Genomic DNA, 53,071 nt, shown 5'->3' with positions numbered 1-53,071 from the left:
TCACCAGATCGCAAATGTCCTGGCGCCCGATGACGAATTCAGGCATCGGCTCTTCCAAGGTGAAAGACCTGTCGCGGTAACGCAGGTCGAGGCGCAGGACTTCGCTATCCGCCGAAACCAGCGGCGCGCGGATCACCGTGACGTTTTCGTCCTCGGAGAGGATCATGTAAACGCCGACCGGTTCCTTCTTGCCTTTCATCGACGCCTTGTCGAGCCAGCGTGTGGCCGCGCGCAGCGCCGGCGAGAGGCGGACCACCGTGTCTTCGGTCACCAGGATCTCGCCGGCCTTGGCGAGGTCGGTGACGCGGGCAGCGACGTTGACGGTGTCGCCGTAGAAATCGCCGGCGTGTTCGATCACCGGGCCAAAGTGGAAACCGGCGTGGATCGATACCTGGCTGCGCTTCTGCGCGTCCCGCATCAGGGTCGCCGCGCGGAAGGCCTCGTCCGGGGTGGCGAAGACGCACATCACTCCGTCGCCGGAGGTCTTCACCGTCCGACCGCCGGCGATGCCGGCCTGGGCATCAAGAATCGTCAGGCACTCCGCGGTCAGCCGGTGCGCCGTCTCATCGCCGTGAATCTCGTACAACTTGGTGCTGCCGTCGATATCGGCAAAAAGCACGGCTAGGTTTTGGCTGTCCTTGGCATCCTCGTCAAAAGGGCCTTCGCTCATGGCGTCATTTTCACCGGAATTGATCCGACCTGCTCAGGGCCGCTGTCTCTGTCAGTATCTATCAAATCACGCAGGCGCTGTGGACATTTTTTAACGGCGCCCCAAGGCCTTGCCCGACAGGCGATGCCTCCATGGAGGTTACCATCCGCCTCGTTGCAACCAAAGATCGACCTGCGCCAACCGGTCATGCCCCCAGAAAGGCTCGCCATCAACGACGATTAGGGGGGAGCCGAAAACACCTTTGGTGATGGCCGCATCCACCGCTTTCCTCAGGCGCTCCTTGACCGCGGGATCGTTGAGTGCGGCGGTGAGTTTTTCGCCGTCGAGGTTCAGGGACCGGGCCACGGCCACCACCGATTCGGCGGAGTCGACCGCCCGCCCCTGGGCAAAAGCCTCCCGGTACAAGGCCTTGGCCAGGGCCACCGCCTTCGCCGGATCCTGGTCCTGCAGCCAATAGAAGGCCCGGCAGGCCGCCACCGACATGAAAGGGAAAGTCGCGGGGAGTTGGAAGGGAAGGTCCAGCAGGCGGGCCGAGCGCTCCATGTCGCGACGCGCATAGTCGCCTTTCAGCGGTACGTTAAGGAGCGGCTGACCGCCGGTCTGGGGAAAAACCGCACCAAGCAGGATCGGATGCCAGGACACTTCGCGGCCATGCCGCGCCGCTAGGTCCTCGATCTGCTCGGCGGCGAGATAGCCATAGGGGCTGGAGAAGTCGAAATAGAAATCGATCTTGGCGGTCATCACCTTGGCCTTCCTCATCGTACCACTGAACCTCGTCCCCCTTACGGCTCGACGGCGATCTGGCGCGCGATCACCAGGCGCTGGATATCGGAGGTACCTTCGTAGATCTGGCAGACGCGGACGTCGCGGTAGATGCGCTCCACCGGAAAGTCGCTCAGGTAACCGTAGCCGCCGTGAATCTGGATGGCATCGGAGCAGACCTTCTCCGCCATCTCGGAAGCCTGCAGCTTGGCCATCGCCGCCTCCTTGAGGCAGGGTCGCCCGGCATCGCGCAGGGTTGCGGCGTGCAGCACCATCAGTTCGGCGCTTTGAATCCGGGTCGCCATGTCCGCGAGCCGGAAGGCGACGGCCTGATGTTCCAGGATCGGCTTGCCGAAGCTGCGCCGCTCGCGCGCATAGGCCAGCGCCGCTTCATAGGCCGCGCGTGCCATGCCCACCGACTGCGCGGCGATGCCGATGCGTCCGCCTTCCAGGTTGGACAGCGCGATCTTGTAGCCCTGCCCCTCCTCGCCCAAAAGCAGGTCCGGAGTCAGGCGCAGGTCGTCGAAGACGATCTGGCAGGTGTCGGATGCGCGCTGGCCGAGCTTCTTCTCCACCGAGGCGACGCGGTAGCCCGGGGTGTCGGTCGGCACCACGAAGGCGCTGATGCCCTGCTTTCCCTTTTCGGGATCCGTCACCGCGAAGACGATGGCGACATCGCCGTTCTGCCCGGAGGTGATGAACTGCTTCACGCCGTTCAGCACATAGTGGTTGCCGTCGCGCTCGGCGCGCGTCTTGATCGCCGCGGCATCGGACCCGGCCTGCGGTTCGGTGAGGCAAAAGGCGCCCAGCATCCGGCCGCGCGCCATGGGCTTCAGGAAACGCTCCTTCTGCGCCGGCGTGCCGAACTTCAGGATCGGCAGGCAGCCGACGGAGTTGTGCACCGACATGATGGTCGAGCAGGCGCCGTCGCCCGCCGCCACTTCCATCAAGACCAGCGCATAGGACGCATGATCCGCGCCGGCGCCGTCGAACTCCGGCGGCACCAGCATGCCGAGGAAGCCCAGCTCGCCCATGGCCGCGACGGCCTCCTTGGGAAAACGCGCCTCGCGGTCCCACTCCGCCGCCTTCGGCGCCAGCTGCTCCCGGGCGAACTGGCGCGCGGTATCGCGGATCAGGCTCTGCTCTTCGCTCAACAACATGCTTCGCACTCCCTGCGTCAGGCGCAGGTTGCCAATTGACGCACCAAGGCCCCGCGGTCGACCGGCCGCCCGCTGGCATCGAAGGGAACCTTGAAGGTGAAGGCCTCCGGGCTCGGCCCTTCGCGCTCCAGGATCGCCAGGCGGCGCAGGCCCTCCTCCGTGCTTGGCGGATCGCCGGCCGGGTGCCACCACAGCGCCATGAACGTGCCGACGGGCTTCTCGAACCACTGACGGCGCTGCGCCATAACCTGCAAATGGTCGGAGCGGTAGACGTAGGTGAAGAGCGCGTCGAGCCCTTCCCAGACGGACATATTGACGACGAGTCTCGGATCGTTGGAGATCTGGATATCGGTGGCGTTGCCGCCGTCGCTCTGCAGACGCCAGACAAAGCCCGGGCTGACGTCGGCCAGGGCATTGATGTCGTCGAGACGTTCGACGAAGCCGGCAAGTTTCGGGTCATCGAGCGGCGCCAGCGCCCGCGCCACGTTGATCTGGGCCAGATGATAACGGCTCATCGCACTGCTTCCCTTTCCTTTTCCGCCATCTTGGTCAAGGCCGTTCCCTACCACGGCAAAGGCGTGCCGTCGTAGTTAAAGAACTTGCCGTTGTCGGCAGCGGAAAGGCCGGCGATGACCTCGCGCATCCCTGCGACGGATTGCGTCACCGGGATATCGGCGCTCTCGCCCCCCATATCGGTCTGCACCCAACCGGGATGAAAGGAAACCACGGTGAAGCCGCGTTCGCCGAGGTCGTTCGACAGCGTCTTGGTGATCATGTTCAACGCCGCCTTGGAGCTGCGGTAGATATAGGAGCCGCCGGAGCTGTTGTTGCCGATCGAGCCCATGATGCTGGAGATGTTGACGACGGTCTTGCCCGCGCCCTGTTCGAGCAGGCCGACGAAGCGCTCGACCATACGCAGCGGCGCCAGGGCGTTCACCTGCAAGACACTCAGCCATTCATCGTAGTCGGTTTCGCCGAACCCGGTGCGCGGCCCGTAGACGCCAGCGTTGTTGATCAACAGGTCGATCGGCTGATCCGCCAGCTCGCGCGCCAGGCTCGCCACCTTCAGGCCATTGGTGACATCCAGCTTGTGGCAGATCACATCCCCGTCGAGGGCACGCACCCCCTTCGACTTTTCAACGTTGCGGGCGCAGGCGTGAACGCGCCAGCCATCTGCCGCGAAGGACTTCACGAACTCGAACCCGATGCCACGGTTGGCGCCGGTAATCAAAACTGTCGGCAATACTTTCTCCCTAACAGGCGCTGCCGCCTTGCCTGAGCATCCGCGGCGGCGAAAGAAGAATCCGCAGCGGTGCGACGGACCCGGAGCAACGGCGTCAAGTGACGGCGGGCGGCAACTCGCGCCGCGGCCGGGCAACCAACTCGCCTCCGCAGTTTGGACAGCGGCGCGACATGGCCTCGGCGCAGGACGTGCAGAAGGTGCATTCGAAGCTGCAAATCCAGGCTTCCCCATCCGGAGCGAGACCGGTCTCGCAGCGCTCACAGGCGGCTTTCATCTGCAGAGCCATCCGCATTCCCTTGGGCCGTAACTGTGCGGCATAGAGAACATCACTTGCCCGGTCGAGACAACACCCCATGCCCTCTCTCTGCAAGAGGCTGTAATTCCAAAGAAATATCGGACAAATCGCGGAAAATCGGCTGCCGGCCACCCGTGTCCGGATGGCGGCGCCGTTCGACCGCAAGGGCGGAACAGGTCAACGATTCCCGCACCGCTACTTGGTTTCGTTGAACAGCTCGCGGCCGATGAGCATGCGGCGGATCTCGCTGGTGCCGGCGCCGATCTCGTAGAGTTTCGCATCGCGCAGCAGCCGCCCGGCGGGATATTCGTTGATGTAGCCGTTGCCGCCCAGGGTCTGGATGGTCTCCAGCGCCATCCAGGTCGCCTTCTCCGCGGCATAGAGAATCGCCCCCGCCGCGTCCTTGCGCGTCGTCTCGCCGCGGTCGCAGGCCTTGGCCACGGCGTAGACATAGGCCTTGCTCGCGTTCATCGTCGTGTACATGTCGGCCATCTTGCCTTGGATGAGCTGGAATTCGCCGATGGGCTGGCCGAACTGCTTACGCTCGTGGATGTAGGGCACCGCCAGGTCCATGCAGGCCTGCATGATGCCCAGCGGTCCGGCGGCCAGCACCAGGCGCTCGTAGTCGAGGCCGGACATCAGCACCTTCACGCCCTTGTTCAGTTCGCCCAGCAGGTTTTCTTCCGGCACCTCGCAGTCCTCGAAGACCAGCTCGCCGGTGGGCGAGCCGCGCATGCCCAGCTTGTCCAGTTTCTGGGCGACGGAGAATCCCTTGAAGTCCTTCTCGACGATGAAGGCTGTGATGCCGCGCGGCCCGGCCGCCGGATCGGTCTTGGCATAGACCACTAGGGTATCGGCCTCCGTGCAGTTGGTGATCCACATCTTGGAACCGTTCAGGACGAAGCGGTCGCCCTTCTTGTCGGCGCGCGTGCGCATGCCGACCACGTCGGAGCCGGCGCCCGGCTCGCTCATCGCCAGGGCGCCGACCTGCTCGCCGGAGATCAGCCCCGGCAAGTAGCGGCGCTTCTGCTCGTCGCTGCCGTTACGGCGAATCTGGTTGACGCAGAGATTGGAATGCGCGCCGTAGCTGAGCCCGATACTGGCCGAGGCGCGGCTCACCTCCTCCATGGCCACGCAGTGCTCCAGGTAGCCCATACCGGCGCCGCCGTAGTCCTCCTCCACGGTCAGGCCATGCAAACCCAAGGCTCCCATTTTCGGCCAGAGCTGTCGCGGAAAGGTGTCCGTGCGGTCGATCTCCTCGGCCAGCGGCGCGATCTCCTCCGAAGCGAAGCTCATCACCGTATCGCGCAGCATGTCGGCGGTCTCGCCCAGATCGAAGTTCAGGCTGGGCAGCTGGTTGACGCTCATGTCCTGACGACTCTCCCTTGATCTTCCTTTTCGCCGCACTCTAGGCCCCCGGGCGCAGACCCACCAGTGGCAAAACGCCCGGCCCGCCCGGCAGCGGCGCAAGCATGCCCGGCGACGCGCCACCGCGCCGAAGACGCAGCCCCATACCCCTGGACCGCGATCGAGGTTATACTGGGACCGGGAAATCTCCGCTGTCTTACACGGTGCGGGCGAAACTTCGCCGCATCGGGGGAGAGAAAGATGACCAAGCCACTCGACGACGATCTATCCGCAGCCGCAACGTCGACCGATGCCGACTCCGCGGCGAGCACGGCTCAGCATCCGCTTCACGGGTCGAACGCGCTGGATTGGGCGGTAAAGACCTTCGGATTTGACCTCAATGCCACGGGCACGCAGCCGGGCGTCGAAGACCTCCAGAAGTGGCTGCTCAGCAACGACAAGTCCGTCACCCCGGACGGCATCTGGGGGCCGCAGACACTACGGGCCACGGAAGAGGCTTACAAAGAGCAAGCACTCTCAGATTCCGCCGAGCAAGCCCGCAGGGCCCCAGCTTCCGGCTTTACCAAGGCGGGCGGCCAGGAACAGCAGGCAGAAGCCGACGAACCGGAGCCGGCTTCCACGCCGCAGCCCGGCGACGACAACGTCTCCGCCCGCCCGGTCGCGCTGAGCGACAGCGCCATCGAGAACATCAGCCAGGACCGTCTCGGCTTCCGGCCCTACGTCGAGGCCGTGGCGGAATTCATCCTCGCCGAGCAGACGCGTCCGCCCCTGGCGATCGCGATCGACGCGCCCTGGGGGCGCGGCAAGACCTCCTTCATGAAGTTGATCGACGCGCAGTTGCACAGCGACGCCCAGCAGACGGCGGTGAAGGTCGTCACCACCTGGTTCAATCCATGGAAGTTCAGCGAGCCGGAACAAGTCTGGGCGGCCTTCGTGGCCAACGTCACCCGCGCGCTGCGCGACGGCCTCACTCCGGGACAGAGCTGGCTGTTCCGCCTCAGGCGGCTGGGTACCAAGTGGCACCGGCATGCCGATCTTCCGTTTCTGTTGCGGATCTTCGTGGCCCTCGCCTTTCTTTTCATCGTCGGCAGCCTCGCACTGATGGACTGGAGCAGCGTTCGCGGCGCGCTCTTCGCCGACCAGAAAACCCTGAAGGCCTTCTATGAAGCGGCCAACGCTTCATCCGGGGGCATATTCTGGTATGCCCCCGCCAGCCTCGTCGTCGTGCTCGCCTTGGTCTACAGCTACGTCACCTTCACCGGCAAACTCGGACTGAACCTTCTGGAATACGTCGAGAAGACGGACTTCAAGGACAAGATCGGCACGCTGTCGCAGTTCGAGGACGAGATGAAGAAGCTGAGCAAGGCCGTGCCCGACACCCTCAAGGTCGTGGTGTTCATCGATGACCTCGACCGCTGCCGGGGCAAGGTTCTGGGGGAGATCATCGAGGCCCTGCAGCTTGCCGACGTCTCGCGTTCCTGCGTCTTCATTCTAGGCATGGATATGCGGAAGGTCGCCAACGCGGTCGAGAGCGACCGGGAGGAACTGACGCTCTCCGTAGACAGCCCCCGAACCCGCATGGAACACGGCAGCGGCTACAAGTTCCTGGAAAAAATCATTCAGGCCCGGCTGAGCCTGCCGGCCTACGACGACAAGAACATGCGTGCCCTCGTGCGCTCGGCCGTGGGACTGGGCGAGGTGGACGAAGGACCGCAGGGAACAGGCGCTGCCCCGGCCGGGGCAGCCCCTCCCGTCACGAAAGCAGGGACCGGCGGAGGCGGAATATTTCAGGGCCCGCTGCGGATGGTGCGGGAGCTGACCCGGGAAAAGCGGGAGATTCCGAAGGACTCGAAAGCGGTGACAGATACCGCGGAGGACTACGGCAGCAAGCACTTTCATAACCCGCGCCGCCTGAAACGCTTCATCAACAGTTTTCGGCTGCAAACCTACCTGGCAGGCGAGGTTCGCCGCAGCGACGGCGACAAAGGCCTGCCGCGCCCCTTGCGTTCTCGATCCACCCAACTGGACCGTCTGGCCCGCTTCTTGGTGCTGGCTGAGAAATGGCCTGCACTGGTGGACTACATGCTGCGGGAAGGCCTGGGCGCCCAGACCCTCGGCCGCCGGCTGGCCGATGCTGACAAAAAAAGCACCTCTTCCTCCATCCTGGAGGAAGTCTCCAGTCTGCCCGGCGAGGCCGCCAAACAGTTGTCCCAGCTTCTTGCCGGCCCGAAAAGCGATGACATGCTGGAGGCCGGCGACCTGAAGGAACTCGCAGAGTGGTATGGCTTTACCTACTACCGCGGACTTCAGGGCAAGAACGGCGATTCCTGACCGGCTAGCCCGCCTGGGGCATGTCGGGGCGCCCGGTCAGACACATCAGGGTCTGGGTCATGCGCGCGCAGGCCTTCTCCCTGCCGTCCTTGACGACCAGAACCTCCGCTTCCGTCACCGTCAGAGTGCGCCCCGGCTTCACCACGCGCCCGACGGCGCGCAGCAGGTCGCCGTCCGCCGGGGCCAACAGGTTGATCTTGAACTCCACCGTCAGTACCGAGGCGTCGGCCGGAAAGAGGCTGAAGGCTGCGTAGCCGCCCGCGGAATCGGCGATGGTGCTGGTGACCCCGGCGTGAAAGAAGCCGTGCTGCTGGCAAAGGTCGTCACGAAAAGGCAACTCGATCTCCACCTCACCCGGCTCGACCCGCGTCAGGCGGGCGCCGATCAGCCCCATGATGGTCTGGCGGTCGAAACTGTCGCGGACCCGCCGCGCGAAATCGGGATCCTGGACCTGGACGTCAGGGAATTGGAAAACCGGCATCTCTAGAGCTTTCTCGCGGCAAAGGGTGCTGGGAGGGCCAGCATATCGCCGCCTCGCGGCTTGCACAGCCCCCCTGGAACGCGCCATATTGCCCGGCATCGGCGGGAGCCTTCCTGCCGGGAGCCTCTACGCCAGGGAAGTGAGCATGTTTGACGCCAAGATAAGCCGGCTGATTCTCGTCGCGACGGCGCTGACCTTCGCCGGCCTGACGGCCGCCTGCGAGTCCGACATCGAGCGCAAGATGCGCCTGGAGCGCGAAGCTCTGAAGAAATCCGGCGAGTTGGAAGAGCTGGAAAACCAGGTCAATACGGTGAACCCGGACCCCTACGACCCGGAAAAGAGCGGCACCCGCAACATCGGGCGTTTCAAGAACGACTGACCGGGCCAGCCGTCCCAGGCATCGGCGGCATCCGGCTACAGCAGGAACAGCGTCGCCAAGCCCAGGAAGGCGAAGAAGCCGATCACGTCCGTGACCGTGGTCAACACCACACTGGAGGCCACCGCCGGGTCGACGCCGACCTTCTCCAGGCCCAGGGGCACCAGCGCTCCCGACAGCGCCGCCACCACCAGATTGATCACCATGGCCGCGGCGATGATGAGGCCGATCGACGGCATGTCGAACCAGGCCCAGGCCACCACGCCCGCCACCACCGCGAACATCAGTCCGTTGACCAAGCCGACCAATATCTCCTTGCCCACGAAACGCAGGGCATTGCCGGAGCCGAGGTCGCGCATGGCGATGGCGCGAACCGCCACCGTCAGGGTCTGGGTGCCGGCGTTGCCGCCCATGGAGGCGACGATGGGCATCAGCACCGCCAGAGCCACGATGCGCTCCAGCGTATCCTCGAAAAGGGCGATGACGACCGAAGCCGCCACTGCGGTGAAGAGATTGACCAGCAGCCAGGTGAAGCGGGCCTTGGTGGTGTCCAGCACGGCGCTGTAGAGATCCGTCTCCTGCACACCGGCCAGCTTCAGCAGATCCTCCTCGGCCTCTTCGTCGATGATGTGGACCACGTCGTCGACGGTGACGGCACCGACCAGCCTGCCGGCGTCGTCTACGACCGGCGCCGAGACCAGGCCGTACTGGCGAAAGACATAAGCCACCTCTTCCTGATCCATGTGGATCGGGATCGTGCGCATGTCTTCGTTCATGATTTCAGTCAGCAGTACGGGCCGCCGGGTGCGCATGGCCCGGCTCAGCGGCACATAGCCGATGGGCTGGTGCTTGGGGTCGACGATGTAGAGGTCGTAAAAGTCGTCGGGCAGGTCCTTGGAGGCGCGCATGTAGTCGATGGTCTCGCCCACCGTCCAGCTCGACGGCACCGCCAGCAGCTCGCGCTGCATGATGCGGCCGGCCGAATCCTCGGGAAAGCTGAGGCTTTCCTCCAGCACCATGCGTTCCGCCTGGGGTAAGGCGGCCAGGACGCGCTGCTGCGCCTCCTCGTCCAGATCCTCGATGATGTCGACGGCGTCGTCACTGTTCAGGTCCGACAGCGAGGAGGCGATGTGCTTCGGCTCCAGCGCCTCGACGACCTCCTCGCGCACCGAATCGTCGAGGTAGGTCAGAACCTCGAGGTCGAAGTCTCCGCCCAGCGCCTCTATGAGTTGCGGCCGCTCATCCCGGTCGAGGCTCTCCAGAAGGTCGGCAAGGTCGGCTTCGTGCAATTCGGCGGCAAGGTCGCGGGCCTCCGCCTGCCGCCCCGATTCCAGCGCCTCGGAAACCGAGCGCACCAGCTCGGGAGAGATGCCGTAGGTCTCCGGCTGCACCTCGGGCAGCCAGGCATCCGTGTCGTCTCGCTCGGGCGGGGTTTGCGACATGGCCTGGCGCTTTTCCTTGCTTGCCTCGCGGGGGCGCACCCCCGGGGCGTTCAATCTTCGATGGCGCGATCCTGCGCGTCGACCACAGCGACGGCGCTCATATTCACAATACCACGGGCGGTCACCGAAGGCGTCAGGATATGCGCCGGCGCGGCCACCCCCAGCAGGATCGGCCCCACCGATAGCCCCTCACCCAGCGCCTTCACCAGATTGAAGGAGATATTCGCCGCGTCCAGCGTCGGCATGACCAGCAGATTGGCCGATCCCTTCAGTTTGGAGTTCGGAAAGATATTCTCGCGGATCGTCTCGTTCAGCGCGGCATCGGCGTGCATCTCGCCTTCCACCTCAAGATCCGGCGCGCGCTTGTGCAACATCGCCAGGGCTTCGCGCATCTTGCATGCAGAAGGCGTCAGCGCCGAACCGAAGTTGGAGTGCGACAGCAGTGCCACCTTGGGAGTCAGTCCGAAGCGGCGCACGTGCTTGGCCGCCAGCAGCGTCATCTCGGCGACTTCCTCGGCCGTCGGGTCCGGCGTCACGTAGGTGTCGACGATGAAGAAAGATCCGGTCGGCAGGATGACAAGACTGATCGCCGAGCAATCGTGAATTCCCGCCTCCTTGCCGATGACGTCGGTCACGTGATCCAGGTGGCGCTTGTAGCGCCCGGTGGTGCCGCAGATCATGGCGTCGGCGTCGCCCAGATGCACCGCCAGGGCGGCGATGACGGTGCCGCGCGTGCGCACGATCTCCCGCGCCGCCTCGGGCGCTACGCCCTTGCGCTGCATCAGCTCGTGGTAGGTCTGCCAGTAGGTGCGGAAGCGCGGATCGTCTTGCGGGTTGATCAGCGGCACGTCCTCGCCCGGGCGGATGCGCAGGCCCAGGCGCTCGACGCGAGTGGCCACCACGTCAGGGCGGCCCACCAGGATCGGCTTGGCCAGACCCTCGTCGACCACAACCTGCACGGCGCGCAGCACGCGCTCGTCCTCGCCCTCGGCGTAGATGACCCGCTTGGGATCTTCCTTGGCGCGCTGGAACAGCGGCTTCATGATCAGGCCGGAGCGGAAAACAAAACGCTGCAGGTCGTTGCGATAGGCCTCGAAGTCCTCGATGGGGCGCGTGGCCACACCGCTGTCCATGGCCGCCTTGGCGACGGCCGGCGCGATCTCCAGCACCAGGCGCGGATCGAAGGGGCTGGGGATGATGTAGTCGGGTCCGAAACTGCGGCCCTCCCCACCCATCGCCTTCTGCACCACCTCGCTCTGCTCCTTCATCGCCAGGTCGGCGATGGCCTTGAGACAGGCGAGCTTCATTTCCTCGTTGATCGCCGTGGCGCCGCAGTCCAGCGCGCCGCGGAAGATGTAGGGAAAGCAGAGGACGTTGTTCACCTGGTTGGGATAGTCGGAGCGGCCGGAGGCGATGATGGCGTCAGCGCGCGCTTCCTTGGCGTCCTCGGGCATGATCTCCGGCACCGGGTTGGCCAGCGCCATGATGATCGGCCGGTCGGACATGGCCTGCACCATCTCCGGCTTCAGCACGCCCGGCGCCGACAGGCCCAGGAAGACGTCGGCGCCTTCGATCACCTCGGCCAGGGTGCGCTTGTCGGTCGCCTGGGCGAAGCGCGCCTTCCATCGATCCATCAGCTCTTCGCGGCCCTCGTAGACCACGCCGGCGATGTCGGTGACCCAGATGTTCTCCTGCTTGATCCCCAGCGACACCAAGAGGTCGAGACAGGCCAGAGCCGCCGCGCCGGCCCCCGAGGTCACCAGCTTGACATCGCCGATCTCCTTGCCGACCAGCCTGAGGCCGTTGTAGATCGCCGCGCCGACGATGATCGCCGTGCCGTGCTGGTCGTCGTGGAACACCGGAATATTCATGCGCTCGCGCAGCGCGGCCTCGATCTCGAAGCACTCCGGCGCCTTGATGTCTTCCAGGTTGATGCCGCCGAAGGTCGGCTCCAGCGCCGCCACGGTTTCGATCAGATGCTCCGAGCTCTTGGCGTCCAGTTCGATGTCGAAGACGTCGACCCCGGCGAATTTTTTGAAGAGGACGGCCTTGCCTTCCATCACCGGCTTGGAGGCCAGCGGTCCGATGGAGCCCAGGCCCAGAACCGCCGTGCCGTTGGTGACCACGCCGACCAGATTGCCGCGCGCCGTCAGCGTGGAGGCCTCCGCAGGGTCGGCAGCGATGGCTTCACAGGCCGCGGCCACGCCAGGCGAATAGGCCAAAGCCAGATCGCGCTGATTTGCCAGCGGTTTCGTCGCGCTGATCTCCAGCTTGCCGGGTTTCGGCATGCGGTGATACGCCAGGGCGGCCTCGCGAAGATCCTTTGCCATCCCGTCCCTCATCGCTCTCTCAACTTGTTCCTACCCGTGGCCGGCCCGGCCGGCGAAGCTGCCGGCGCCCGGCGGCGTTCAGAAAATGACCCGCACCGTGCCCCAGCGCAAGTGCCTAAGCAAATGAAAGAGATAGCAATCTTCGGCATAGGAGGTATTTTCCCTGGTCATGGAACAGAACCCGCCCCCCCAGGACCGCCATCCCGTTGAATGGCGGATCGCGCCGGGCCTCACGCCCTACCCCGCCGCGGTCGCCGCGATGGAGGCTCGGGTGGCGGCCATCCGCGCCGGAGAGGCGCCGGAGCTGGTGTGGCTGGTCGAACACCCGCCGCTCTACACGGCCGGCACCTCCGCGCAGGAAGAGGACCTGCTGCAACCCGAGCGCTTCCCGGTCTACCGCAGCGGGCGCGGCGGCGAGTTCACCTACCACGGGCCCGGCCAGCGGGTGGTCTACGTGATGCTGGACCTGAAGCGCCGCGGCCCCGACCTGCGCCGCTTCGTCGAGAACCTGGAGGAGTGGGTCATCCGCGCCCTGGCGAGCTTTTCCGTCACTGGCGAGCGGCGCGAAGGCCGGGTCGGCATCTGGGTCGAGAGAAACGACCCGCTGCGGGGCGCCCGCGAGGACAAGATTGCCGCCATCGGCGTGCGGGTGCGGCGCTGGGTCACCTATCACGGCATCGCCGTCAACGTGGAGCCGGACCTGGAGCACTTCAGCGGCATCGTGCCCTGCGGCATCAGCGAGCACGGCGTCACCTCGCTGGTCGACCTGGGCCTGCCGGTGGGGATGGCCGACCTCGACGCCGCTCTGCGCGCCAGCTTCCCCGGCGTCTTCGGCGCCACTGACTGGCTGGAAACCGCGCAGGCGCCAGGGGATCAGCCGGCCAGCGCCAGGACCGCCTGAAGCGCAAAGCCGGCCAGCAGAGAGCCCGTCAGGGCAATCGCCAGGTACCAGAGAAACACCGTGCGCCGCACCAGGGCGTGAACGGCCATGGCCGCCGGCAAGCTGGTGACGCCGCCGGCGATGAGGAAGGCCAGAGCGGCGCCGGGGGCCATGCCGAGGTCCATCAGCTCGCCGACCAGCGGAATGGCGGCGAAGCCGTTCAGGTAGGCCGGTACGCCGACGGCGACGGCCAGGGGGATCGCCTGCCAGGACTCGCCGCCCAGGGAGCCGGCGACCACCTCGGCGGGCAGCCAGGCCGACATTAGGCTCTCGATCGCGAAGGCGAGAAGCAGCCACTTCGCGAGAAACAGGGAGGTCGACCGCGCCTCGCCGGTAAAGGCGCGCCGCCGGTCCGCTTCATGCCAGAAGGCCCAGCGCAGCGGCACCGCCTCGACCTGGGGGCGGCAGCCGCCGCAGCCGCCGGCGCCCGCGCGCAGCGGCTGGGCGAAGAAGCCGCCGCGCTGCAGGGCCAGGGTCGCGCCGCCGGCCAGCAGGCCGAGGCAGATCGCCGCCACGGTCTTCGCCAGGGTGAAAGGCAACCCCAGGGTCGCAGCCATGAGCACGAACTGCTCGGGATCCATCAGCGGCGAGGCGACGCAGAAGGCCAGCACCGGCGCCAGCGGCACCCCGGCGGCCAACATGGCCGCCATCAGCGGCACCACACCGCAGGAGCAGAACGGCGAGAGGGCCCCGGCTGCCGCCGCGATCATTACCGCGGCGAACGGCGCGCGGTCGACCATGCCTGCCACCAGGCCGTCGGCGCCGGCCGCCTTCAGCCAGGCCGCCAACAGGACCGACAGCAGCAGGAAGGGCAGCAGCCGCAGGAAGGCATCGAGGGTGAAAACCAGGCTGTCGCCCGCCTGGGCGGGCACCACGAGAGCGAGCCCGGCAAACAGCAGGCCGAGGCTCAGCCAGACCCGGTCCAGGGACCGCAGGAGGCCGCCGGCCTGGATCGCGGCAGTCGTAAGGTCGGTCATCTTTCGGCTCCTGAAGTCATTCTATATTTCTAGGATCATCGAACTATTTGGACAAAAAAGGGGCCGCTACCCGGCGTCGCGCCGCGGCTCCGGCTTGCCCTTCAGCATGCAGCACTCCGCGGTCAGGAAGTCGATCAGCCCGTCCATCAGGGCGAAGTCCGGTTTGCAGATCAGCTGGCGCCCCTCGCGCTGCTGCTCCACGAGGCCGGCGCTCACCAGGTGTCCGATGTGGTGCGACAGGGTCGAAGCCGGGATGCCCAGGTGGTCCTGGATCTCCCCCACCGACAGCCCGTCACGGCCGGCACGCACCAGCAGGCGGAAGATCTCCAGGCGCGTCGGGCTTCCCAGCTTCTCGAGGCAGCGTGCGGCTTGATTCAAATTCATAACGGACAGCCTACAGCACCCTGCGGTGAGAAACAACTATATTTCTAGAATAATGGAATTAAAAGCCGATCAAAGCCCCAGGCCGCGCCGAGGGGGGACGCCGAGGGGGCACCGAGGACGGGCCCGGGCCGGCGGCGCCGGGATGCCGAGACACAGCCTGCCGGAACTAGGCGGCCGCCGCCTCAGGCGGCAGGCGCGCCGGTCTCGCCGGTCAGTCCGGGAAGATTCAGAAGATCGCTGAAGCTGCCGATACTGTGGTCGGCTTCGACGCAGTCTGGATCCGGATTGAACATGATCGTGGTCATGCCGAGCGCTTTCGCTCCGTCGAGCTCCCGCTGTGCATGGCCGACGAAAGCCGCCTGCTCCGGCGCCAGCCCCAAAGGCTCCAGCGCCGCCAGATAGATTTCCGGCTCCGGTTTGATGACCTTGAGGTCGCAGGAGTTGGCGTAGGAGTCCCAGACCGTGTCGATCCCCAGAGGCCGGAACCAGCGAAACTTCTCCGCCTTGGAGTTGTAGGTATTGGTAACGATCCCAAGCTTGAAGCCGTTGCGCTTCAACTCGTGGAGGGTCTCCGGAACGCCCTCGAAAAAATCGACATCGCGCTGCTGCCGGTGGAGCAGTTCGATTCCCTCGGCAACGTCCTTGGGATCGGTGACGCCGTAATGGGCGAGGAGCCTTTCGAAGAATTCCTGCTCGGTCATCTTTCCGGCATGGGCGTCGAGACGCAGCTTCTTAACCGCCGGATCGTCATTCACCGGCGCGGGGATGCCGCGCTCCTCCAGAAAGATCGCAAGGGCCGCCGCGCGCCGCGGTTTGGAATAAAGCACATCGCCCGCATCGAAGAGAATGGCGCTGATGGTCACTTGGAATCCTTTCGTCTTGTAATGAAATTCCGGCGGCCCCGCCGCGATGACGGGGCCGCCGTAAAGGTCAGCTCAGGGCAAGGTAAAGCGCGAGAAAACCGTACTTGGAGTCGTAGATCTTTTCCGGGTCGATCGCCCAGAGTCGAAGCGAGTCGAAGGGCTTCAGATCGAACTCCTTGAGCTGCTTGGCTTCGACGCTGGACCGTGCGGCATAGTCGCCGGGCTCGTTCCAGGGCTCGAACCCCTCTTCCATCATATAGCGGACCAACAGCTTGGCCGCGTTGGGATGCGGCGCCCTGTCGGCGATCAGAAGAGATGTCGGGTAGGTCACGCCGAATACCGGCTCCAGGTCATAGGCCGGCACCGCGGAGTAGACCCCCTCTTCATTCAGCCGCATCTTCGAGAAGGTGGTGATGCCGATCGGCGGATTGTCCTGCTTCACATCGGCGACATTCTTGAAGATCTTCGTCGTCGATCCCTGGAAGACAGGCTGATTGGCGAGGAAGCGGTGCAGCCACTCCATCGAGGCGGTCGGCGCATCGATCGTGGCATTGTCCTCGACCGCTTCGATGACGGCCTCGGAGTACTTGATGTCCTCGCCGAACTCCTTGCGATAGGCTTCCTCCATCTCCTCAGGATGATGAAGGATGCTCTGGATGAACATGGCCGAAAGGCTGTCCTCCAGAGGGCTCGGCATCAAGGTGCGGCCATGCCACTCCTCGCGCGTCAGGTCCCACAGATTGTCGATCGGCGGCCCATCCGGATTGAGCGCCGAGTTGTAATAGACGATCCTGCTGCTGTGCCGCTGAACCAGGAGCGGCGACTTTTCCCCGTCTTCCAACTCGCCGGCGACATTGGCCGGAACGAAGTTCCATACCAGCCCGTCGGGCAAGGCTTCATTCAGAAGCAAGGGGGCTTCCGCGTTGAACAGGACATCGACGCTGTAGACTCCGGCTTTGTGCTCGCGCCGGAATTTTTCGATCTGCAGGTCGGAAGGAATGTCATAGCCGACCAGTTCGATGCCGTACTTCTCCTTGAAGCCGTCCACCAGCTTGGCGATGCGCGACGAGACGGAATAGATCACCACCTTGCCTTCCTTGCGCGCCGCCGCCTCGATGGCATCCCAGTCCTGCTGGTCGCTGGCGAAGGGACCGACGCCGGCCGCCTTCTGCCAAGCTTCGTCAGCCTGAACGGCACCCGGCACGGCAAGCCCCGCCAACAACCCGAGAACGATGGCTCCACGCCTTGAGTATCTACGCATCTCTTTCCTCCCTTTATCTTTGTTGGTTGACGTGTTGGGCCGATCCTAGACTTGCTGGCCTGCGGCCAGGCGAACCGGCCGGCCCGAAGCCGCTTCCCTCTCCGCATCGATGACGCGTCCAGTTCCCGCGTCGTAGACATTCAGCGCCGCCGCATTGAAATCGACCCGGACGGACTGGCCGCATTCGATCTCGGAATCGTGCGCGACACGCGCAATCAGCGTGGTGTCCCCGCGGCACACCTGAACGATGGTTTCCGGCCCGTTGGGCAGCACCGATGTCACCTCGTAACTTCCATCGGTATCCTGAGGAACCAGGCAGAGGTCGAGGTCCTCGGGGCGGGCACCGACGATGACCTTGACGACACCGGGGGACCAGGGCAGATCCAGGCTGATGTCTCCGTTGGTGTACTCGCTGCCGCCGCCTCGGCCTTGCTCCAGCGGGATCAGGTTGATACGCGGCATGCCGATGAAGTCGGCCACGAAGGTCGTGGCGGGCCGGCGATAGAGTTCGCCCGGGGGCGAGACCTGTTGGATCTGTCCGTCTTTCATGACGACGACCCGCGTCGACATGGTCATCGCTTCGGTCTGATCGTGGGTGACATAGACCGTGGTCGCGCCGGCGGCGGCCTGAAAGCGCTTCAGCTCGACGCGCATGTCCATCCGCAAGCGCGCGTCGAGATTGGATAGCGGCTCATCCATCAGGAAGATCGGCGGCTTCGTCGCCAGCAGACGCGCCAGGGCCACGCGCTGCTGCTGGCCGCCGGACAGCTCGGAGGGATAGCGGTTGCGGTAGCTCGACATCCCCAGGTCGTCAAGCACGTGCTCGATCCGCTCTTCGGCGTCGGCTTTCGGCATCTTCAGGACATCGAGGCCGAACTTCACGTTGTCATGCACCGTCATGTGCGGCCACAGAGCGTAGCTCTGGAAAACCATGCCCAGGTTGCGCTTTCCGGGCGGCATGGCGATCCGCCGTTGAGAGGAAAAAACGACGTCCTCCCCCAAGGCGATTTCGCCGGCATCGGGGATCTCCAGACCGGCGAGGCAGCGCAGCAAGGTCGTCTTTCCACAGCCGGACGGGCCCAGCAGAACCAGGAACTCGCCGGCCTCGATACTCAGGGAGACGTTGTCGAGTGCGACGGCGCCGCCGTACCGCTTCGTAAGGTTCCGAACTTCAATGGTGGCCATCGGCTCTTCCCTGTCAGGATTGTTTTTCGTGCAGCCTTGTCAGCTTGCTCTTGCCCAACGCCCACAGCAGGAGCTCGCCGATGATCGTGAGCACAGCCACGATCAGAACAAGAGCGTTGGATAGCTGGGTAAGCCCCTCTTCCGCATATCCGAAGCCGACGGTCATCAGCACCCGCGTCGACGGGGTCACGAGCAGGATGATGAGCGACAGCTCGCGCATCACCCCGACGAAGCTGACCATCATGCCCGACAGAACGCCGGAGCTCGCCAGCGGCATGATGATCCGCCGGAAACGCAGGGCCCAATTCGCACCGGTCAGTTCGGCCGCTTCCTCCAACTCCTTGCCGATCTGCGTCACCGCCGTAACACCGGTCTTGACCGAATACGGCAGGCGGTTGACCACGGAAATCAAGATCAGCAGCGTGAAGGTGCCGTAGAGCGCCGGTATCGGCCCGCGCGGCTCGGCGAACATGGTCAGATACATCGCGCCGAAGGCGATGGTCGGAAACAGGAAGGGAATAAAGGAAATCTGATCGAGCAGGCGCGCCAGCGGGTTTTCCCGGCGCCGCACGACGATATAGGCGATCAACAAGCCGATGACCGCGGCGATTACCGCCGAGATAAAGGCCAGCTTCAGAGTGTTCCAGGTAGCGCCCAGGATGTTCTCGTTGTAGAGGACGCCGGGTTCTCCGAAGGCGATCTCGGGGTTGGACTGTCCAACCCAGAATTGCCAGGTGAAGTTCTCGCCGCTGTAGAAGCCGTCGACCAGCATGACGGACTGGAAGCCGAGCAAGATCAACGGCAGCACGCCGACCACGAACGCGAAAGCGGCCACCGCGCAGAAAACCGGCCAGCGCCACGGCCCCAGGCCGATCTGGCGGCTGCGGAACCCCTTGCCGCTGATGGTCTCGAAGCGGCGGGTCTTGGCGCCGACGAAGCGGTTGGAAAACCAGATCGCCACCAGGGACATGGCGATCAGCACGATCGCCAGAACGAAAGCCATGGAATCGAGCCCGAGGGCCAGGTTGGCGTAGACCATGGTCGCGATGGTGTGGAACTGCACCGGCGCGCCCAGCAGGAAGGGCAGCGCGAACTGTCCGATGGTCTTGCCGAAAGTCAGGATGAAGGCGGCGGCAAAAGCCGGCGCCACCATCGGAAAGGTGATGCGGCGCAAGATCGTCAGCCGCGAAGCGCCGGAGATGAGCGCGCTCTCTTCGATCTGTGAATCGATGGATGCGAGGGAGCCGGCAACCAGAAGATAGGCGAAAGGAAAATAATGGATCGCCAGCGTAATGGAGATCGGCACCATGCCATAGGACAGCCACTCCGGCGGCGCCGTCCCGAGGAAAGCTTCATAGAGACCGGGCTGCCCGCCGACCCGCGGGCTGCGAAAAACCGCTTCCCAGGCCAAGGCGATCGCGAAGGACGGTACGATATAGGGCAGCGTCAACAGCGGCTGCAGCCAGTGCTTTCCGGGCATGTCGGAGCGGGCCACGCACCACGCGAGCACGCCGCCGGCCAGCAAGGCCATCACCGTCGCTATCGCGCCCGTCAGCAAGGTGTTCACCAGGGGCCCGTAGAGCATCTTGCCGGAAATCGGCCCGGCCGTCGCCTGCAGCCAGTGGAACCACGTGAACTCGCCGGGTACGGCCTCCGGTGAAACCCTGCGGTCCCCCGCCCCCCAGGTGAGGGTCTGCACCACCAGTTCTATGAATGGCCAGGCCACGAGGTAGGCCAGCACCGCCAAGAGGAGCAGCATCAGAAGGTTCACCGGGTCCAGCGCCATCCGCTTTAGCGGCCGGTCCGATGCGAAAGCGATACTCATGGCTGCCCCTCGTCGTTCTCGAATTCCGCCCGTAGCTGCTCGAGAGACTCGAGCCCGGCGACCGCCCGCTCCGGGTCCTTGTGCGCCAGCGTCATCGCCAGCGCCTCGCAGACCAGCATCGGGCCGGTGCGCAGCGCCATCTCGCCCTCGTCGGGGCGGCTGACGCTCAGCAGCTTGTCGGGGCGCGGGCGCAGCGTCGGCCCCAGGGAATCGCTCACCACCACCGACTTCGCCCCGACCCGCCGGATGTGCCGTAGAAGCGCGGAATAACCCGCGGGCAAAGACGCCAGCGACTGGAAGGCGAAGCCGATCACCGCGTCCCCTTCGCGCAATCCGATGAGATGCTCGACCAGGTCGCGCTGCTGCAGGTTCACGGCGACCGCCGTGCGGAAGCCGGCACGGCGCAGACGCCGGTCCAGATGCGTCGCAAGCGGAACGGCGCTGCCGCGGCCGACGAGATAGATCGTCCCGGCAGCCGCCAGGACATCCGCTGCCTCGTCAATGTCCTCCTGCGAGAGCTTCTCCGGAATGGCGGCCAGCGCCGCGATCTCGCTGTCGATCAGCCTGATCAGGTTGGAGCCGCGGTCGATGCGGTCGAGCCGGCGGCGGATACGGTCGTCCTGGCCCGAGACGATGCTGCTCTCCCGGCGCAACACCTTGCGCAGATCGAGGTATCCCTCGAAGCCCAGCTTGTGGGCCAGACGCACCACGGTGGACGCATGCACGTCCGCCCGCGCCGCCAATTCGCCGGCCGACTGAAAAACCACGCTGCCGGGATCGCCCAGGATGATGCCCACCAGTGTCCGGTCCGCTTCGGTCAGCCGGCCCTCGTAAGCTTCCACGATCTCCTTGAAACTCTGCACCCTTCGCCTCCCGCCCGGCGCCTTTCCCGGCATCGGTTATGCAATAAAGACTATCATTAATTCGTATTTATGCAACATAAATTGCATTTACTGGCCGGCGCCCGTGCCGGGTGGAGCGCCCTCGCGGACCGCAGACGGCCAAGACGGCCAGATCGCCGAAGGCGTTTTTCGGCGCCCGCTGCGGCGCCACGAGTTTTCAGGACGGTGGATTGAGGGGGCGCGGCCGGGTCACCCGTCCGGGCCGCGCACCTCTAAGCCGTTGGCTTGACGACGAACCCTGCTGCAACCGGCACACCGTGCTCGAAGCGGTCGATGGCGGTCACCTGGGCCAGCGGCGGACCCTCCCAAAGCGCCTGGATCATGGCCTCGACGACCGCCGGCTCGCCCGCCAGGACCGCCTCCACGGTGCCGTCGCGGCGGTTGCGCACCCAGCCGTCGAGGCCCAGCGCCCGCGCCTGCTGCTCGGTCCAGGCGCGGTACCACACCCCCTGGACCCGCCCCGCGACGACGACCCGCACGGTCATGCTCATGCCTCCTCTTCGGCCTCTGCCGCCCGCCCGCCGGCGGCAGGATAGAGCGCGGAAAAGGCGATGACCACCGCGCGGCGGGCGCGCTCCTCCCAGAGGTCGCGGCGCAGCCACTGGTCCTCCACCGTCAGCTCCGGGTCGTTGCGGTTCTCATGGCTGAGGCGGTTGCGCAGGGCGCGCAGCCAGCGATAGTCGCGGTCGGACACGCCGGGCAGGCTCTCCCTCTTGGACCCGCCTTGGGCCTCGGTGACGGCGCAGGCCAGCATCACCGTCGCCGCCCAGGCGCCGGCGCAGAACACCGACTGCAGGTCGATCATCAGGGCGCAGGCCTGCTCGCTGGGGGCCGCGGCGCCGGCGCGGGCATGGCGCGCCTGGGTCTCTTCGAACCAGAGGCGCCGTTCGTCCCAGACCTCTTCGCTCGGGCGGTCGAGATGTTCCATGGTTGGACTTGTAGCAGAGCTCTACCCTCGCCACAGCTACGGCTGTCGTCCCAGGACTTGATCCCGGGACCCAATGCCCTAACCGTTCAACCGATCATAGAGGTCTTCCCACTCCGGATTGTCGCGCTCGATCAGCTGGATCTTCCAGGTGCGGTGCCACTCCTTCAGAGTCTTCTCGCGCTGAATCGCAGGTTCGATCTCCTCGTGAGCCTCGACATATACCAGACGTGTGATCCGGTATTTCTGGGCAAACTTCGAACCGCGCCCCTGCCGGTGCTCCCAGACACGGCGAACAACGTCGTTGGTGACACCAATGTAAAGCGTTCCGTGCTTGCGGCTGGCGAGGATGTAAACGTAGTAGGCCATCGCCTAACGCCAACGCCATTGGGTCCCGGGGTCAAACCCCGGAACGACAGTGGAATGTGTGGATAGCCTTCGCTAGACCGGCCAGCTCTACGCTCTGCCTTATTCGAACTCCAGGATCGCCTGGTCGACGGCCAGGCTCTCGCCCGGCCCGGCATGGACCTTGGCCACGGTGCCGTCGCGTTCGGCGCGCAGCACGTTCTCCATCTTCATGGCCTCGACCACCGCCAGTTCCTCGCCGGCCTTGACCGCCTGGCCTTCCTCGACCTTCAGCGACATCAAGAGGCCCGGCATGGGCGACAGCAGGAAGCGCGAGAGGTCGGGCGGCTCCTTCACCGGCATGCGCTGGGCCAGCTTGGCGGCCAGCGGAGTCAGCACCAGGGCCTCGATGTCCGCGCCGTTATAGCCGAGGCGCAGCGCCGGGCCCCGGCGGTCGACCTGCACCGTCACCGGGCGGTCGTCGATGAAGCAGGGCAGCACGATGTCGCCCAGCTGCGCGCCGGTCTCGATCAGCAGGTCCTTCGCCCCGCCGGTGACGCGGAAGGCGCCGTCCTCGGGCGTGACCCTGCGCGGGTGCGCCTCCTGGCCCGCCAGCATGACCACCCAATCGGCCGGCTTGGCCGGATCGAAGACCACGCCGCCGTCCATCTGGCCGGAGATCGTCGCCGCGCGGGCGGCGCGCTGCTGCTCCAGGATGGCCGCCACGGCGATGAGGATGTCCAGCGTCTCCCCGGTGACCTCGGAGCCCTGGAAGCCCTCGGGGAATTCTTCGGCGATGAAGTTGGTCGACATGTTGCCCTCGCGGAAGCGCGGGTTGGCCATGACCGCGTTCAGGAAGGCGATGTTGTGGTTGATGCCGCGGATGCAGTAGGCGTCGAGGGCCGCCTGCATGGCGGCGATGGCTTTCTCCCGGTCCGGGGCGTGGGTCACCAGCTTGGCGATCATCGGGTCGTAGAACATGGAGATCTCCGAGCCCTCCTCGACGCCGCTGTCGATGCGCACCGTGGCGGAGGCGTCCTCCGGGCTGCCCGGCGTGCGGTAGCGCACCAGGCGGCCGATCGACGGCATGAAGTCGCGCAGAGGGTCCTCGGCATAGACGCGGGTCTCGACGGCCCAGCCGTCGAGCTTCACGTCCTTCTGCCCGAAGCTCAGCTTCTCGCCGGCGGCGATGCGGATCATCCATTCGATGAGGTCGAGGCCGGTGATCATCTCGGTCACCGGATGCTCGACCTGGATGCGCGTGTTCATCTCCAGGAAGTAGAAGTTCTTGTTCTTGTCGACGATGAACTCCACCGTGCCGGCCGAGACGTAGTCCACCGCCTCGGCCAGGGCGACGGCCTGCGCCCCCATGGCCGCGCGGGTCTCGGCGTCCAGGAAGGGCGAGGGCGCCTCCTCCACCACCTTCTGGTGGCGGCGCTGGATCGAGCATTCGCGCTCGTGCAGGTACAGCGTATTGCCGTGGGTGTCGGCCAGCACCTGGATCTCGATGTGGCGCGGCTCCTCGATGAACTTCTCGATGAAGACCCGCTCGTCGCCGAAACTGGAGCGCGCCTCGTTGCGCGCCGAGCGCAGGCCGTCGCGCGTCTCCGCCTCGTTGCGGGCGATGCGCATGCCTTTGCCGCCGCCGCCGGCCGAGGCCTTGATCATCACCGGGTAGCCGATCTCGCCGGCGACCTTCACCGCCTCCGCCTCGTCGTCGATGGCGTCGGGGTGGCCGGGCACGGTGGAGACCTTGGCCGCAGCGGCCAGCTTCTTGGAGGTGATCTTGTCGCCCATGGCGCCGATGGCCTTCACCGGCGGGCCGATGAAGACCAGGCCGGCGGCGTCCAGCGCCTCGACGAACCTGGCGTTCTCCGACAGGAAGCCGAAGCCGGGATGGATCGCTTCGGCGCCGGTCTGCTTGGCGGCGGCGATGATCTTGTCCATCACCAGGTAGCTCTCGGCCGCCGCCGCCGGGCCGATGCCCACCGCCTCGTCGGCCTGCTGCACGTGCAGCGCCGTGGCGTCGGCATCGGAGTAGACCGCCACCGTCCGGATGCCCAGGCGCTTGCAGGTCTTGATGATGCGGCAGGCGATCTCGCCCCGGTTCGCGATGAGGATTTTCTTGAACATTCGCCCCTAAAGCCCTGTTTTTATTGGCCGCAATTATCCTCAGGCCCGACTGTCGCCCCCTGAACCCACGTTCACACCTTGCGGTCGTCGCTGTCCATAAGGCGTCCAGCAAAGGGTACATAGCCCGGCAGTTCCGGGAAACGATCGATCCACGCCCCGACCCCCGGAAAGCGCGCCAGGTCGAAGCCGCCCTGGTCGGCCACATGGGTATAGGCATAAAGCGATATATCGGCGATGGAGGGCTGCTTGCCGAGCAGCCAGTCCTGCCCGGTGAGCTGCTTTTCCATCACCGACAGCGCGGCGTAGCCGCCCGCTTCCTTCGCCGCCCACTGGGGCTCGTTCTCCGGCGTCTTGCCGGTATGCCGCTTCCAGAAACGCAGCACGGCGATATAGGGCTCGTGGCTGTACTGTTCGAAGAACATCCACTGCAGCGCGCGAGCGCGGCCCAGCCGGTCGTCCGGCAGGTAGGGCGTGCCCTCGGCCAGGTAGAACATGATGGCGTTGGATTCCGCCAGGAAGGTTCCGTCCTCCAGTTCCAGCAGCGGAATGCGCCCGTTGGGGTTCTTGGCCAGGAAAGCCGCCTTGCGCGTTTCGCCCTGGATGGCGTTCACCTCAACCAACTCATAAGAAACATCCAGAAGATTCAGTGTTAACAAAGCCTTATAACCGTTACCTGAATCCGGATCGTCGTGGAGTTTCAACATAGGTGTCCTCAGAGCGGCAGGTTGTCGTGCTTCTTCCAGGGGTTCTCGAGCTGCTTGTCGCGCAGCATGTTGAGCGCCTTGCAGACCCGGCGGCGGGTGCCGTGCGGCTTGATCACGTCGTCGATGAAGCCGCGCGAGGCGGCGACGAAGGGGTTGGCGAACTTCTGGCGGTACTCCTCGGTGCGCGCGGCGATCTTCTCCGCGTCGCCGATGTCGCCGCGGAAGATGATCTCCACCGCCCCCTTGGGGCCCATGACCGCAATCTCCGCCGTCGGCCAGGCGTAGTTCACGTCGCCGCGCAGGTGCTTGGACGACATGACGTCGTAGGCCCCGCCATAGGCCTTGCGGGTGATCACCGTGACCTTCGGCACCGTCGCCTCGGCATAGGCGAAGAGCAGCTTGGCGCCGTGCTTGATGATGCCGTTGAACTCCTGCGAGGTACCCGGCAGGAAGCCCGGCACGTCGACGAAGGTGACGATGGGGATGTTGAAGCAGTCGCAGAAACGCACGAAGCGCGCCGCCTTGATGGAGGAGGCGATGTCCAGGCAGCCGGCCAGCACCATGGGCTGGTTGGCGACGAAGCCCACGGTGTTACCCTCCATGCGCCCAAAGCCGGTGATGATGTTGCCGGCGTAGGCGGGCTGGATCTCGAAGAAGTCGCCGTCGTCGACCACCTTCTCGATCAGCTCCTTCATGTCGTAGGGCTTGGTCGCGTCGGGCGGCACCAGGGTGTCGAGCGACAGGTCCTCGCGGGTCGCCGGGTCGTCGGTGGGCCGCCAGGGCGGCGCCTCGCGGTTGGAGGCCGGCAGGAAGTCGACGAAGCGGCGCAGTTCCAGAAGGGCCTCGACGTCGTTCTCGAAGGCCAGGTCGGCGACGCCGGACTTGGTGGTGTGGGTGATGGCCCCGCCCAGGGCCTCGGCGGTCACCGTTTCGTGGGTCACGGTCTTCACCACGTCCGGGCCGGTGACGAACATGTAGGAGCTGTCCTTGACCATGAAGATGTAGTCGGTCATGGCCGGGGAGTAGACCGCGCCGCCGGCGCAGGGGCCCATGATCATGGAGATCTGGGGCACCACGCCGGAGGCCAGGACGTTGCGCTGGAAGACCTCGGCGTAGCCGGCCAGGGAGGCCACGCCCTCCTGGATGCGCGCGCCGCCTGAGTCGTTGAGGCCGATGACCGGGGCGCCGACCTGGATGGCCTTGTCCATGATCTTGCAGATCTTCTCGGCATGGGCCTCGGAGAGCGAGCCGCCGAAGACCGTGAAGTCCTGGCTGAAGACGAAAACCAGGCGGCCGTTGATGGTGCCGTGGCCGGTGACCACGCCGTCGCCGGAGACCTTCTGCTGCTCCATGCCGAAGTCGATGCAGCGGTGCTCGACGAACATGTCCCACTCCTCGAAGGAGCCCTCGTCGAGCAGGATCTGCAGGCGCTCGCGGGCGGTCAGCTTGCCCTTGGCGTGCTGGGCCTCTATCCGCCGCTGGCCGCCGCCCGTAGCGGCCTGGTCCCGCATTTCCTCAAGTCGTTGGAGGATATCCTGCATGGCGCGCCTTCCCTGCTCAGTCCCCGGCCTGATCGTTGCGATTGCTGATAGCACGAGCGAACCGACCGCACCAGCGGCCGGGAGGATGCCGGGGCCGCCGAAACCCGCGGAATTAGCCACTCGTTAACGGCGTTTCCTTACAAAGGCTCAAGGAATCCCACAAGGTGCCTCGCCAACTCACAGTTCCAAGCAGGAAAACCCTCCATGCCCGCAGCCCCTACCCGCGCCGCAGCGCCGCAGATCACCGACGAAGCCCAGGAAGAAGAGGGTATCGCGGCGCAAATTCAGGCTTTGCGTAGCGAAGTGGAGAACGTGGCCGCCATGGCCGGGCAGATTGAAGCCATCGCCAAGCAGACCAACCTGCTGGCTCTCAACGCCACCATCGAGGCGGCCCGCGCCGGTGAGGCCGGCCGCGGCTTTGCGGTTGTGGCCGGTGAGGTCAAGCAACTGGCCGGACAGACCGCAAAGACCACCGGCGAGATCGCCGAGATCGCCGACAGCCTGACCCACCGTATCGAGCGCCTGGCGGAACTGACGGAAAGGGATCTGTCCGCGACCGCGGTCCCGTCAAGCGCCTTCGCTGCGCCCCGTGCCCCCGAAGCCGCCCCCGCCGCACCGCCGGCCGAGGCGAGCATTCCCGGCGAAGCAAGCGCTCCCGGCGAACCGCCCCCTCCGGCGCAAACGGTTGCGGCTCCGCAACTCTCGGCGAAGGAGATCGCGCTGGTGCAGGAGAGCTTCGCCCTGGTCGATCCCATTGCCGACGCCGCCGCCGGCCTCTTCTACAACAAGCTGTTCGAGATCGACCCCAGCACCCAGACGCTGTTCAAGGGCGACATGGCCGATCAGGGCCACAAGCTGATGAGCGTCTTGAAGACTGCCATCGCCAGTCTCGACAAGTTCGATCAGCTGGTGCCGGTGCTGAAGATCATGGGCCAGCGCCACCTCACCTACGGGGTCGAGTTCAAGCATTACGAGAGCGTCGCCAAGGCCCTGTTGTGGACCTTGAAAGAAGGCCTCAAGGAAGCGTTCACTCCGGAGGTGGAGCAGGCCTGGGCCAAGGTCTACGGGACCTTGGCCGAAGTCATGATGCGAGGCTCACAGGAGCCATTAGCAACGAAAGAAATATCATAATAATCAATATATTGTCAGAAATTATTATCTAATAAGATCAAACAAAAGAGCGGCATCCTCCAGCTCCCGTGCCAGGTTCGCGCGCTGCTCCGACGCCTCGGCGTCCGTACCCCACTTCTCCGCCTGATACAGTTCGTCGAGTTGCGACAGGGCCACCGCCTGGGCGGCGTCGATGCGCCCTTTGGAAAGGGCGAGGCCGACAAGCAGGGACCCCGCCGCTTTCACCGCCGCCGCCAGGCCCGTCAGTTCCAGGTCGCTGTGCTCCTCCACCGCCAGCTTCAGGGCCTCCAGGCTCTCCGGAGACTGGGGCTGTGAAATGATCCCGCAGGTTTTCTTCAGCGGCGCGCGCAGCTCTTCGGCGGCCCAGTCCAGCAGCGGCTGCCAAAGCCGCTGCTGGCGGCGCAGCAGTTCTCCGGTTTCATCGGTCCAGTGGCACAGCAGGTCGTGGCTGCCGTAGCTGGCCACCTCCTCGACGATCGCCGGGCGGTGCGGCGCGACGATATCGATGGCGGTGCAGACCAGGCTGTTGAGCGCCATGGCCTGGGGCAGCACATCCTCCCCCTGGCCCTGCCACTCGGCGGCCACCGCTTCCGCCAATGCGCGCGACGGCACCACCAGCGGGGCCTTGGCCGGCGTCCGCACCGCGCGGCCGTCCAATTCCACCGCATAGCCGCCTTCCGCCGGCGCGGCGGCAACCTGTTTGTAGAACCGCTTGATCTTCTGCTGCATGGGTCCGCTCAGTTTCCGAACAGGCTCTTCAGCCCCTTTTCGATCCCCTCGCCCACGTCCTTCAGCGCCTCACCGGCATCGTCGACGATGCCGCCCGAAGACTGCGGAGACGACGATGCATCGGCGGCAGGCTGCCCGCCGCCGCGGCCGATGGCCGCCAGCGCCTCGCCGCAGAGGGTCCGATTGTCGCCCATCTGGCCGACGACAGGCCCGGTGCCGATGAGCCCGCCCACGGAGTTGACAGCTCCACCGACGATATTGCCGCCGGCCTCCGCCACGTCCCCGACGGTGCCGACCGCACCGGTCACCGCGCCGATCGGATCGGGCACGACGCTGGGGCCGGTCAAGGGCCCGACAACCTTGAAGGGCACGGCGAGGCTGGCCAGGCTGGGTTCGCTGGTCTCGGTGTCGAAAGCCAGGTTCACCTGCTCGGCATCCAGGTCGATGCCGCCGCGCCCGGCCACCGCGAAAGCGCCGCTGTCCAGCACCAGGGCGCGGCTCCTGGCCTGGCCCTGCTCCACGTCGAAGCGGGTGACGAAACACTCCAGGCGGGTCTGGTCCGATTGGCCGAACAGCGGGCCGGTGATGTCGCTCAGCCCGGCGCTCAAGACCCGCAGCGTGGCGTTGTCGATGGTGCCGTCCTCCGAGACCGCCTGGACGTACCCGCCCAGGCCCGCGGCGATGGCGTGCGGGCTGGACCCGCGGCCCTTCAGGTCGACGTCAAGCTCCAATCTGCCGCCGACACCCTCGTTGACCTCCGCGCGCTTCAACAGCTCGCCGAAATCGATATCGCGCCCGGTGAGAGCCAGCACCAGGTCCGGCTCCGCCTTGGCCCCATCGAGGGCGAGACGCCCGTCCAGGGTGCCTCCGGCCAGCAGCGCCGCCAGCGGCTCCACTGTCAAACTGCCGCCCTCGAGCGCCAGCGTCAGCTTAACCTCGTCGAGTTCCAGTCCCTGCGAGAGGCGCAGCCGTTCCACGTCCAGCTTCACCTGGGCGTCGAGTGCGCGCAGCCCTTCCAACGGCAAAGGCGTCTCCGGGAAAACCCGGCCGCTCCCGCCGGCTGCCTCCCCTGAGGCAGCCCCTTCGGAAGCGCCGGCACCGCTGAAGTCCCCCAGGTCGAGCAGCTTGGACAGCAGCGCCGCCTTCATCGCGGGGCGCTTGCCGGCAAGCGACAGAGTCACGTTTCCGCCCAGGTCGCTATCGCCGACCGTCAAGTGAAATCCATTGAAATCAATATTTTGTTCCGCTGCCTTTACGTCACTTGACAGCTTGAAGGGGCCTAGGGCCGGCAGGTCGGAGCCGACAAAGGGCGAGAGGCCGGCAAGGCTCTCGCCCTCGGCGGTCACCGCCACTTCCGCGGCCATGTCTCCGGTCAGATCGCCGGCACGGCCGGTCACCCCCAGCGTCACGCCTCCGGCGGTCAGGGTCATATCCAGCGGCCCCTCGTCGCCGGAGAGCAGTGCCGGCAGCCCGGGATAGCTGCCCTCAAGCGTGAAGGGATTGCCGTTGTAGGCGCCCACGAGGCGCAGGCTGCGCGCGCCGCCCCCGGAGGGCACCGCGCCCACCGCCTCGGTCACTTCCAAGGTCAGGGTCTCGCCGGAGCCGGCCTCCGTCATGGTGAGCTGCCCGCCCTCGATGCGGAAATCCTGCACGTCGGGCAGGGAAACGGCTTCCGCCTCGCCCGCCGTCTCCGGCGCCGCTTCAGCCGGGGCCGGTTCGGTCGGGGCCGCTCCGGCCGCTTCCTCGAAGACCCAGTTGCCGCGGCCTTCGGCGTCGGTCTCCAGCAGGATGTCCGGCGCCACAGCGACCAGGCGGGTCACCACGACATCGCCGAACAGCAGAGGCAGCAGTTCGACCTCGATCTCCAGGCGCTTGAAGGTCACCATGTCCGGGCGGCTGCCCCAAGGGGCATTGGCGAAGCGCACATCCTGCAGGTCGATGGAGGGCACCAGGGAGACCCGCAGGGCCACAGGGCCGTCGATAGCCAGATCGCGCCCCGTGGCGGCCTTGACCTCCGTCCGGGCGAAGTCGGCGACCTGCTGCACGTCCAGCGACGCAATGATGGCGTAGCCCGCGACCAAGACCGCCACCGTAAAGGCCACCAGGCCCGCCAGGATGCGCCGCAACTTGCCGTGCTTTTTCTTCATTTACAGCCTCCGCCCATCCGAACAAGATGTTGTTCCAGATCGGAAAAATGATCAATCACACAGTCGGCCCCGGCGGCGAGGAGCTGTTCGGGCGCATGGTTGCCCCAGCTCACCCCGACGGCGGCGCAACCGGCGGCGCGGGCCATCTCGATGTCGAAGGTCGTATCCCCGATCATAACGGTTTGACCAGGCTCGGCGCCAACCTCGGCCATGGCCGTTTCCAGCAGGTGGGGGTGCGGCTTGCCGGGGCCGTCGTCGGCGGTCTTCAGATTGTGGAAGCGCGGCTCCAGCCCGTGCCGCTCCAGCACCCGGCGCAGCCCGCGGCGGTTTTTGCCGGTGGCGATGCCCAGGAAGAGCTCCGGGTGGTCCAGCGCGTCCAGCAGTTCCAGGGTCCCCGGGAACAGCGGCTCCTCGTGGCCCGGCTCGTCCAGCAGGGCGAAGAAGGCCCGGCGGTAGCCCTCGACCAATTGCCAGGCGCGGGCCTCGTCGGGCTCCGGCAGCAGGCTGTTGATCGCCACCTCCAGCTTCAGGCCGATGGTGTTGCGGATGGCCACCGGCTCGGGTACCGGCAGGCCGTCCCCGGCGAAGGCCATACCCATGCAGTGGACGACCGTGTGCTGGCTGTCGACCAGGGTGCCGTCGACGTCGAAGACGATGAAGCGGTGGGAAAAGGGCAGAGCCGTCATTGGGCGTTGTCTCTATCACGTTGGGCCCGCATGCTTAAGACGATTCGTGCCTTTGGACCAGCCGCCGGGAGGAAGCTTCGCCGCGATGCCACCGCTCCGCCGCCTCGCCGGACCGCTGCTGGTCGGCGTCCTCCTCCTCGGCCCCATCGCCTGTGACGAGGGCCCTTCCACGCTCACCCGCTATATGCACCCCACCGGCGCCTTCGACTTTCTGGCCGGCGCGACCAGAAACCAGGGGCCGCTCTACCTGGAAATCGACGGCCTGCCGCTCGGCGAGAGCGAGGGCCTGGAAAGCCGGGTGGCCACGGTCATGGAGCAGGCGGTGCAGAGCCGCGTACTGCGACTGACCACCGACCAGAATGCCGCCGAAGACCCCCGCTTTCGCCTGGTGCTGGTCTTCAATCCGGCCCAAGGCGGCGGCGACCTCTTCGCCTTCTGCCGGGAGCAGCCGGCCGGCGGACCGCCGGACAGCGGCGGGCGGATCGAGCTGCGCGCCGGGTTCTGCCGCGGCGACGACCTGCTGGCCGCCGTGGACGGCTGGGCGGAGGAAATCGAGACGCTGGACGACCCGAAGGTCGAACAGCTCATGCGACAGGTGGCGCGCGACCTCTTTTCGCGCAACCGCAGCGACGATTGACCGGCTGCGGGCTCTTCGGGCTGCGCTATGATGCCCTGCAGAGAGCGCTATTCCGGAGGGATCATGCCGGGCACCCGGGACGCCACCACCCCTCTTCATGTCGTTCCCGTCGCCGGGGCCATCGGCGCCGAGATCTCCGGCGTTGATCTCGCCGCGAAGCTGCCGGCGGAAACCGTCGCGGCGATCCGCCAGGCGCTGCTCGACCATCTCGTGGTGTTCTTCCGCGATCAGGAACTGACACCGCCACAGCTCATGGCCTTTGCCGCCCGCTTCGGCCAGCCCGTGGCCTACCCCTTCGTGAAGGGCCTGGACGGCTTTCCGGAAATCACGCCGATCCTCAAGCGCGAGGAAGACTGCATCAACTTCGGCGGACTCTGGCACTCCGACACCACCTACCAGCAGGTGCCCCCCATGGGGACGATCCTCTACGGCATCGATATCCCGCCTTACGGCGGGGACACCGAGTTCGCCAACCAGTACCTGGCCTACGAGACCCTCTCGGCGTCCCTGCGCCGCGTGCTCGACGGCCTGACCGCGGTACAGGCCTCCGGCAAGGGGGCGGTCCGGAAAACCCGCAGCGGGATGATGGCGCAGGCCCCCGCCGGCCTGAAGGGCGACGAGCTGACCGCGCGCCACCCGGTGGTGCGCAGCCATCCGGAAACCGGGCGCAAGGCGCTGTACGTCAACACCGCCCATACCACGCGCTTTGACGGCATGACCGAGGAAGAAAGCCGGCCGATCCTGGATTTCCTCTTCCGCCATCAGGTGAAGGCCGAATTCACCTGCCGCTTCCGCTGGACGAAAGGCGCGGTGGCCTTCTGGGACAACCGCTGCTCCCAACACAATCCGATCAACGACTACCACGGCTTCCGCCGCCTGATGCACCGCGTAACGCTGGCCGGCGAACCGCCTCAGTGACGCAGGCGGGCGAAGAGGTACCGCCGTGGCAACCATTCGCCTAATCTTGAAAATACAATTCCACCAAAAGCTATATATTAATGAAGTATTAATTTCCTCAATACTCAGATGATAGAGCGAATGCTGTGACATAAAAAGGACCAATTCAAAGAACGTCTTTGACATTAAGTCTTTAAAAGGAGAATTCGCGAAAACTGCCCCTGCACTATTCGGCGCCAAGCCACACGCACTTAAGGGGTAGGTATGTTCGCCCAGCTTCCCAAAGCCGTTTCAGCCGCTGCGATCGCGGCCGCCGCGTTCGCCATCACCGCCGGCTCGGCGGAGGCCAAGGACTGGCTGCGCTCCATGGACCGCCACTATTCCGCGGCGGAGGCGACCAAGTTCACGCCCAAGGGTGACAATCCCCAGTGGGACTTCGACCTGGACACGGTGGTCAACGACATGGCCTGGCGCGCGCGCACGGCCTCGATGCTGCGCACCCTGCCGCGCCCCGGCGCTTCGCTGCGCAATGACGCGCCGGACCAAGTGGCCGACCGCGAGGAGCCCCCGCGTCTGCGGTTCCGTTTCTAGACCGATCCCGGGCCGGCGGCGTTACAGCGGCCGCTGGCCTTTGGCGGGCGAATGGCTGAGACCTTCGGCATAGGCCAGCAGCGCCTGTAGCGCGCCCTCGCCCTTCGCCTCCGTAAAGCCCAGCGCCTGCCAGGTCGCCGCCATGTGCGGCGGCAACGGCGCCGTCACCCGCAGCGTGGTGCCGACTTCCGGGTCCGGCAGGGCGAGCTCGTGGGCCACAAGGTGCAGCGTCTTGGCGTTCGCCAGCGCCTCCGGAAAAGCGCCACGCCCACCGTACTTGCCGTCGCCGACGATGGGGGTGCCCAGGGCCGCGCAGTGGACGCGCAACTGGTGGGTGCGCCCGGTCAGCGGCAGCAGGACCAGCCAGGTCACCGTCTCTTTGCTGCGTTTGTCCCGATGGCTTTCCACCGCCTGGAACAGGGTGCGCGCCGTCTTGCCCTCGGCTTCGTCCGGAGCCACCGCTTCGCCCCGGCGCTGCATCTGCTTGGCGAGCGGCAGGTCGATGAGACCGCGGCGCTCCGGCGGCTCTCCGGCCACCAGCGCCCAATAGATCTTCTGGGTGTCCTTGCCGCGGAAGGCCGCGGTCAGGCTGCGCGCGGCCGGCGCGTTGCGGGCCAGCAGCAGGACGCCCGCCGTGTCGCGATCCAGGCGATGCACCAGGCGCGGCCGTTCCCCGGCGCCGAAGCGCAAGGCGTCCAGCATGCCGTCCAGATGGCGGTGCTGGCCGCTGCCGCCCTGCACCGCCAGGCCGGCCGGCTTGTTGATCGCGATGACGTTCTCGTCCTTATAGAGCACCGCCGCCTGCAGCGCCTCGGCCTGCGCGGCAGAGACCGTCAGGGCCTTGGCGTCCGCCCCAGGTCCCGCCTCGGGCGCTGCCGCCGGCAGCGGCGGCACGCGCACGACCTGGCCGCTCTCCAAGCGTGCCGAAGCCTTGACCCGGCGCCCGTCGACGCGGATCTCCCCCTTGCGCAGCATTTTTTCCAAACGGCCGTGGGGGACCTGCGGGAAGTGTTGTTTGAACCAGCGGTCCAGGCGCTGGCCGTCGGCCGCCGCTTCGACCGGCACTTGCTGGACGCCGCTCATGGATTTCTCCTCATGTCACTGCCGCGCGCACGAGGCTCAGCGCCAGAAAGAAAGCGCCGACCGAGAGCACCACGGAGGCGACGATATAGCCCGCGCACTGCCAGATCGCGCCGCGCTCGTAGAGCAGGACGGTGTCCATGGAGAAGGTCGAGAAGGTGGTGAAGGCGCCCAGGAAGCCAACCGCGATAAAGGCCCGCAATTCCGGCGAAGGAGACCACACCAGAGCCCCGAGCTCGACGAGCAGCCCCATGGCGAAGGATCCCGCGACATTCGCCGCCAGCACGCCCAGGGGAAAGCCGTTGCCGGCCCAATGGGTGACCTGCGCCACCACGAAGTGACGCCCGACGGCCCCCAACGCGCCACCGGCGGCGATTGCGGCGATGATCTGAAGCTGCATGCCCTTGGTCCTCTCCCTCGGCCCCGTCCTCCGGCCGCGATACGGCGCCGCGGCCGCGAAGGCCGCCCGGCTCATCTAGCTAGCAAAGCGCGGGAAAAGGTGCAAACGGCGGCTGCGGCGTTCAGGCGGCCTCGACGGAGCCGGAGTTGCCGTTGGACATCCAGGAGAGGCAGTTGGCGGTGTCCATCAGATAGATACCGATCCGCCCCAGCTCCTGAACGGCCTCTTCGGTGGCGTTGCACAGGGCATCGGGAACCAGGACGATGCGGAAGTCGCGGGCACTGGCCTCGTAGACCGAGGCACGGCCGCCGGTCGAAAAGCTGAAACCGCAGATCACCAGCGTGGTGATCTGCTGGTCGCGCAGGCGCTGCTCCAGCCCGGTGTTGTGGAAAGCGCCCCAGCGCGGTCGGTAATGAACGAATTCGTTGGGCCCGATCTCCTGGAAGTCGCCCGCGAACAGCAGTTCCGGATCCAGGCGCACGTCCTTGGCGGGCTTGAGTTCGTCGATCAACTCGGCCCCCAGCGTGCCGGGCATGAGGATGCGCATACCCTCTTCCACCGCCTGGCGGCGGCAGGCGTCGACGTTGGAGCCATCCGGCTTGTAGAGCCGGACCGAATGGTAAACCGGCGCTCCATGGGCGCGGAAACAATCCAGCAACGCTGCGAGGTTGGGCAGCGCGGTGTGGGTTCCACAGGCCCGTACGGGCGACCCGGGGACGACAAAGTCGCGCTGTGCGGAGATGCAGAGGAGAGCTGCTTTGCCCTTCTCGGGCACGCAGTAGTTCGCCATATAGACCCTCGTGTGCCTGCCTGCCGGCGCTTTCCGCGAACCGGCGATTATTGTGTTGGTGACAAATTACGGGCTTTGAAGTCCCACACAACCGGCAAGGATGAATGGCAGATTCGCACTCTGCGCAGAGCTAGCGGCCCATACGGTCCTTGCCCGCCCCCGACGCCTGGAAACGCAGCTTTTCCCAGTATTCCAACCGTTTGCGCACATCCCTTTCGAAGCCGCGCTCGACCGGCTGGTAGAAGGATTGCCGGGGCATATCCTCGGGAAAATAGTCCTGCCCGGAGAAACCCTCGGGGGTGTCGTGATCGTAGGCGTAGCCCTTGCCGTAGCCCAGTTCGCTCATCAGCTTGGTCGGCGCGTTGAGAATGTGCGCCGGCGGCGCCAGGGAGCCGCTGTCGCGGGCCGCGCGCCGTGCCGCCCCGAAAGCCTTGTAGGCGGCGTTCGACTTGGGGGCCGTGGCCAGGTAGATCACCGCCTGGGCCAGGGCCAGTTCGCCTTCCGGACTGCCGATGCGCTCGAAGGCCTGCCAGGCCGCCACGGCCTGGGTCAGGGCGGAGGGGTCGGCGAGACCGACGTCTTCCACGGCGAAGCGCACCAGGCGCCGGGCGATATAGTGCGGGTCCTCGCCGCCCGCCAGCATACGCGCGAACCAGTAGAGGGCCGCATCGCAGTCGGAGCCGCGCAACGACTTGTGCAAGGCGCTGATCAGGTTGTAGTGGCTCTCCTGCCCCTTGTCGTAGACCGGGGCGCGCTTCTGCACCACTTCGGCCAGGGCGGCGGTGTCCAGTTTGTCCCCGGCCTTCCAGCTCCCCTCGCCCCCCGGGCCGCTTTCCAGCGCGAAGACCTCCTCGGCCAGGTTCAGGAGGTAGCGGCCGTCGCCGTCGGCCATGGCCATCAACGCCTGGCGCGCCTCGGCGGTCAACGGAAGGTCGCGGCCTTCCGCCGCCTCGGCCCTGGCCAGCAGCTCGCGCAGAGCGGCCTCGTCCAGGCGCTTCAGGACCATGACCTGGCTGCGCGAGAGCAAAGCGGGGTTGAGCTCGAAGGACGGATTCTCCGTGGTCGCGCCGACCAGGACCACCGTGCCGTCTTCGACAAAGGGCAGGAAGCCGTCCTGCTGGGCGCGATTGAAGCGGTGGATCTCGTCGACGAACAGCAGAGTGCCGCGCCCGGCCAGGCGCCGCTGCTTGGCCCGCTCGAAGACCTTGCGCAGGTCGGCGACGCCGGAGAAGACCGCCGACAGCGGTTCGAACTCCAGGTCGGTCTCCGCGGCCAAGAGGCGCGCAATGGTGGTCTTGCCGCAACCTGGCGGCCCCCAGAGGATCAGCGAGGCCAGCCGCCCGGAGCGCACCATGCGGCCAATCGGCCCCTCCGGCGCCAGCAGGTGGCCCTGGCCGACCACTTCGTCCAACGCTCGGGGGCGCAGGCGGTCGGCCAGCGGCCGCGGCGCTTGGCTTTCGAAGAGTCCCGTCATGACCGCCGCCGCCCCCTCGGCCTCAGGAGCTGAACTCGACCCGGCGGACCTTGCCGTCGCGCTTGAACGTGATCTGCCATTTGCTCTGTATCCGGTCGAGCGCCGAGGCGAGATCGCCGGAGTTCTGATAACTTTCGCCGTTCAGGGACAGGATGACGTCGCGCGGGCGGAAGCCGACCCGCTCGGCGGGGGTGCCGCGCTGCACCTTGGTGATGACCACGCCCGTCCAATTGTCCGGCATGTCCAGCTCCTCCGCCAGAGCCGGCGAGAGGCTGGCCACGTAGGCGCCGCCCAGAGGATGGTGGCCGAGCAGGCGCACCACGTTGCGCGGCGGGCTCTCCGGCGGCGCCTCCAGAGGCAGCTCGGCGGTAATCGTCTCGCCCTTGCGCACCACTTCGACCTCCAGGCTATCGCCCAGCGCACCGGTCGCCACGCGGTAACGCAGCGACTGCAGGTCGTTCACTGGCTGGTCGTTGACGGCGACGATGACGTCGCCCGGATCGATGCCGGCGCGGTCGGCCGGGCCGCCCTCATAGACATCACTGATGACCACTCCGCCCGGGCGTTCCAGGCGCAGCCCCTCGGCCAGATCGGAGGTCAGGTCCTGGCCGATCAGGCCGCTCCAGGCCCGCACCAGGGCGCGTCCGTCGCGGGCGCTTTCGACGACGGTGCGCACCATATCGGCGGGAATGGCGAAGCCGATGCCGACCGACCCGCCGCTGCGCGAATAGATCGCCGTGTTGATGCCGATGAGGCGGCCATCGAGGGTGACCAGGGCGCCGCCCGAATTGCCGGGATTGATGGCCGCGTCGGTCTGAATGAAGAAGCTGAAGTCGGTGATGCCGACCTGTGTACGCGCCAGGGCCGAGACGATGCCGCTGGTTACCGTCTGGCCGACGCCGAAGGGATTGCCCAGCGCCAGGACCAGATCGCCGACCTCCACCTCGTCGGAATCGCGCATCTCGATGGTCGGCAGACTTTCACCGCCGGGATCGACCCGCAGCACCGCCAGGTCGGTCCGCTCGTCGGTCAAGACCAACTCGGCCTCGAATTCGCGCCGGTCGCTCAGTACCACCTTGATTTCGGTGGCCCCCTTGATGACGTGCTCGTTGGTGACGATGAAGCCCTCTTCGGCCACGATGACGCCGGAGCCGAGCGACGACTGTTCGCGCTTGCGGCGCTGCTGCTCACCGAAGCCGTCACCGAAGAAACGGCGGAAGAAGGGATCGTCCAGCAGCGAGGTCACGGGGCTGCGCTGCTCGACCTTCCTCTTGGCGAAGATGTTGACCACTGCCGGCGCCGCCTTCTTTACCACCGGCGCGAAGGACAGCATGACCTCGGCGCGGCTCTGCGGCACCTCGCGTTGCTGGGCGGCGGCGGGCGCGGCGGCCAGCACGGCGCCGAGACAGAGCGCCGTCAGAACCGCCGCGGCGGACCGGCGCGGCATGGCAAGCTTTGCGCGCAGTTCGGTCACAGTTTTCCTTCCCGCATCTTCAGCTCATTGAGGCCTGCCCATCTTTGGGCGCGCGGCCGGGAGCGTCAAACAAGAAAGGCAGCCCAAGAGGCTGCCTTTCGAAAACGTCCGCCATGCCGGCCGGAGGACAGCAAACTCAGTCCTCGTCCTCTTCCTCGACGGCGTCCTGGGTCGGACCGGAGTCCTGTCCCTTGGCGTCGGGGTCGCGGTCGACCAGCTCAATCACCGCCATCGGCGCCATGTCGCCGTAACGGAAGCCGGCCTTCAGCACGCGGCTATAACCGCCGTTGCGTTCCTTGTAACGCTCCGCCAGATCGCCGAAGAGCTTCGCCGTGATCTCGGTGTCGCGCAGCACGGAGAGCGCCTGACGGCGGGCGTGCAGGTCGCCGCGCTTGCCCAGGGTGATGAGACGGTCGATGACGCGCCGCAGATCCTTGGCCTTCGGCAGCGTGGTCTTGATCTGCTCGTGCTTGATCAAGGAAGCCGCCATGTTGGCGAACATCGCTTTGCGGTGGCTGGCCGTCCGGTTGAAACGGCGGCCGTGAAGACCGTGACGCATCTTACTATCCCTTCATCCCTGGCCTCGCGCGCGAGACCGATTGTGTTGCCGACCGCCAGATCCGCCCTGCGGGCCGTCATCTGTACGAACGGGGGGAGCGGACTGCTCCAGTAGACTGACCTTCCCGGCAGGCCCTTAGTAGGGCTCCTCCAGGCGCTTGGCCAGTTCCTCGATGTTCTCGGGCGGCCAGTTCGGAATTTCCATGCCCAGGTGCAGCCCCATGGTGGCCAGCACTTCCTTGATCTCGTTCAAGGATTTGCGGCCGAAGTTCGGGGTGCGCAGCATCTCGCCCTCGGTCTTCTGCACCAGGTCGCCGATGTAGACGATGTTGTCGTTCTTCAGGCAGTTCGCAGACCGCACCGAAAGCTCGAGCTCTTCCACCTTGCGCAGCAGATTGCGGTTGAACGGCGGCTCGGAAGCGGCCTCTTCCTCGTGACGCGCCTGCGGCTCCTCGAAGTTGATGAAGAGCTGCAACTGGTCCTGCAGGATGCGCGCCGCCAGGGCGACCGCGTCCTCAGGCGTCACCGCACCGTTGGTCTCCAGTTCCATGGTGAGCTTGTCGTAGTCGGTGACCTGGCCGACACGGGTGTTCTCCACCTTGTAGGAAACCTTGCGTACCGGCGAGAAGATCGAGTCGACCGGCACCAGGCCGATCGGCGCGTCCTCGGGGCGGTTCTGGCTGGCGGCCACGTAGCCCTTCCCGGTGTCGACGGTCAGTTCCATGTCGATGCTGGCGCCGTCGTCCAAGGTGCAGAGCACCAGGTTCGGGTTCATGATCTCGATGTCATGCCCGGTCTCGATCTGGCCGGCCGTCACCTCGCCCGGGCCCTCGGCGCGCAAGCGCATCCGCTTCGGCCCCTCGCCGCCCATGCGCAGCGCGATGGCTTTCACGTTGAGCACCACGTCGGTCACGTCCTCGCGGACGCCCGGAATGGAGGAGAACTCGTGCAGAACACCATCAACCTGGATGGAGGTCACCGCCGCACCCTGCAGCGACGACAGCAGCACGCGACGCAGGGCATTGCCCAGCGTCAGGCCGAATCCGCGCTCCAGCGGCTCGGCGACGACCTTGGCCACCCGATGGGCGTCCGGTCCCGGCTGGATATCCAGCTTCGTCGGCTTGATCAGTTCGGTCCAGTTCTTTTGAAGCACGCTCGTGCCCTCACGACTCTAGGCTGTTTCGATTCCACATCCGGCGGCACAGGCTATCCCTGCGACGCCAAAAGGCCAGTTGGCGGGCAGCCTCCGCCATGGCCTTTCAACCGCCCGGGGTCGAACACCCCGGAAAGGGCCGCGCCTTAAACGCGACGACGCTTCGGCGGACGGCAGCCGTTGTGCGGGATCGGGGTCACGTCACGGATCGCCGTGATGGTGAAGCCGACCGCCTGCAGCGCCCGCAGCGCCGATTCACGGCCCGAGCCCGGGCCCTTCACGTTGACCTCAAGCGTGCGCATGCCGTGTTCCTGCGCCTTGCGGCCGGCATCCTCCGCCGCGATCTGCGCGGCATAGGGGGTAGACTTACGCGACCCCTTGAAGCCCTGACCGCCAGCCGAAGACCAGGAAATGGTGTTTCCCTGCACGTCGGTGATGGTGATCATGGTGTTGTTGAAAGTGGCGTTCACATGCGCGATGCCGGAGCTGATGTTCTTCTTCTCGCGGCGGCGCAGACGCGCTTGAGGTTTGGCCATAGCCTGTTGCCCGTTTCCTGGTGCTTAAATCGTATCTGGCGTCTTTACCTGGCGGCTTTCTTCTTGCCGGCGATCGGCCGCGCCGGGCCCTTGCGGGTCCGCGCGTTGGTGCTGGTGCGCTGGCCGCGCACCGGCAAGCCCTTGCGGTGGCGCAGGCCGCGGTAGCAGCCGAGGTCCATCAGACGCTTGATGTTCATCGCGACTTCGCGGCGCAGGTCGCCCTCGACCACGTAGTCGCGGTCGATGGCTTCGCGGATCCGCGCGACCTCGTCGTCGGTCAGCTCGTTGACCCGCCGCTCCCGGGGGATATCGACCTGCTGGCAGATCTTGGTCGCCATGGTCCGGCCGATCCCGTGGATGTAGGTCAGAGCAATCTCGACCCGTTTCTGCGTCGGAATGTTGACGCCCGCAATACGTGCCACTTCGCGAACTCCTTAAACGCCGCGGCCTCGGACCCCTGTGGGCCCGAAGTTCATGTCTAGACAAGCAGAATCGTCCGGTCGCTGGGAGCGCCGGAAACGCTGGATTATAGAAAGAGAAAGCGGCGAGTCAACCGTCATGCCGCCCCCAAAACATCTTCGATCTGAGCCGTCACCTGGTCGATGCCGGCCATGCCGTCCACCGCCTTGAGAACCCCCTTGCCGCTGTAATAGGGCAGGATCGGCGCGGTCTGGGCGTGATAGGCCTCCAGACGGGTGCGCACGGTCTCCTCGTTATCGTCCGCCCGGCGCTTGAACTCGGTGCCGCCGCAGTTGTCGCAGACCCCGGAGACCTTCGGCCGCTGAAACTTGTCGTGGTAGCCGGCCCCGCACTTCGCGCAGGTATAACGCCCGGTGATGCGTTCCACCAGGATCTCGTCGTTTACCTTCATCTCGATGACCGAATTCAGCTTCAGGCCCTTTTCCGCCAGCATCTTGTCCAGCGCCTCGGCCTGGGCCGTGGTGCGCGGAAAGCCGTCCAGAATGAAGCCGCCGGCGCAGTCGGGCTGATCGATGCGGTCCGAAATCATCGCGATCATCAGGTCGTCGGGCACCAGGTGCCCGGCATCCATCAGGGCCTTGGCCTTCTGGCCCAACTCGCTGCCCGAGGCAACGGCGGCCCGCAGCATGTCGCCCGTCGACAGCTGCACGAGATTGTGGCTCTTCTCCAGGCGCTTGGCCTGCGTCCCCTTGCCCGCGCCCGGCGGACCCAGCAGAATCACGTTCATCCGCGGCGTCCCTTGAGCTTGGACTTCTTGATGAGCCCCTCGTACTGGTGCGCGAGCAGATGTGCGTGGATCTGCCCGACGGTATCCATCGTCACGGTGACCACGATCAGCAGCGACGTGCCGCCGAAATAGAACGGCAATTCCGGATATTGCGCGCGCAGGGCCTCGGGCAGCAGCGCGACCGCCGCCAGGTAGAGGGCGCCCACCGCACCCAGGCGGGTCAGGATGCGGCGCAGGAAGTCGGCCGTGTTCTTGCCGGGCCGGATACCCGGAACGAAGCCGCCGTGCTTCTTCAGGTTGTCGGCCGTGTCGTCGGGATTGAAGACGATGCCGGTGTAGAAGAAGGCGAAGAAGATGATGAGGCCCGCATAGAGCGCCATGAACAGCGGCGTCCCGTGCGACAGGTAGATCTCGACCCAACTCAGCCATTCCGGCCCGCCGGCGCCCGAGAACCCGGAAACGGTCGCCGGCAGCAACAGCAGCGAGGAAGCGAAGATCACCGGAATCACGCCCGAGGGATTGAGCTTCATCGGCAGGTGCGAGGCCTCGCCGCCGAACATCTTGTTGCCGACCTGGCGCTTCGGGTATTGCACCACGATGCGGCGCTGGGCCCGCTCGATGTAGACGATCAGAGCCACCACGGCGGCGGCTCCGATCAACAGGATGCCGATGAAAATCGGTGAGATCTGCCCCACCCGGCCCAGTTCCAGCACCTCAACCAGGGCCAAGGGCAGGTTGGCGACGATGCCGGCGAAAATGATCAGCGAGATGCCGTTGCCGACGCCGCGCTGGGTGATCTGCTCGCCCAGCCACATCAGGAAGACCGTCCCGCCGGTCAGGGTGATCACCGTGGTGATGCGGAAGAACATGCCCGGATCGATGACCGCGGAACCGGCCGAACTCTGGGTGCTCTCCAGGCCCACCGCGATGCCGTAGGACTGGAACATGGCCAGCAGCACGGTGCCGTAACGGGTGTACTGGTTGATCTTCTTGCGGCCCGCCTCGCCCTCTTTCTTCAGCGCTTCCAGGCTCGGCGAGACCGCCGTCAGAAGCTGCATGATGATCGCCGCCGAGATGTACGGCATGATGTTGAGGGCGAAGATGGTCATGCGGCTGAGCGCGCCACCGGCGAACATGTCGAAAACGCCGATGATGCCGCCCGCCTGCTGCGAGAAGACGTCCTGCAGAATCTGCGGATCCACCCCGGGGATGGGAATCCAGGTTCCCAGCCGGTAGATGATCAGGGCGCCGAGCGTGAACCAAAGGCGCTTCTTCAGTTCCGGCGCCTTACCGAAGGCGCTGAAATTGATGTTGGCGGCAAGTTGCTCGGCGGCAGAGGCCATAGGGATCTATCTCACAGCTGCGGGTTGGCGGATCGCGCCCGACTACTCGGAAGCGGACGCGCTTTCGCCGGCAGGAGCCTTGGCAACGACGGTCACGGAGCCACCGGCCTTCTCGACCGCCTCGACCGCGGCCTTGGACGCGCCCGCAACGGTAATGTTGATCTTGGCCTTCAACTCGCCCTTTGCAAGGAGGCGAATGCCATCCGGCGCCGACTTGATGAGCCCGGCTTCCTTCAGCGCGGCCGTGTCGACCGGCTTGCCGGCGTCCAGACGCCCGGCATCGATCGCGCCCTGCAGGCGGCCGGTGTTCACCACCTTGTAGTTCTTGGCGAAGATGTTGTTGAAGCCGCGCTTCGGCAAGCGGCGGTGCAGCGGCATCTGGCCGCCCTCGAAGCCCTTGATGGACACGCCGGAGCGGGCCTTCTGACCCTTGTGGCCTTGGCCGGCGGTCTTGCCCTTGCCGGAACCGATACCGCGGCCGATGCGCTTGCGGGCCTTGTTGGCGCCCTGATTGTCGCTCAACTCATTGAGTTTCATAGCACTTTATCCTTCACCGGAGCGCCGATCTGGGCGCCTCTTCCCGGCCATTTCCGTGGATGTCCCGGCGGCCTCAGGCCTCGCCCTCGACGCGCACCAGGTGCTTCACCTTGTTGATCATGCCGCGCACCGCCGGCGTGTCTTCCAGCTCACGCGAGCGGTTCATCTTGTTGAGGCCGAGCCCGACCAGGGTCGCCCGCTGGTCCTTGGTGCGGCCGATCGGGCTGCCGATCTGGGTGACCTTCAGGGTCTTCTTCGCTGCAGACATGGATGCTTACTCCCGCGCCTCGGCGGCGGCGGTGTCGCGCTTGCCGAGAATGTCGGAGACCTTCTTGCCGCGCCGCTGAGCCACCATGCGGGGGCTGGCGCTGCGCTCCAGGGCTTCGAAGGTCGCCCGGATCATGTTGTGGGGGTTGGACGAGCCCACCGACTTGGCGACCACGTCCTGCACGCCGAGGGCCTCGAAGACCGCACGCATCGGGCCGCCGGCGATGATGCCGGTACCGGCCTCGGCGGCGCGCAGCAGCACGCGACCGGCGCCGAAGCGGCCTTTGATGTCATGGTGCAGGGTGCGGCCCTCACGCAGCGGCACGCGGACCATCTGCTTCTTGGCCTGCTCGGTCGCCTTGCGGATCGCTTCCGGTACTTCGCGCGCCTTGCCGTGGCCGTGGCCGACGCGGCCGCGGCCGTCGCCGACGATCACCAGCGCGGCAAAGCCGAAACGGCGACCGCCCTTGACCACCTTGGCCACGCGGTTGATGCCGACCAGCTTCTCAATCAGTTCCGGCTCGTCGTTGTCGCGCTGCCGGCGATCTTCGCGGGACCGCCCTTCGCGGGGAGCTCGTGCCATGGATCTATCTTCCCTTAAAACGTCAAACCGCCTTCACGAGCCGCGTCGGCCAAGGCCTTCACGCGTCCATGAAAGAGGTAACCACCGCGGTCAAAAAGGACTTCCTTGATGCCCGCTGCCACAGCCCGCTCGGCCAGCAGCTTGCCGACCTCGGCCGCAGCCGCCTTGTCGGAGCCGTTCTTCAGCTTCGCCTTCAGCGCGCCGTCGATGCTGGAGGCCGCGGCCAAAGTGCGCCCCTGGCCGTCGTCGATGACCTGGGCATAGATGTGCTTGCCGGAGCGGAAAACCGACAGACGCGGCCGCCCGCTGCCTTTGCGCGCAAGCGTGCTGCGCACGCGCATCTTGCGCCGATCGTGGAGTTGCTTTGAAGTCTTCATGGCTCTTACTTCTTCTTGCCTTCCTTGCGCAGGATGACCTCGTCCGCGTACTTCACGCCCTTGCCCTTATAGGGCTCCGGCGGGCGGTAGCTGCGGATTTCAGCGGCAACCTGGCCGACCTTCTGCTTGTCAGCGCCGGAAACGGTAATCGACGTCGGCTTCTCGCACTTGATGGTGATGCCTTCCGGAATCGGATAGGCAACATCGTGGCTGAAGCCGAGCTGCAGGTTCAACGACTGTCCCTGAACCGCGGCGCGATAGCCGACACCGTTAATCTCCAGCTCCCTGGTGAAGCCCTCGGAGACGCCCTGCACCATATTCTGGATGCGCGAGCGGGCCGTGCCCCACATAGCGCGGGCCTTCTTGGACTCGTTGACCGGCTTCACCCAGATCTTGCTGTCTTCCTGGGTGATTTCCACGTCGTCGGTCGCCTGGAAATCCAGGGAACCCAACTTACCCTTCGCCGAGACGAGACCTCCCTTGATGGCGACCTCGACTCCCGCGGGCACCTCGACGGGGTTCTTTCCTACACGCGACATCCGTCAGTTCCTCAACACATCAGCGTCATTAATAGACGCGACAGAGCACTTCACCACCCACGTTCGCGGCGCGCGCTTCCTGGTCCGACATGACCCCGCGCGGCGTGGACAGGATGCTGATACCCAGGCCGTTGTAGACCCGCGGCAGCTCCTTGATCTTCGAATAGACCCGGCGACCCGGACGCGAAACCCGCGCGATCTCCTGGATCACCGGTGCGCCCTCATTGTACTTCAGCTCGATCTCGACCTCACTCAGTCCCCGATCGCCCGCTTCAGTACGATAGTCGCGGATGTAACCCTCTCGCTTCAGCACCTCAAGGACATTGGCACGCAGCTTCGAAGCCGGCGCGCGGACCTTCGACTTACCGGTCCGCTGTCCATTGCGGATACGCGTCAGCATATCACCGAGGGGATCGCTCATAGCCATCGCCCGACTTCCTCCTACCAGCTCGACTTAACCATGCCAGGGATCTGACCCACCGAAGCCAGATCACGCAGCGTAATGCGCGACAACTGGAACTTCCGGTAGACGCCACGCGGGCGCCCGGTCACCTGGCAGCGGTTGCGCAAACGACCCTTGGTCGAGTTGCGCGGCAGCTCAGCAAGCTTCAGATAGGCCTGGAAGCGCTCTTCCGGCGGCAACTCGCGGTCGCGCGCAACCTGCTTGAGCGCAGCCCGCTTCGCCGAATAGCGGTCCACCATCTTCTTGCGGGCCTTGTTCTTCTCTACGGCACTTTTCTTCGCCATTACTCTTTCCTTCCGCCCCTCTTAGGCCCGAAACGGCATGTCGAAACCCTTGAGCAGGGCATGGGCTTCCTTGTCCGTCTTCGCGGTGGTGCAGATGATGATGTCCATACCGCGGATCTCGTCGACGGTGTCGTAGTCGATTTCCGGGAAGACGATCTGCTCCTTCAGACCCATGGCATAGTTGCCACGGCCGTCGAAGCTCTTGCCCGACACGCCACGGAAGTCACGCACGCGCGGCAGCGCGATGGTGATCAGGCGGTCGAGGAACTCATACATCCGCTCGCGGCGCAGGGTAACTTTACAGCCTACCGGCATGCCCTCGCGCAGCTTAAAGGTCGCGACCGACTTCTTGGCCTTGGTGACCACCGGCTGCTGGCCGGAGATCAGCGCCATTTCGTTGACGGCGGACTTGATCTTCTTGGAATCCGCCACGGCCTCACCGACACCCATGTTGATGACGATTTTCTCGAGGCGCGGCACTTCCATCGCATTCTTGTAGCCGAACTCTTCCATCATGGAAGCCTTCAGCTGAGTATCATAGTGCTCTTTCAAGCGCGGTTTCATATCGCTGACCTTCGCTTAGAGATCGATTGTCTCACCGGACCGCTTGGCGACCCGGATCTTTTGACCGTCCTTGTCGAACTTGTAACCGACGCGGGTCGGCTTGCTCGACTTCGGATCGATAAGGGCCACATTCGAAATGTGGACCGAAGCTTCCTTCTCGACGATGCCGCCGGGCGACATCTGCGAGGGCGCGGTGTGGCGCTTGACCATGTTGACGCCCTGGACCAGGACGCGATCGTCTTCCCGCAGCACCTGCAGAACCTCGCCTTCCTTGCCCTTGTCGCGGCCGGTGGTCACAACCACCTTGTCGCCCTTCTTGATCTTAAACTTCTTGGCCATCACAGCACCTCAGGGGCCAGGGAAATGATCTTCATGAAATTCTTGGCACGAAGCTCACGCGTCACCGGGCCGAAGATACGGGTTCCGATCGGCTCACCCTGCTTGTTGATCAGCACAGCCGCATTGTTGTCGAAGCGGATGGTGCTGCCGTCGTTACGGCGGATTTCCTTCGCCGTACGGACGATCACAGCCTGGTGGACGTCGCCCTTCTTCACGCGGCCGCGCGGAATGGCTTCCTTCACCGAGACGACGATCACGTCGCCGACGCCGGCCGTCTTCCGCTTCGAGCCGCCAAGCACCTTGATGCACTGCACGCGGCGCGCACCCGAGTTATCGGCGACATCGAGCTGGGTCTGCATCTGGATCATCGGTCCTGCCCTTTCCTAGCTCTGCTAAGCCGCCTGCTCGCCGGTCACCACTTCCCAGGTCTTGGTCTTGGAAATGGGACGGCACTCGCGAATCCGCACAGTGTCACCGACATGGCAAGAATTGCTCTCGTCGTGGGCACGGTACTTCTTCGACAGCTTGATGAATTTCTTATAAACCGGGTGCATGACGCGACGCTCGACCAAGACGGTAATCGTCTTCTCGCCCTTATCGCTCACCACCACACCTTGCAAGATCCGACGCGGCATAGCCGTTACACTCCTAAGACGCCGCCTGCTGCTTATCGCGCAGGATCGTTTTGATTCGCGCGATATCGCGGCGAACCTGCCGCACGCGCGCCGTATTTTCCAGCTGACCGCTCGCCTGCTGGAAGCGCAGGTTGAACTGCTCCTTCCGCAAGCCGACCAGCGACTCCTTCAACTCGTCAGCGGACTTGGTCCGCAGGTCTTCTGCCTTCATGACTTAGTGCTCCTCACCGCCGAGGCGGGTGATGAACTTGGTGTTAACCGGCAGCTTCGCGGCGGCCAGAGTAAAGGCCTCGCGTGCCAGATCCTGCGGAACGCCCTCGAGTTCGAAGAGAACCCGGCCGGGCTTCACCCGCGCGGCCCACCACTCCGGCGAGCCCTTACCCTTACCCTGGCGGACTTCCGCGGGCTTGGAGGAAACCGGCACGTCCGGGAAGATGCGGATCCACAGCTTGCCGACGCGCTTCATGTGGCGCGTGATGGTGCGGCGCGCAGCTTCGATCTGCCGCGCCGAGACCCGGCCCGGGCTGGTCGCCTTCAGGCCGTAGGCACCAAAGTTCAGCTGCGTACCGCCCTTAGCCTTGCCGTGGATACGGCCCTTGTGGGCCTTCCGGTATTTAGTTCGTTTCGGCTGCAACATAACCGTCGTTCCTCAAAACTTCTCGTCGCCCAAGCGGCCTTAGCGTGCCGCCCCTTACCTGGCGGTTTGGGCTTCCTGCGCCCGCTTGTCCTGCGCCATCGGGTCGTGGGCCAGGATCTCGCCCTTGAAGACCCAGACCTTGACGCCGCAAGCGCCGTAAGTGGTCTTCGCCGTCGCCTCGCCATAGTCGACGTCGGCGCGCAGCGTATGCAGCGGCACCCGGCCTTCGCGATACCACTCGGTGCGCGCGATCTCGGCACCACCCAGACGGCCGCCGCAGTTGATGCGGATGCCGTTGGCGCCCAGACGCATGGCCGACTGCACGGCCCGCTTCATGGCGCGGCGGAAGGCGACGCGGCGCTCCAACTGGTTGGCGATGTTCTCGGCCACCAGCGTGGCGTCGATCTCCGGCTTGCGGATCTCGACGATATTCAGGTGCACCTCACTGCCGGTCATGGCCTGCAAGGCCGAGCGCAGCTTCTCGATGTCCGCGCCCTTCTTGCCGATGACGACGCCGGGCCGCGCGGTGTGGATCGTGATGCGCGCCTTCTTGGCCGGCCGCTCGATGACGATGCGCGAAACACCCGCCTGCTGCAACCGCTTGCGCAGATACTTGCGGATGCGCAGGTCCTCATGCAGCAGGTCCGCGTAGTTATCGTCCGCAAACCAGCGGGAATCCCAGGTACGGTTGATCCCCAGCCGCAGGCCGATCGGATTGACTTTCTGACCCATTACGCCGTTTCCTCGCGCTCACGAACCACCACGGTCAGGCGGCTCCATGGCTTCACGATTTTTCCAGCGCGGCCGCGCGCACGGGCACGGAAACGCTTCATGACAAAGCTCTTGCCGACGGTCGCCTCGGACACGTAGAGCCGGTCGACGTCGAGCTGGTGATTGTTCTCCGCGTTGGCGATGGCCGACTGCAGAGCCTTCTTCACGTCGTTGGCGATGCGCCGCTTCGAGAAGGTCAACTCCGCCAGGGCCTGCTCGGCGCTCTTGCCGCGGATCGACTGCGCCACGAGGTTCAGCTTCTGTGCGCTGGTGCGCAGATTGCGGACCACGGCGCGCGCTTCGTTCTCGGCCAACTGACCGGGATGTTTCGGCTTACCCATGGACTTAGCCCCTCTTGGCCTTCTTGTCCGCCGCGTGGCCGAAGAAGGTGCGCGTCGGCGCGAACTCGCCGAACTTGTGGCCCACCATATTCTCCGTCACCAGGACCGGCAGGAACTTCTTGCCGTTGTACACACCGAACGTCAGACCGACGAACTGCGGCATGATGGTCGAACGACGGGACCAGGTTTTGATGATCTCGTTGCGACCCGAGCCGCGCGAAGCCTCTGCCTTCTTCAGCAGATAACTGTCGACGAACGGACCTTTCCAAACAGAGCGTGACACTGCCTTCGCTCCCTTAGCGCTTCTTGTGACGACGACGCACGATCAGCGCGTTCGTCTTCTTGTTACGACGGGTCTTGGCACCCTTGGTCGGCTTGCCCCAAGGCGTGACCGGATGACGGCCGCCCGAGGTCCGGCCTTCACCACCGCCGTGCGGGTGATCGACCGGGTTCATGGCGACGCCGCGCACCGCGGGGCGCTTGCCGATCCAACGCTTGCGGCCGGCCTTGCCCAGCTTGGCATTGGCCTTGTCCGGATTGGACACCGCGCCGATCGAGGCCATGCACTCGGCCCGCACCATACGCACTTCGCCGGAGCCGAGACGCAGCAGCGCGTAGCCCGCGTCGCGGCCGACCAGCTGAACGTAGGTCCCCGCCGAACGCGCGATCTGACCGCCCTTGCCCGGCTTCATCTCCACATTGTGGACGATGGTGCCGACCGGAATGGAGGACAGCGGCATGGCGTTGCCCGGCTTGATGTCCGCCTTCTCGCCGGAGATCACGGTATCGCCGATCGCCAGGCGCTGCGGCGCCAGGATGTAGCTCTGCTCACCGTCCTCGTAGTTCACCAGCGCGATGAAGGCGCTGCGGTTCGGATCGTATTCCAGGCGCTCCACCGTGGCCGGCACATCGAACTTGCGGCGCTTGAAATCGACAATGCGATACAGCCGCTTGTGGCCGCCGCCACGACGGCGCGCCGTGATGCGCCCGGTGTTGTTGCGGCCGCCCTTCTTGGTCAGGCCTTCGGTCAGCTTCTTGACCGGCGCGCCCTTCCACAGGTCGCCACGGTCCACCAGCACGAGATTGCGGCGGCCCGGAGTCGTCGGATTGAAATTCTTAAGCGCCATCGCTTAGATCCCCGTGGTCACGTCGATGCTGTGACCTTCTGCCAAAGTCACGAATGCCTTCTTCACGTCGGAACGCTTGCCCGTCTGGCCGCGGAAACGCTTCACCTTGCCCTTGTTGCGCAGGGTGTTCACCGCCTTGACCTTGACCTTGAAGATCTCCTCGATCGCGGCCTTGATCTCCGGCTTGGTGGCGTCCAACGGCACCACGAAGGTGATTTGGTTGTGCTCGGAGCCCAAGGTGGACTTTTCCGTCACCACCGGGCGACGAACCACCTCGTACATCCGCTCCGACGACACCTTGGCCGTCTGGTTCTTGAATGCGCGTGCCCGGCTCATTTCAGTCGCGCCTCCAACGCTTCCACCGCACCCTTGGTCAGCACCAGGGTATCGCGGCGCAGAATGTCGTACACATTGGCGCCCTGCTGCGGCAGCACGTCGACCAGCGGCAGGTTACGCGCCGCCTTGGCGAAACCGCCGTCGACCTGAGCACCGTCGATGATCAGCGCCGAGGACCAGCCCAGGGCGGCGAACTTCTTCGCCAGATCGCCCGTCTTGGCTTCCTTGACTGCAAGATCCTCGACCACCACCAGCTTGCCTTCCGCGGCCTTGGCGGAGAGCGCGGCCTTGAGTCCCAGCTTGCGGACCTTCTTGGTCAGCTCGTGGCTGTGGTCGCGCACCACCGGGCCGAAGACGGTACCGCCGCCGCGGCGCTGCGTGGTCCGGGCGGAGCCCATACGCGCATTGCCGGTGCCCTTCTGACGAAAGAGCTTACGGGTCGAACCGGAGACCTCGCCGCGGGTCTTCACCTTGTGCGTGCCGGCGCGGCGCTTCGCGAGCTGCCAGTTCACCACGCGCGCAAGGATGTCCTGCCGCGGCGAAAGCCCGAAGACGGTATCGTCGAGATCGATCTCGCCGGCCTTCTTATTGTCGAGTGTCGTAACCGGACACTTCATGGCTACTGATCCTTCTTATCCTCGGCCGGCGCGTCGGCAGACGCCTCGGCCGCCGCTTCCGGCGCCTCATCAGAAGCCGCCGCCGGCTGCTCCGCCTCCGGCAGGCTCTTCAAGCCGGCCGGATAGGGCACGTCTTCCGGGCGGCTGCGCTTCACGGCGTCGCGCACCATGACCCAGCTTCCCTCGGCGCCCGGCACCGCACCGCGCACCAGAATCAGGCCGCGGTCCTCGTCGATGGAGACCACTTCCAGGTTCTGGGTGGTGACGCGACGGTCGCCCATGTGGCCGGCCATCTTCTTGCCCTTGAACACGCGGCCCGGGTCCTGGCTATTACCGGTCGAGCCGTGTGCACGGTGCGAGATCGACACGCCGTGGCTGGCGCGCATGCCGCCGAAATTGTGCCGCTTCATGGCGCCGGCGAAACCCTTACCGATCGAGGTGCCGGTCACGTCGACCCGCTGCCCGGCGACGAAATGCGCCGCCGAGAGCTCCTGACCGACTTCGAGCAGAGCGTCGTTGGAGACGCGGAACTCGACCAGCCGGCGCTTCGGCTCCACCTTCGCCTTGGCAAAGTGGCCGCGCATCGGCTTGGAGACGCGGTTCGGCTTCGCCTTCGCCGCCCCCAGCTGCACGGCGTCGTAGCCGTCCTTCTCCGCGGTGCGGACCGCCACCACCTGGCAATCCTTCATCTGCAGAACGGTGACCGGCACGTTCTCGCCTTCCGGCGTGAAGACGCGGGTCATGCCCATCTTCTGCGCAATCAGACCAGTCCGCATTGCCCTAGCCCTTCAGCTTGATCTCAACGTCGACGCCGGCGGCGAGGTCGAGCTTCATCAGCGCGTCCACCGTCTGCGGGGTCGGATCGACGATGTCGAGCAGCCGCTTGTGCGTCCGGATTTCGAACTGCTCGCGGCTCTTCTTGTCGATGTGCGGAGACCGCAGCACCGTGAACTTCTCGATCCGGGTCGGAAGCGGAATCGGGCCGCGCACCTGCGCACCGGTTCTCTTCGCCGTACCGACGATCTCCGAGGTCGACTGGTCGAGCACTCGGTGATCGAAAGCCTTCAGGCGAATGCGAATATCTTGGCTGTCCATTTTCAGCGCCATCCAAAATTCAACGCCGGCCCGGAATTGGGCCGGCGTTTCTCAAGTTACTTACTTTTCGATACCGGCGACGACGCCAGCGCCGACGGTGCGGCCGCCTTCGCGGATGGCGAAGCGCAGGCCTTCGTCCATGGCGATCGGCGCGATCAGCTCGACGCTCATCGTCACGTTGTCGCCCGGCATCACCATCTCCGTGCCTTCCGGCAGCGTCACCACGCCCGTCACGTCCGTCGTGCGGAAGTAGAACTGCGGGCGGTAGTTGGTGAAGAACGGG

At 65.6% G+C, this 53,071-nt stretch carries 65 protein-coding genes and 2 pseudogenes (1 of these 67 cut by a window edge); 8 read left to right on the top strand and 59 right to left on the bottom strand.

Translation table 11 applies throughout. The features are described 5' to 3' along the window. The 7 genes from AAFN88_RS21705 to AAFN88_RS21675 form a co-directional block, all read right to left on the bottom strand. Window positions 1-670 carry the 5' portion of an adenylate/guanylate cyclase domain-containing protein gene (locus AAFN88_RS21705; protein WP_347522872.1) on the bottom strand. The gene continues 224 nt to the left of window position 1, outside the view, so the window shows 670 of its 894 coding nt (coding positions 1-670); it begins with the start codon at window positions 668-670; its stop codon lies beyond the left edge, outside the window. Window positions 671-808: 138 nt separating this feature from the next. Beyond that, a complete protein-coding gene (locus tag AAFN88_RS21700; RefSeq protein ID WP_347522871.1) occupies window positions 809-1,411 on the bottom strand; it encodes a 2-hydroxychromene-2-carboxylate isomerase in 603 nt (200 codons plus the stop codon). A gap of 41 nt (window positions 1,412-1,452) precedes the next feature. Then, window positions 1,453-2,592 carry an acyl-CoA dehydrogenase family protein gene (locus tag AAFN88_RS21695; RefSeq protein WP_347522870.1) on the bottom strand — a complete coding sequence of 380 codons (1,140 nt, stop codon included), beginning with the start codon at window positions 2,590-2,592 and terminating at the stop codon, window positions 1,453-1,455. Window positions 2,593-2,609: 17 nt separating this feature from the next. After that, on the bottom strand, window positions 2,610-3,107 hold the full coding sequence (locus AAFN88_RS21690) for a DUF3291 domain-containing protein (RefSeq protein ID WP_347522868.1): 498 nt from the start codon (window positions 3,105-3,107) through the stop codon (window positions 2,610-2,612). Window positions 3,108-3,154: 47 nt separating this feature from the next. Next, the gene (locus AAFN88_RS21685; protein ID WP_347522867.1) at window positions 3,155-3,835 is read right to left on the bottom strand and encodes an SDR family oxidoreductase; all 681 of its coding nucleotides are present in this window, start codon (window positions 3,833-3,835) and stop codon (window positions 3,155-3,157) included. Window positions 3,836-3,929: 94 nt separating this feature from the next. Then, window positions 3,930-4,109 (bottom strand): DUF1272 domain-containing protein, encoded by a 180-nt coding sequence (locus AAFN88_RS21680; RefSeq protein ID WP_347522916.1) that lies wholly within the window; start codon window positions 4,107-4,109, stop codon window positions 3,930-3,932. Between the two features lie 216 nt (window positions 4,110-4,325). Then, window positions 4,326-5,498, bottom strand: a complete 1,173-nt coding sequence (locus AAFN88_RS21675) for an isovaleryl-CoA dehydrogenase (protein WP_347522866.1) — start codon at window positions 5,496-5,498, stop codon at window positions 4,326-4,328. Window positions 5,499-5,738: 240 nt separating this feature from the next. On the opposite strand from AAFN88_RS21675, the gene AAFN88_RS21670 reads away from it, so the two are divergent. Then, window positions 5,739-7,829, top strand: a complete 2,091-nt coding sequence (locus AAFN88_RS21670) for a P-loop NTPase fold protein (RefSeq protein WP_347522864.1) — start codon at window positions 5,739-5,741, stop codon at window positions 7,827-7,829. A gap of 4 nt (window positions 7,830-7,833) precedes the next feature. On the opposite strand, the gene AAFN88_RS21665 is transcribed toward AAFN88_RS21670, so the two are convergent. Continuing rightward, window positions 7,834-8,310, bottom strand: coding sequence for a PaaI family thioesterase (locus AAFN88_RS21665; RefSeq protein ID WP_347522862.1), 477 nt, complete (start codon window positions 8,308-8,310; stop codon window positions 7,834-7,836). A gap of 145 nt (window positions 8,311-8,455) precedes the next feature. On the opposite strand from AAFN88_RS21665, the gene AAFN88_RS21660 reads away from it, so the two are divergent. Next, complete coding sequence (locus AAFN88_RS21660) at window positions 8,456-8,689, top strand: hypothetical protein (RefSeq protein ID WP_347522860.1); 234 nt, start codon at window positions 8,456-8,458, stop codon at window positions 8,687-8,689. A gap of 35 nt (window positions 8,690-8,724) precedes the next feature. On the opposite strand, the gene mgtE is transcribed toward AAFN88_RS21660, so the two are convergent. Both mgtE and AAFN88_RS21650 read right to left on the bottom strand, forming a co-directional pair. Continuing rightward, entirely contained in the window at window positions 8,725-10,128 is a 1,404-nt protein-coding gene (gene mgtE / locus AAFN88_RS21655; RefSeq protein WP_347522858.1) for a magnesium transporter, read from the bottom strand. Between the two features lie 50 nt (window positions 10,129-10,178). Further along, window positions 10,179-12,458: an NADP-dependent malic enzyme gene (locus AAFN88_RS21650; RefSeq protein WP_347522857.1), complete on the bottom strand. Its 2,280-nt coding sequence runs from the start codon at window positions 12,456-12,458 to the stop codon at window positions 10,179-10,181. A gap of 169 nt (window positions 12,459-12,627) precedes the next feature. Between AAFN88_RS21650 and lipB the strand changes: the two genes are divergently transcribed. Beyond that, window positions 12,628-13,359, top strand: coding sequence for a lipoyl(octanoyl) transferase LipB (gene lipB / locus AAFN88_RS21645; protein ID WP_347522856.1), 732 nt, complete (start codon window positions 12,628-12,630; stop codon window positions 13,357-13,359). On the opposite strand, the gene AAFN88_RS21640 is transcribed toward lipB, so the two are convergent. The 13 genes from AAFN88_RS21640 to AAFN88_RS21580 form a co-directional block, all read right to left on the bottom strand. After that, a complete protein-coding gene (locus AAFN88_RS21640; protein ID WP_347522855.1) occupies window positions 13,332-14,375 on the bottom strand; it encodes a permease in 1,044 nt (347 codons plus the stop codon). The genes lipB and AAFN88_RS21640 overlap by 28 nt on opposite strands. Window positions 14,376-14,441: 66 nt before the next feature. Beyond that, entirely contained in the window at window positions 14,442-14,759 is a 318-nt protein-coding gene (locus AAFN88_RS21635; RefSeq protein ID WP_347522854.1) for a metalloregulator ArsR/SmtB family transcription factor, read from the bottom strand. Window positions 14,760-14,941: 182 nt separating this feature from the next. Then, on the bottom strand, window positions 14,942-15,622 hold the full coding sequence (locus AAFN88_RS21630) for an HAD-IA family hydrolase (protein ID WP_347522853.1): 681 nt from the start codon (window positions 15,620-15,622) through the stop codon (window positions 14,942-14,944). Window positions 15,623-15,689: 67 nt separating this feature from the next. Then, window positions 15,690-16,883 carry a hypothetical protein gene (locus AAFN88_RS21625; RefSeq protein WP_347522852.1) on the bottom strand — a complete coding sequence of 398 codons (1,194 nt, stop codon included), beginning with the start codon at window positions 16,881-16,883 and terminating at the stop codon, window positions 15,690-15,692. A 45-nt stretch (window positions 16,884-16,928) separates the two neighbouring features. Beyond that, window positions 16,929-18,068 carry an ABC transporter ATP-binding protein gene (locus AAFN88_RS21620; RefSeq protein ID WP_347522851.1) on the bottom strand — a complete coding sequence of 380 codons (1,140 nt, stop codon included), beginning with the start codon at window positions 18,066-18,068 and terminating at the stop codon, window positions 16,929-16,931. Window positions 18,069-18,081: 13 nt separating this feature from the next. Then, window positions 18,082-19,893, bottom strand: a complete 1,812-nt coding sequence (locus AAFN88_RS21615) for an iron ABC transporter permease (protein WP_347522849.1) — start codon at window positions 19,891-19,893, stop codon at window positions 18,082-18,084. Then, a complete protein-coding gene (locus AAFN88_RS21610; RefSeq protein WP_347522848.1) occupies window positions 19,890-20,756 on the bottom strand; it encodes a MurR/RpiR family transcriptional regulator in 867 nt (288 codons plus the stop codon). The genes AAFN88_RS21615 and AAFN88_RS21610 overlap by 4 nt, the downstream gene beginning before the upstream one ends. Before the next feature lie 251 nt (window positions 20,757-21,007). Beyond that, on the bottom strand, window positions 21,008-21,286 hold the full coding sequence (locus AAFN88_RS21605) for an acylphosphatase (RefSeq protein ID WP_347522847.1): 279 nt from the start codon (window positions 21,284-21,286) through the stop codon (window positions 21,008-21,010). After that, window positions 21,283-21,723, bottom strand: coding sequence for a hypothetical protein (locus AAFN88_RS21600; RefSeq protein WP_347522845.1), 441 nt, complete (start codon window positions 21,721-21,723; stop codon window positions 21,283-21,285). The genes AAFN88_RS21605 and AAFN88_RS21600 overlap by 4 nt, the downstream gene beginning before the upstream one ends. A gap of 78 nt (window positions 21,724-21,801) precedes the next feature. Next, on the bottom strand, window positions 21,802-22,089 hold the full coding sequence (locus tag AAFN88_RS21595) for a GIY-YIG nuclease family protein (protein WP_347522844.1): 288 nt from the start codon (window positions 22,087-22,089) through the stop codon (window positions 21,802-21,804). Between the two features lie 99 nt (window positions 22,090-22,188). Continuing rightward, complete coding sequence (locus tag AAFN88_RS21590; RefSeq protein WP_347522842.1) at window positions 22,189-24,198, bottom strand: acetyl/propionyl/methylcrotonyl-CoA carboxylase subunit alpha; 2,010 nt, start codon at window positions 24,196-24,198, stop codon at window positions 22,189-22,191. Between the two features lie 71 nt (window positions 24,199-24,269). Continuing rightward, window positions 24,270-24,902: a glutathione S-transferase family protein gene (locus AAFN88_RS21585; protein ID WP_347522840.1), complete on the bottom strand. Its 633-nt coding sequence runs from the start codon at window positions 24,900-24,902 to the stop codon at window positions 24,270-24,272. 8 nt (window positions 24,903-24,910) lie between these two features. After that, window positions 24,911-26,443 carry an acyl-CoA carboxylase subunit beta gene (locus AAFN88_RS21580; RefSeq protein ID WP_347522839.1) on the bottom strand — a complete coding sequence of 511 codons (1,533 nt, stop codon included), beginning with the start codon at window positions 26,441-26,443 and terminating at the stop codon, window positions 24,911-24,913. 246 nt (window positions 26,444-26,689) lie between these two features. Here AAFN88_RS21580 and AAFN88_RS21575 point away from each other — a divergent pair. Continuing rightward, window positions 26,690-27,004: pseudogene (locus AAFN88_RS21575) on the top strand (methyl-accepting chemotaxis protein); the annotation flags it as partial. A 162-nt stretch (window positions 27,005-27,166) separates the two neighbouring features. Next, a complete protein-coding gene (locus AAFN88_RS21570) occupies window positions 27,167-27,574 on the top strand; it encodes a globin family protein (RefSeq protein ID WP_347522914.1) in 408 nt (135 codons plus the stop codon). A gap of 24 nt (window positions 27,575-27,598) precedes the next feature. Here the strand turns inward: AAFN88_RS21570 and AAFN88_RS21565 are convergent, their stop codons facing one another. The 3 genes from AAFN88_RS21565 to AAFN88_RS21555 are packed head-to-tail and all read right to left on the bottom strand — an operon-like array spanning window position 27,599 to window position 31,136. Continuing rightward, window positions 27,599-28,303: an ATP12 family protein gene (locus AAFN88_RS21565; protein ID WP_347522838.1), complete on the bottom strand. Its 705-nt coding sequence runs from the start codon at window positions 28,301-28,303 to the stop codon at window positions 27,599-27,601. Window positions 28,304-28,311: 8 nt separating this feature from the next. Then, window positions 28,312-30,450 carry an AsmA family protein gene (locus AAFN88_RS21560; RefSeq protein ID WP_347522836.1) on the bottom strand — a complete coding sequence of 713 codons (2,139 nt, stop codon included), beginning with the start codon at window positions 30,448-30,450 and terminating at the stop codon, window positions 28,312-28,314. Then, window positions 30,447-31,136: an HAD-IA family hydrolase gene (locus AAFN88_RS21555; RefSeq protein WP_347522835.1), complete on the bottom strand. Its 690-nt coding sequence runs from the start codon at window positions 31,134-31,136 to the stop codon at window positions 30,447-30,449. The genes AAFN88_RS21560 and AAFN88_RS21555 overlap by 4 nt, the downstream gene beginning before the upstream one ends. 85 nt (window positions 31,137-31,221) lie before the next feature. Between AAFN88_RS21555 and AAFN88_RS21550 the strand changes: the two genes are divergently transcribed. From AAFN88_RS21550 to AAFN88_RS21540, 3 genes are all read left to right on the top strand, one after another. Continuing rightward, a complete protein-coding gene (locus AAFN88_RS21550; protein ID WP_347522834.1) occupies window positions 31,222-31,773 on the top strand; it encodes a hypothetical protein in 552 nt (183 codons plus the stop codon). A 63-nt stretch (window positions 31,774-31,836) separates the two neighbouring features. Continuing rightward, on the top strand, window positions 31,837-32,691 hold the full coding sequence (locus AAFN88_RS21545) for a TauD/TfdA family dioxygenase (RefSeq protein ID WP_347522832.1): 855 nt from the start codon (window positions 31,837-31,839) through the stop codon (window positions 32,689-32,691). Between the two features lie 243 nt (window positions 32,692-32,934). Further along, the gene (locus AAFN88_RS21540; RefSeq protein ID WP_347522831.1) at window positions 32,935-33,261 is read left to right on the top strand and encodes a hypothetical protein; all 327 of its coding nucleotides are present in this window, start codon (window positions 32,935-32,937) and stop codon (window positions 33,259-33,261) included. Window positions 33,262-33,282: 21 nt separating this feature from the next. On the opposite strand, the gene AAFN88_RS21535 is transcribed toward AAFN88_RS21540, so the two are convergent. From AAFN88_RS21535 to tuf, 33 genes and pseudogenes are all read right to left on the bottom strand, one after another. Further along, complete coding sequence (locus AAFN88_RS21535) at window positions 33,283-34,344, bottom strand: RluA family pseudouridine synthase (protein WP_347522830.1); 1,062 nt, start codon at window positions 34,342-34,344, stop codon at window positions 33,283-33,285. A 10-nt stretch (window positions 34,345-34,354) separates the two neighbouring features. Beyond that, window positions 34,355-34,741 carry a fluoride efflux transporter CrcB gene (crcB, locus tag AAFN88_RS21530; RefSeq protein WP_347522829.1) on the bottom strand — a complete coding sequence of 129 codons (387 nt, stop codon included), beginning with the start codon at window positions 34,739-34,741 and terminating at the stop codon, window positions 34,355-34,357. Between the two features lie 121 nt (window positions 34,742-34,862). Continuing rightward, a complete protein-coding gene (locus tag AAFN88_RS21525) occupies window positions 34,863-35,531 on the bottom strand; it encodes an isochorismatase family cysteine hydrolase (RefSeq protein ID WP_347522828.1) in 669 nt (222 codons plus the stop codon). Between the two features lie 130 nt (window positions 35,532-35,661). Beyond that, window positions 35,662-37,005 (bottom strand): replication-associated recombination protein A, encoded by a 1,344-nt coding sequence (locus tag AAFN88_RS21520; RefSeq protein ID WP_347522826.1) that lies wholly within the window; start codon window positions 37,003-37,005, stop codon window positions 35,662-35,664. A gap of 22 nt (window positions 37,006-37,027) precedes the next feature. After that, window positions 37,028-38,479: a DegQ family serine endoprotease gene (locus AAFN88_RS21515; RefSeq protein WP_347522825.1), complete on the bottom strand. Its 1,452-nt coding sequence runs from the start codon at window positions 38,477-38,479 to the stop codon at window positions 37,028-37,030. A gap of 136 nt (window positions 38,480-38,615) precedes the next feature. Next, entirely contained in the window at window positions 38,616-39,038 is a 423-nt protein-coding gene (gene rplQ, locus AAFN88_RS21510; RefSeq protein WP_347522823.1) for a 50S ribosomal protein L17, read from the bottom strand. A gap of 135 nt (window positions 39,039-39,173) precedes the next feature. Next, complete coding sequence (locus AAFN88_RS21505; RefSeq protein ID WP_347522822.1) at window positions 39,174-40,190, bottom strand: DNA-directed RNA polymerase subunit alpha; 1,017 nt, start codon at window positions 40,188-40,190, stop codon at window positions 39,174-39,176. Window positions 40,191-40,336: 146 nt separating this feature from the next. Further along, window positions 40,337-40,726, bottom strand: a complete 390-nt coding sequence (rpsK, locus tag AAFN88_RS21500; RefSeq protein WP_167231749.1) for a 30S ribosomal protein S11 — start codon at window positions 40,724-40,726, stop codon at window positions 40,337-40,339. A 44-nt stretch (window positions 40,727-40,770) separates the two neighbouring features. After that, entirely contained in the window at window positions 40,771-41,148 is a 378-nt protein-coding gene (rpsM, locus tag AAFN88_RS21495) for a 30S ribosomal protein S13 (RefSeq protein WP_347522820.1), read from the bottom strand. A 134-nt stretch (window positions 41,149-41,282) separates the two neighbouring features. After that, window positions 41,283-41,933, bottom strand: coding sequence for an adenylate kinase (locus AAFN88_RS21490; RefSeq protein WP_347522819.1), 651 nt, complete (start codon window positions 41,931-41,933; stop codon window positions 41,283-41,285). Further along, the gene (secY, locus tag AAFN88_RS21485; RefSeq protein ID WP_347522818.1) at window positions 41,930-43,276 is read right to left on the bottom strand and encodes a preprotein translocase subunit SecY; all 1,347 of its coding nucleotides are present in this window, start codon (window positions 43,274-43,276) and stop codon (window positions 41,930-41,932) included. The genes AAFN88_RS21490 and secY overlap by 4 nt, the downstream gene beginning before the upstream one ends. 42 nt (window positions 43,277-43,318) lie before the next feature. Further along, window positions 43,319-43,813: a 50S ribosomal protein L15 gene (rplO, locus tag AAFN88_RS21480; protein ID WP_347522817.1), complete on the bottom strand. Its 495-nt coding sequence runs from the start codon at window positions 43,811-43,813 to the stop codon at window positions 43,319-43,321. Window positions 43,814-43,886: 73 nt separating this feature from the next. Further along, the gene (rpmD, locus tag AAFN88_RS21475) at window positions 43,887-44,081 is read right to left on the bottom strand and encodes a 50S ribosomal protein L30 (protein WP_193368101.1); all 195 of its coding nucleotides are present in this window, start codon (window positions 44,079-44,081) and stop codon (window positions 43,887-43,889) included. A gap of 6 nt (window positions 44,082-44,087) precedes the next feature. Then, window positions 44,088-44,663 carry a 30S ribosomal protein S5 gene (gene rpsE, locus AAFN88_RS21470; protein ID WP_347522816.1) on the bottom strand — a complete coding sequence of 192 codons (576 nt, stop codon included), beginning with the start codon at window positions 44,661-44,663 and terminating at the stop codon, window positions 44,088-44,090. 14 nt (window positions 44,664-44,677) lie between these two features. Then, window positions 44,678-45,040, bottom strand: coding sequence for a 50S ribosomal protein L18 (rplR, locus tag AAFN88_RS21465; RefSeq protein WP_347522815.1), 363 nt, complete (start codon window positions 45,038-45,040; stop codon window positions 44,678-44,680). A gap of 5 nt (window positions 45,041-45,045) precedes the next feature. Next, window positions 45,046-45,579 (bottom strand): 50S ribosomal protein L6, encoded by a 534-nt coding sequence (gene rplF, locus AAFN88_RS21460; RefSeq protein ID WP_347522814.1) that lies wholly within the window; start codon window positions 45,577-45,579, stop codon window positions 45,046-45,048. A 28-nt stretch (window positions 45,580-45,607) separates the two neighbouring features. After that, a complete protein-coding gene (rpsH, locus tag AAFN88_RS21455; RefSeq protein WP_347522813.1) occupies window positions 45,608-46,006 on the bottom strand; it encodes a 30S ribosomal protein S8 in 399 nt (132 codons plus the stop codon). Window positions 46,007-46,020: 14 nt separating this feature from the next. Then, window positions 46,021-46,326: a 30S ribosomal protein S14 gene (gene rpsN, locus AAFN88_RS21450; protein ID WP_347522812.1), complete on the bottom strand. Its 306-nt coding sequence runs from the start codon at window positions 46,324-46,326 to the stop codon at window positions 46,021-46,023. A gap of 21 nt (window positions 46,327-46,347) precedes the next feature. Beyond that, a complete protein-coding gene (rplE, locus tag AAFN88_RS21445; protein ID WP_347522811.1) occupies window positions 46,348-46,890 on the bottom strand; it encodes a 50S ribosomal protein L5 in 543 nt (180 codons plus the stop codon). A 15-nt stretch (window positions 46,891-46,905) separates the two neighbouring features. Further along, window positions 46,906-47,229, bottom strand: a complete 324-nt coding sequence (gene rplX, locus AAFN88_RS21440; RefSeq protein WP_347522809.1) for a 50S ribosomal protein L24 — start codon at window positions 47,227-47,229, stop codon at window positions 46,906-46,908. After that, a complete protein-coding gene (gene rplN, locus AAFN88_RS21435) occupies window positions 47,229-47,597 on the bottom strand; it encodes a 50S ribosomal protein L14 (RefSeq protein ID WP_347522808.1) in 369 nt (122 codons plus the stop codon). Before rplN ends, rplX begins: the two co-directional genes overlap by 1 nt. 24 nt (window positions 47,598-47,621) lie before the next feature. Beyond that, complete coding sequence (gene rpsQ, locus AAFN88_RS21430) at window positions 47,622-47,864, bottom strand: 30S ribosomal protein S17 (protein ID WP_347522806.1); 243 nt, start codon at window positions 47,862-47,864, stop codon at window positions 47,622-47,624. 13 nt (window positions 47,865-47,877) lie between these two features. Continuing rightward, on the bottom strand, window positions 47,878-48,075 hold the full coding sequence (rpmC, locus tag AAFN88_RS21425) for a 50S ribosomal protein L29 (RefSeq protein WP_193368111.1): 198 nt from the start codon (window positions 48,073-48,075) through the stop codon (window positions 47,878-47,880). A gap of 3 nt (window positions 48,076-48,078) precedes the next feature. After that, entirely contained in the window at window positions 48,079-48,501 is a 423-nt protein-coding gene (gene rplP / locus AAFN88_RS21420) for a 50S ribosomal protein L16 (RefSeq protein WP_347522804.1), read from the bottom strand. 54 nt (window positions 48,502-48,555) lie between these two features. Continuing rightward, window positions 48,556-49,233 (bottom strand): 30S ribosomal protein S3, encoded by a 678-nt coding sequence (gene rpsC / locus AAFN88_RS21415; RefSeq protein WP_193368113.1) that lies wholly within the window; start codon window positions 49,231-49,233, stop codon window positions 48,556-48,558. Beyond that, on the bottom strand, window positions 49,233-49,613 hold the full coding sequence (gene rplV, locus AAFN88_RS21410) for a 50S ribosomal protein L22 (RefSeq protein WP_347522802.1): 381 nt from the start codon (window positions 49,611-49,613) through the stop codon (window positions 49,233-49,235). The genes rpsC and rplV overlap by 1 nt, the downstream gene beginning before the upstream one ends. A 4-nt stretch (window positions 49,614-49,617) precedes the next feature. Continuing rightward, complete coding sequence (rpsS, locus tag AAFN88_RS21405) at window positions 49,618-49,896, bottom strand: 30S ribosomal protein S19 (RefSeq protein ID WP_193368115.1); 279 nt, start codon at window positions 49,894-49,896, stop codon at window positions 49,618-49,620. A 13-nt stretch (window positions 49,897-49,909) separates the two neighbouring features. Further along, window positions 49,910-50,740: a 50S ribosomal protein L2 gene (gene rplB / locus AAFN88_RS21400; protein ID WP_347522801.1), complete on the bottom strand. Its 831-nt coding sequence runs from the start codon at window positions 50,738-50,740 to the stop codon at window positions 49,910-49,912. Between the two features lie 3 nt (window positions 50,741-50,743). After that, the gene (locus AAFN88_RS21395; RefSeq protein ID WP_347522799.1) at window positions 50,744-51,076 is read right to left on the bottom strand and encodes a 50S ribosomal protein L23; all 333 of its coding nucleotides are present in this window, start codon (window positions 51,074-51,076) and stop codon (window positions 50,744-50,746) included. After that, window positions 51,073-51,693, bottom strand: a complete 621-nt coding sequence (gene rplD, locus AAFN88_RS21390) for a 50S ribosomal protein L4 (RefSeq protein ID WP_347522798.1) — start codon at window positions 51,691-51,693, stop codon at window positions 51,073-51,075. Before rplD ends, AAFN88_RS21395 begins: the two co-directional genes overlap by 4 nt. A 2-nt stretch (window positions 51,694-51,695) precedes the next feature. Beyond that, window positions 51,696-52,469 carry a 50S ribosomal protein L3 gene (gene rplC / locus AAFN88_RS21385; RefSeq protein ID WP_347522796.1) on the bottom strand — a complete coding sequence of 258 codons (774 nt, stop codon included), beginning with the start codon at window positions 52,467-52,469 and terminating at the stop codon, window positions 51,696-51,698. Window positions 52,470-52,473: 4 nt separating this feature from the next. Beyond that, a complete protein-coding gene (gene rpsJ / locus AAFN88_RS21380) occupies window positions 52,474-52,788 on the bottom strand; it encodes a 30S ribosomal protein S10 (RefSeq protein WP_193368120.1) in 315 nt (104 codons plus the stop codon). Between the two features lie 60 nt (window positions 52,789-52,848). Beyond that, window positions 52,849-53,071: pseudogene (tuf, locus tag AAFN88_RS21375) on the bottom strand (elongation factor Tu); the annotation flags it as partial.

The sequence above is a fragment of the Pelagibius sp. CAU 1746 genome (assembly GCF_039839785.1).
Classification (GTDB): Bacteria; Pseudomonadota; Alphaproteobacteria; order Kiloniellales; family Kiloniellaceae; genus Pelagibius.
Note: the sequence above shows the minus strand (reverse complement) of the source record. Positions and strands in the feature narration are given on the sequence as shown.

Bases quoted from the DNA above. Each gene is read 5' to 3' on its own strand.
- AAFN88_RS21560 (WP_347522836.1), bottom strand. From the start codon at position 30,450: ATGAAGAAAAAGCACGGCAAGTTGCGGCGCATCCTGGCGGGCCTGGTG.
- rpsC (WP_193368113.1), bottom strand. From the start codon at position 49,233: ATGGGTCAGAAAGTCAATCCGATCGGCCTGCGGCTGGGGATCAACCGT.
- AAFN88_RS21595 (WP_347522844.1), bottom strand. From the start codon at position 22,089: ATGGCCTACTACGTTTACATCCTCGCCAGCCGCAAGCACGGAACGCTT.
- rplB (WP_347522801.1), bottom strand. From the start codon at position 50,740: ATGGCGCTTAAGAATTTCAATCCGACGACTCCGGGCCGCCGCAATCTC.
- rplP (WP_347522804.1), bottom strand. From the start codon at position 48,501: ATGTTGCAGCCGAAACGAACTAAATACCGGAAGGCCCACAAGGGCCGT.
- AAFN88_RS21520 (WP_347522826.1), bottom strand. From the start codon at position 37,005: ATGACGGGACTCTTCGAAAGCCAAGCGCCGCGGCCGCTGGCCGACCGC.
- lipB (WP_347522856.1), top strand. From the start codon at position 12,628: ATGGAACAGAACCCGCCCCCCCAGGACCGCCATCCCGTTGAATGGCGG.
- crcB (WP_347522829.1), bottom strand. From the start codon at position 34,741: ATGCAGCTTCAGATCATCGCCGCAATCGCCGCCGGTGGCGCGTTGGGG.
- AAFN88_RS21525 (WP_347522828.1), bottom strand. From the start codon at position 35,531: ATGGCGAACTACTGCGTGCCCGAGAAGGGCAAAGCAGCTCTCCTCTGC.
- AAFN88_RS21615 (WP_347522849.1), bottom strand. From the start codon at position 19,893: ATGAGTATCGCTTTCGCATCGGACCGGCCGCTAAAGCGGATGGCGCTG.
- rpsE (WP_347522816.1), bottom strand. From the start codon at position 44,663: ATGGCACGAGCTCCCCGCGAAGGGCGGTCCCGCGAAGATCGCCGGCAG.
- mgtE (WP_347522858.1), bottom strand. From the start codon at position 10,128: ATGTCGCAAACCCCGCCCGAGCGAGACGACACGGATGCCTGGCTGCCC.
- AAFN88_RS21535 (WP_347522830.1), bottom strand. From the start codon at position 34,344: ATGAGCGGCGTCCAGCAAGTGCCGGTCGAAGCGGCGGCCGACGGCCAG.
- AAFN88_RS21675 (WP_347522866.1), bottom strand. From the start codon at position 5,498: ATGAGCGTCAACCAGCTGCCCAGCCTGAACTTCGATCTGGGCGAGACC.
- AAFN88_RS21600 (WP_347522845.1), bottom strand. From the start codon at position 21,723: ATGGAACATCTCGACCGCCCGAGCGAAGAGGTCTGGGACGAACGGCGC.
- AAFN88_RS21545 (WP_347522832.1), top strand. From the start codon at position 31,837: ATGCCGGGCACCCGGGACGCCACCACCCCTCTTCATGTCGTTCCCGTC.
- rplR (WP_347522815.1), bottom strand. From the start codon at position 45,040: ATGAAGACTTCAAAGCAACTCCACGATCGGCGCAAGATGCGCGTGCGC.
- rplD (WP_347522798.1), bottom strand. From the start codon at position 51,693: ATGAAGTGTCCGGTTACGACACTCGACAATAAGAAGGCCGGCGAGATC.
- rplQ (WP_347522823.1), bottom strand. From the start codon at position 39,038: ATGCGTCACGGTCTTCACGGCCGCCGTTTCAACCGGACGGCCAGCCAC.
- rpsJ (WP_193368120.1), bottom strand. From the start codon at position 52,788: ATGGACAGCCAAGATATTCGCATTCGCCTGAAGGCTTTCGATCACCGA.
- AAFN88_RS21695 (WP_347522870.1), bottom strand. From the start codon at position 2,592: ATGTTGTTGAGCGAAGAGCAGAGCCTGATCCGCGATACCGCGCGCCAG.
- secY (WP_347522818.1), bottom strand. From the start codon at position 43,276: ATGGCCTCTGCCGCCGAGCAACTTGCCGCCAACATCAATTTCAGCGCC.
- rpsQ (WP_347522806.1), bottom strand. From the start codon at position 47,864: ATGCCGCGTCGGATCTTGCAAGGTGTGGTGGTGAGCGATAAGGGCGAG.
- rplV (WP_347522802.1), bottom strand. From the start codon at position 49,613: ATGGGTAAGCCGAAACATCCCGGTCAGTTGGCCGAGAACGAAGCGCGC.
- rpmD (WP_193368101.1), bottom strand. From the start codon at position 44,081: ATGTCTGCAGCGAAGAAGACCCTGAAGGTCACCCAGATCGGCAGCCCG.
- AAFN88_RS21640 (WP_347522855.1), bottom strand. From the start codon at position 14,375: ATGACCGACCTTACGACTGCCGCGATCCAGGCCGGCGGCCTCCTGCGG.
- AAFN88_RS21490 (WP_347522819.1), bottom strand. From the start codon at position 41,933: ATGAACGTGATTCTGCTGGGTCCGCCGGGCGCGGGCAAGGGGACGCAG.
- AAFN88_RS21605 (WP_347522847.1), bottom strand. From the start codon at position 21,286: ATGAGCATGACCGTGCGGGTCGTCGTCGCGGGGCGGGTCCAGGGGGTG.
- rplX (WP_347522809.1), bottom strand. From the start codon at position 47,229: ATGGCCAAGAAGTTTAAGATCAAGAAGGGCGACAAGGTGGTTGTGACC.
- AAFN88_RS21585 (WP_347522840.1), bottom strand. From the start codon at position 24,902: ATGTTGAAACTCCACGACGATCCGGATTCAGGTAACGGTTATAAGGCT.
- AAFN88_RS21540 (WP_347522831.1), top strand. From the start codon at position 32,935: ATGTTCGCCCAGCTTCCCAAAGCCGTTTCAGCCGCTGCGATCGCGGCC.
- rplF (WP_347522814.1), bottom strand. From the start codon at position 45,579: ATGTCGCGTGTAGGAAAGAACCCCGTCGAGGTGCCCGCGGGAGTCGAG.
- AAFN88_RS21665 (WP_347522862.1), bottom strand. From the start codon at position 8,310: ATGCCGGTTTTCCAATTCCCTGACGTCCAGGTCCAGGATCCCGATTTC.
- AAFN88_RS21680 (WP_347522916.1), bottom strand. From the start codon at position 4,109: ATGAAAGCCGCCTGTGAGCGCTGCGAGACCGGTCTCGCTCCGGATGGG.
- AAFN88_RS21625 (WP_347522852.1), bottom strand. From the start codon at position 16,883: ATGCGTAGATACTCAAGGCGTGGAGCCATCGTTCTCGGGTTGTTGGCG.
- AAFN88_RS21660 (WP_347522860.1), top strand. From the start codon at position 8,456: ATGTTTGACGCCAAGATAAGCCGGCTGATTCTCGTCGCGACGGCGCTG.
- AAFN88_RS21635 (WP_347522854.1), bottom strand. From the start codon at position 14,759: ATGAATTTGAATCAAGCCGCACGCTGCCTCGAGAAGCTGGGAAGCCCG.
- rpsK (WP_167231749.1), bottom strand. From the start codon at position 40,726: ATGGCCAAACCTCAAGCGCGTCTGCGCCGCCGCGAGAAGAAGAACATC.
- AAFN88_RS21565 (WP_347522838.1), bottom strand. From the start codon at position 28,303: ATGCAGCAGAAGATCAAGCGGTTCTACAAACAGGTTGCCGCCGCGCCG.
- rplN (WP_347522808.1), bottom strand. From the start codon at position 47,597: ATGATCCAGATGCAGACCCAGCTCGATGTCGCCGATAACTCGGGTGCG.
- AAFN88_RS21395 (WP_347522799.1), bottom strand. From the start codon at position 51,076: ATGAGCCGGGCACGCGCATTCAAGAACCAGACGGCCAAGGTGTCGTCG.
- rpsH (WP_347522813.1), bottom strand. From the start codon at position 46,006: ATGGCTATGAGCGATCCCCTCGGTGATATGCTGACGCGTATCCGCAAT.
- AAFN88_RS21690 (WP_347522868.1), bottom strand. From the start codon at position 3,107: ATGAGCCGTTATCATCTGGCCCAGATCAACGTGGCGCGGGCGCTGGCG.
- AAFN88_RS21650 (WP_347522857.1), bottom strand. From the start codon at position 12,458: ATGGCAAAGGATCTTCGCGAGGCCGCCCTGGCGTATCACCGCATGCCG.
- rpsN (WP_347522812.1), bottom strand. From the start codon at position 46,326: ATGGCGAAGAAAAGTGCCGTAGAGAAGAACAAGGCCCGCAAGAAGATG.
- AAFN88_RS21620 (WP_347522851.1), bottom strand. From the start codon at position 18,068: ATGGCCACCATTGAAGTTCGGAACCTTACGAAGCGGTACGGCGGCGCC.
- AAFN88_RS21580 (WP_347522839.1), bottom strand. From the start codon at position 26,443: ATGCAGGATATCCTCCAACGACTTGAGGAAATGCGGGACCAGGCCGCT.
- rpmC (WP_193368111.1), bottom strand. From the start codon at position 48,075: ATGAAGGCAGAAGACCTGCGGACCAAGTCCGCTGACGAGTTGAAGGAG.
- AAFN88_RS21590 (WP_347522842.1), bottom strand. From the start codon at position 24,198: ATGTTCAAGAAAATCCTCATCGCGAACCGGGGCGAGATCGCCTGCCGC.
- AAFN88_RS21670 (WP_347522864.1), top strand. From the start codon at position 5,739: ATGACCAAGCCACTCGACGACGATCTATCCGCAGCCGCAACGTCGACC.
- rplO (WP_347522817.1), bottom strand. From the start codon at position 43,813: ATGAAACTCAATGAGTTGAGCGACAATCAGGGCGCCAACAAGGCCCGC.
- AAFN88_RS21550 (WP_347522834.1), top strand. From the start codon at position 31,222: ATGCCACCGCTCCGCCGCCTCGCCGGACCGCTGCTGGTCGGCGTCCTC.
- rplE (WP_347522811.1), bottom strand. From the start codon at position 46,890: ATGAAACCGCGCTTGAAAGAGCACTATGATACTCAGCTGAAGGCTTCC.
- AAFN88_RS21555 (WP_347522835.1), bottom strand. From the start codon at position 31,136: ATGACGGCTCTGCCCTTTTCCCACCGCTTCATCGTCTTCGACGTCGAC.
- rplC (WP_347522796.1), bottom strand. From the start codon at position 52,469: ATGCGGACTGGTCTGATTGCGCAGAAGATGGGCATGACCCGCGTCTTC.
- AAFN88_RS21700 (WP_347522871.1), bottom strand. From the start codon at position 1,411: ATGACCGCCAAGATCGATTTCTATTTCGACTTCTCCAGCCCCTATGGC.